A 57,671-nucleotide genomic window follows, 5' to 3' on the forward strand; every position below is an offset into this window, starting at 1 on the left:
GGGAAGGCGAGGCAGACCCCCCAAGGGACGGGTCGGAGGACGGGTCAGGCGTCGGTTCGGAGGTCGTTGACTCAGCCGGTGTCATCTGCTGGACACCGGCCCCGTCCTGCCCCTGGGTATCAGGGCCATCACCTGCCGCGCCGGTCTTGCCGGCCGGGGACTCAGGAACCTGCTTTATATCCGACACCACGCACCGTCAAAACGACCTCGGGCGCCTCCGGGTCGCGTTCAATTTTGGAGCGCAGACGCTGGACGTGGACATTGACCAGACGCGTGTCCGCGGCATGGCGGTAGCCCCAAACCTGCTCAAGGAGGAGTTCGCGGGTAAAGACCTGCCAAGGCTTCCGCGCCAGTGCCACCAGGAGATCGAACTCCAGGGGGGTCAGCGAAATCCGCTCGCCGCCGCGGGTGACCAGGTGGCCGGCGACGTCGATTGTCACGTCAGCAATACGAAGGGTTTCGGGGGCCTTCTGATCGCCCGGGCGGAGCCGCGCACGAACACGCGCCACAAGCTCGGCGGGCTTAAAGGGCTTTGGCACGTAATCGTCGGCACCGGATTCAAGCCCCCGGACGACGTCGGAGGTGTCGGACTTTGCCGTGAGCATGACAATGGGGACGTCGGACTCGCCGCGGATTTGACGGCACACCTCGATGCCGTCGGAGCCCGGCAGCATCAGGTCCAGCAGCACCAAGTCCGGCTTGGAAGAACGGAAGACCTCCAGGGCCTGGCCGCCATCTGCGCAGAACACCGGCTCGAAGCCATCATTGCGCAAGACGATGCCAATCATCTCTGCGAGCGCTTCGTCGTCGTCAACTACCAGAATGCGTGCCTTCATAGTTATATATTCCCTTATCACCAAGTCTTTGTCCCGTTGGGCACGGCGCACGGCATGGCGCCCCAAGGGCAACTTCCACCGTACTGCACAACAGCGGCGGCCCGTCTGTCATGGCTGCCCGGGCGTCAGGCTATGAGGGACGACGGCGGGACTATAGGCTGGGTGCCAAGGTCCGTATGGGGGACGTCGGATGCCGGCGCGCCGGGTCTTATGGGGAGGATATCGTGTCACAGCCAGAGCATGGTCACCATCCATCGCCGGGCAATCAGCCCGGGTGGGGAAACCAGCCGCAGTGGGGCAACCAGCCGCAGTGGGGCGCTCCCCCGGCATGGGCGGCTCCCCAGAGCGGTGGACAGTACGGCCAGGGCCAACCGGCACCCGGTTGGCCGCCGGTCCCTCCCTATGGACAACCCCTCTACGTCGCTCCTCCCAAGCCGGGCATAATTCCCCTGCGTCCACTGCAGTTCGGCGAGATCCTGGATGGCTCGTTCCAGACAATCCGTCGCAACGCCGCCTCCATGTTTGGATCAGCACTGATCGTACAAGCCCTCGGTGCGGTGTTCATCGGGATCGTCACACTGGGGATGTTCCAGCTGTCAATGTCCTTTGAATCCGTCAGCACCGAGGCGGAATTCACCGAAGCCATGGGTCCCTTCCTGGCCATCATGGCCGGCACTTTGGGTGTCTCGGTCCTGATCGGCTTTCTTGGTTCGGTCCTTCAAGGGGTCCTGGTGGTGCCGGTGGCGCGCTCGGTCCTCAACCGGCGTACGGGCTTCAAGCAAATGTGGAAGCTGGCCGCCCGGAGGATCTGGCCACTCCTGGGCGTTGCTGTCCTGCTGACCCTCGGCGGGTTGCTCGCCGCGGCTGCTGTTGTAGGGATTGCAGTGCTGCTCTTTTCCGCCATGGGCCCAGGTGCCTTGCTCATTGTCCTGCCCTTGGGGCTTGGATCGGTGGTGGCCTTTGTCTGGATCGGCCTTAAGTTGATGCTCGCGCCGGCGGCCATCGTCGTTGAGGGGAAAGGCGTCTACGACGGACTCCTCAGGTCCTGGCAACTGACCAGGAACAACTGGTGGCGGATCTTCGGGATGACCCTTGTGGTGGCCATCATGGTGGGAATTATCGCCCAGATCGTCCAGATCCCCGCGTCCTTGGCGGCTGGTGCCATCGGCCAGGTGGTGACTCCCCACCCTGACGCCGAGTCGATTGCCGCAACCCTGGTCGTCACCACGGTGATTTCGTCAGCGATCGGCGCGCTGGTGGGATCGGTGACCTTCGCCTTCCAGGCCTCAGTGTCCGCGTTGATCTACATGGATCTCCGTATGCGCCGGGATGGTTTGGATGTTGAACTGATGCGGCTGATGGAAACCGGCGCCGATCCGGATGGCGTGCCGGGTGGCCCCCCGGCCCACCCCGGAAACCCGGCCCACCCCGGAAACCCGTCGGCCCAGTTCCAAAACCCGCCGCCCCAGCCCCAAGCCCCCATGTGGCCACCGAACGACGGGCACTTCCCTTCCGCGCCTCCGTCCGGGCCACGGCCACCGGCATGACACTGAGCCTGTTGGATGTATCCGCTGCGTTGGCAGCCATGGAACCGCCCGTGACGCCGGACCGCGAAGAGGGGCGGCGCTGGGCGGCCGAAGAACTTTCCAAACCCCAATACCCGGACGCCCAACCTGCTTGGCTGGAGCAGCTGTGGCGCGATTTTCTCGACTGGTTGTCGTCCTTGGATGGTGCCGGGACGGGGCAGGGACCTGACCTTGCTGTTCCGCTGATGATCGCGGTGGCCATTGCTGTCATCAGCGCTGCAATTGTTGTGGTCCGGCCCAGGCTGAATCCACGCCGAAAAGCCGCTGCAGTCGACATCTACGGCGATGACGACTGTGTGGATTCGGAAGGCTACAGGAAGCGTGCGGCAACCGCGGCCGACGACGGCAACTGGCCGGCCGCCGTCGTCGACCAGTTCCGGGCGCTGGTCCGCTCCGCGGAGGAGCGTGACATCATCGACCCGCGCGCAGGGCGGACGGCTGATGAAGCCGCAGGTCAGCTTGGGCAGGTGTTCGGCGCCGCGCAGTCCCGGCTGGACGCAGCTGCCCGCCTTTTTGACGCTGTTCGCTATGGCGAACAGGGTGCAACAGCCACTGACTACGAGGACGTCCGCGGACTCGATGCAGACCTCCTGCAGATGAAGCCGGACTTTGCTGGAGAGGCCCACACAGGATTCGCGGTGCCCCGATGACCACATCCTTGGCGAAGGACACCACGGTCCAAGGCGATGCTGCTGCCCCGCAGCAGCCCACGGGCAAGGGTTTTCGCGTCTGGTTCCGGAAACACCTGGCCTGGATCCTCATTGGCGCGCTCCTGGCCGGCTTGGTGACGTACCTGGCTGTTTCGAGTGTCTCGGGCGCCAAAGATCCGCGGCCGCTGTCCTCGCGGAATCCGGCCCCGGATGGCGCCATGGCATTGGCCGAAATACTGGGGCGCCACGGCGTAGCAGTGACAGCCACCGATACCCTGGCGGGGACCATGGATGCCTTGGCCGACCGGGATGACGCCACGGTCCTCCTCTACGACCCCCGCGGCTTCCTTGACCGGACACAGCTGGAAGGGATCACGGATGCCGCGGACCACGTGGTGCTGGTCAATCCGCGCCTCAGGACACTCAACGCGCTGGAGCAGGACTTCCGGCCTGGCGGCGTGGTTCCTGAAGCAGCGAAGGTTCTTGAACCCCGTTGCGGCCAGGACGATGCCGCAGCGGCGGGCACGGTCTCTGCCCAGGGCTTCATCTATTCGGGCCCCGTAGTGTGCTACCCCGTCGCGGGCGTGGCCTCGGGTCTCTATGCGGCGTCCGGCGACGGCCGGGTGGTGATCCTTGGCAGTACGGACTTGGTTGACAACCAGCACCTCGCCGCAGAAGGCAACGCAGCCCTCGCGCTCCGCACTTTGGGCAAGGATCAGAACCTTGTCTGGTACCTGCCCGGAGTCGGAGACCTCGCCACGACTGATTCAACACCTACCCTGAACGAGTTGGCACCCCCGTGGCTGGCGTTCGCGGGACCGTGGCTTGGAATCGTGGCACTTTTAGCCATCGCCTGGCGGGGGCGACGTCTGGGCCCGCTGGTTTTCGAACCGCTCCCAGTCGTGGTGAAAGCTGCTGAGACCGCAGAAGGCAGGGCGCGCCTCTATCAGGACTCGCGGGCTGTGGGGCGTGCGGCCGAGAACCTCCGGGCGGGCACCTTGGCCCGCTTGGCGCGGCACTTCAATCTTGGGGTGGATGCCACCCCGGAAGCAATTGTGGACGCCTCAGCCAGACATGTGGAGCGGCCGGCTTCAGAAGTCAGGTCAGTTCTGCTCGACGTCCGCCCGGACAATGAAGGACAACTGGTGCAATGGGCACAACAGATCGAACGAATCGAACAGGAGGCGACCGCCCAATGAGCAGCCAGCCGAACAGCTACACAGACAGCAACAGCCAACACATCGGCGGTGTCCCGCCCCAGCAAGATGTCCCCCATCAAAATGTCCCCCACCAGGGCCTGCCGCAGCAGGCTGTGCCGCAAGGAGGCGATCCCGCAGGAAACGGGCACCGCTCTGCGTCGGAAGACCCCGCCCGGCAGTCGCTGCTGAACGTTCGCGCCGAAGTGGGCAAAGCAGTAGTGGGCCAGGATCCCACCGTCACCGGTATGCTCATTGCGCTGCTCTGCGGGGGCCACGTCCTCTTGGAGGGCGTCCCAGGTGTGGCCAAGACCTTGTTGGTGAGGGCGTTGTCCACGGCTTTGAGCCTGGATACCAAACGTGTCCAGTTCACCCCCGACCTCATGCCGGGTGACGTCACAGGATCGTTGGTCTACGATTCCCACTCGTCGGAGTTTACTTTCCGTGAAGGCCCCGTCTTCACCAACATCATGCTCGCGGATGAAATCAACCGCACCCCTCCGAAGACCCAGGCGTCCCTCTTGGAAGCCATGGAAGAGCGCCAGGTTTCCGTGGATGGCGTCTCCCGTCCGCTGCCGAGCCCGTTCATCGTGGCGGCGACGCAAAACCCGGTGGAGTATGAAGGCACGTATCCCCTCCCCGAGGCCCAACTTGACCGGTTCCTCCTCAAACTGACCATGCCTTTGCCCGGAAGGGCCGAGGAAATCGAGGTCATCCGACGGCACGCGAGCGGCTTCGATCCGAGGAACCTCGCCGCCGCCGGTGTGCGTCCGGTGGCCGGCGCCGCTGAGCTTTCCGCCGCCCAGGCCGCAGTAGCCCACGTAGCGGTGGCCCCGGAAATCCTGGCGTACATAGTTGACGTTGTCCGCGCCACCCGGTCCGCGCCGTCCTTCCAACTCGGAGTCTCCCCCCGTGGTGCCACTGCGCTGCTCAATACGTCCAAGGCCTGGGCTTGGTTGTCCGGACGGACTTTTGTCACCCCGGACGACGTCAAGGCTTTGTCTTTGCCTTGCCTGCGGCACCGTGTTGGCCTTCGACCGGAGGCCCAGATGGACGGTATCCAGGTGGATGATGTCCTGGGCAGCATCCTGGCGTCCGTTCCGGTGCCGCGGTGAGTTCGGGCGCGCAGGTGACTTCGGGCGCGAGCCTGACCGAGGCGGATTGAATGGCCATTACGGGTCGATTCGTGGTGCTTGCCCTGGCCGGCCTCATTCCGCTGGTGCTGTTTCCCGTCTGGAGCACAGTCCTGTTCGTCACCGGGGGTTTGTTGCTGTTGCTGGTTCTTGACCTTCTCCTGGCTGCATCACCGGCACGTCTGGGTTTGGCCCGCCAGCACCCGGGAAACGTGACGCTGGAGGGCCAAGCCGAAACTGTGGTGACAGTTGACAACCCCACCCGGCGGACGCTGCGGGCGAAAGTCAGGGATGCGTGGCAGCCTTCTGCCGGCGCCATCGATAATGTTCAGTCTCTGGTTGTCCCTCCCGGCGAGCGGCGACGCATGAGGGTGGCCTTGGTTCCCCGGCGCCGCGGTGACCTGGAAAGCCCCCACTTCACCATCCAGTCCCAGGGGCCACTCGGCCTGGCAGCCAAGCAGCGCACGCGTGTGCTTCCCGGGCATCTGAGGGTCCTGCCCCCTTTCCACTCCAAACGCCATCTGCCGTCCAAGCTCCGAAAGCTCCGGGAGCTTGACGGCAGGGCCGCCGTGCAGATCCGCGGAGCCGGAACTGAATTCGATTCCCTTCGTGACTACGTACGGGGTGATGACGTCCGCTCCATCGACTGGCGGGCTACGGCGCGCCGCACCTCCGTGGTGGTGCGCACGTGGCGCCCCGAACGCGACAGACGCGTGGTCATTGTCCTTGACACATCCCGCACCGCTGCCGCCCGAATCGAGGACGAACCCCGCCTCGATACCGGCATTGAAGCGGCGTTGCTGCTCTCCGTGCTGGCCGAACGCGGAGGGGACCGGGTTGACTTCCTCGCGTACGACCGCAGGTTGCGTGCCCGGGTCGAGTCGGCGTCCAAAAGCAACATGCTGGGTCAGCTGGTCCAGGCCATGGCCCCTTTGGAGGCAGAACTGATTGAGCTGGACTGGCAGCAGATTCCGGGACAGGTGAGGGCGGTCTCGGCGCACCGATCGCTGGTGGTGCTGTTGACAGCGCTCGACGGCGGTGCCCCCGAGGAGGGCCTCCTCCCCACGGTGGCGCAATTGTCCCGCCAACATGTGGTGGTGGTTGCATCGGTCCGGGATCCCCTGCTCGCGGCCATGAAGGAGGAAAGGACTACGGCAAGCCAGGTATTCCGGGCCGCAGCGGCCGAACGCGCCTTGTTGGAACGCGCTGCGGTCACGGCCCAGCTGAGGCAGCTGGGCGCCGAAGTGGTGGATGCCGAACCACTTGACGTTCCACCCCTGCTTGCTGACACCTATATCCGGCTCAAAGCCGCCGGAAGACTCTAGTTTCCACGTCCAGAAAGGACTGCCATGAATGCGCCCATTTACCAGCTGGCACTCGGCGATGACTTCAACAAGCTGACTCCGGAGCTTCAGGAGTACTTTTCGCTGGCAGCGGGTTCCGGCACCTACGGGATAGGCGAAGGCGTCTTTGACGTAGTGGGCTGCCGGCAGAAATGGCTGCGGCCGCTGCTCGCCCTCACGGGCAGTGAGGAAGCGTTCTTTCCTGAATACGGCGAAGGCGTCCGGTTCCGGATCGAGAACCACGCACATGTGGATCCCTTTGGACGGCCCGCCCTTACAGCACGCCGGGAGATCTACTTCCCCTCCAGGACGAGGCTGTTCCACGATACGACGAGTGCCATAGTGCCCGGTCCCGGACAGGGCAACAGCAAGCAGCGGGCCCGCCTGGTAGACCACGTGGGACGGTATCGGCGGCTGGTGACGGACCTGGATGTCAGCGTCACCTCCGAGGGCAGGCTTCGAGGTGTTTCCAACGCAAGCCGTCTGCTTCTGGGACCTTTGCGCATTCCGTTGCCAGCTGCCCTGGACGCACGCGCCTACGCAGAGCAATGGTGGGACAGCGCCGAGGGCAAACACCGCATCCAGGTCAAGGTTATCCAGCCGCAAATTGGCTTGGTACTGGTCTATGCCGGACGCTTCGATTACCGATTGGCCCCCTATCTGCCGGGAGCCGCCCCCGGTACGACGCTCCCGCGGTACGCGGAACCGGAGCACTGGGAACAGCGAATCTGACGTGCCGCCCAACGCCGGGCGGCACGTCAGACCCCCTGCCAAGTGATGCCCGTCAGCCTTGCGCCAGTTGGTCCAGTCCGTCGGCCACCTGGGTGAGTTTCGTCAATACGTCCATGGCCGCTGCAGGCGTGTAGCCAGCGAGTCCTGTGGACGGAGTGACACGCAGACCAGCCAGGCCCGCTGCGGGCAGGCCAAGCTGGCGCCACGGCTTCCAGATACTCTCCACGATCTCCGAAGTCCGCGGCAGCCTTATCTGCGGATCGTGGGTGGGCAGCGCGCCTGCCCAAACACGCTTGCCGCATTCCACGGCGGCGGCCAATTGTTCCCACTGACGCATGGTCAGCGCCCTCAGGGGGACGGCCAGGCCGTCTGCTCCAGCGGCCAGAATCCGTTCGATCGGCGCTTCGATTTCCGGCACGGACACCACGGTCTCGACGACGCCAACCGCCTTAAGTGCGTCGATCACCACCCGCCAGGCCCCTGTGACCTCTTCACCCGAAACCGACCGCAGCGTCCTGTAACCGCTTGCAGTCGGGATGGTCCCGGCCATGACCGAGGCGATGTCCGGCTCGTCCACCTGGACCACAATGTCAGCGCCCGGCACTGCTCCGGAGACCCGGCGGATGTGCTCTCCAATGCCGGCGGCCAGGGACTCAGCAATGTCGCGGCGGGCGCCGTAGTCAAGAAGCGCTCGTTCTCCATTGTGCAGGTAGAGATTTGCAGCAAGGCTCAGGGGACCCAGTACCCGAATCTTGAATTCAGCCGCAGAAACGTCTTCGGCCCCGGCTACGTCGGCCAGGATATTGATGTCCGTGGACAGTGCAGATCGGGCACGCTGGGCGTCCTTCCCGGGCCGGTCCACAAGCCGCCACCCATGCGGCTGGACGTCGAGGGCCAGGTCCAGCAGCAGGGAGCCTGAACGGCCCACGGCGTCCGAGCCTACTCCGCGGTCCGGAAGTTCGGGCAGGAACGGAAGGTGGGGGTCACCGAGCTCGCCGCGGATGATCCGGGTTGCCTCGGCGGGATCGGTGCCCGGCCACGGCCCCAGAGCGGTTGCACTGGCGCGCAGGTCATTCACTGATGCCATGGATCAAGCCTGCCGGCTTGAAATCTGGTGATCCTCGGCGATTGCCTCGTGGTGGCGGATCACTTCGCTGATGATGAAGTTCAGGAATTTCTCTGCGAATGCCGGGTCCAGGTGCGCATCTTCGGCCAGACGGCGGAGGCGGGCAATCTGTGCTGATTCCCGGCCCGGGTCTCCGGCTGGAAGCTTGTGCGTGGCTTTGAGAATACCTACCTTTTGGGTGGCTTTGAAACGCTCAGCGAGCAGGAAGACAAGGGTGGCGTCGATGTTGTCGATGCTGGACCGGATGGACAGCAACTCATCCATGACGGCGCGGTCCACTTGGCCGGCCAGGGAACTCGCTGCCGGATTGAAGGAATCGGCGTCATCGGGAAGGGCATTGTTCTGCTCGGTCATGCACCCCAGTCTATGGTGCTGGCCGATAGTGCCGCGGGTGTTACCTTCCCGCCCGGACACCAGGAAAGGCACGCCCCGGGCTACGGGGAACGTGCCTTTCCTTCCTTCCGGAATTCGGTTGCTTGCCTAGCCGCCCAGCAGCGCGCGGTGGGCCTCCCGCCGTCGTGCTTGTTCGTCAGGGTCCGGCACCGGGAGGGACGCGATGAGCCTCTTGGTGTAATCGTGCTGGGGTGATCCCATCACGTGGTTGCCGATCCCCTGCTCCACCAGTTGCCCCTTGTAGAGCACGCCCACCCAGTGGGACAACATGTCCACCACGGCGAGATCGTGGCTGATGAAGAGGGCTGCAAAGCCGAACTGTTCCTGGATGTCCTTGAACAGGTCCAGGACTTTCGCCTGCACCGAAACGTCCAGGGCGGACGTCGGTTCGTCGGCGATCAGGAGGCGCGGGTTCAGCGCCAGCGATCTCGCCAGGGAAGCGCGCTGCCGCTGACCGCCGGACAGCTCGTGCGGATAGCGTTGCGCGTACGACGCCGGCAGCTGGACTGACTCGAGCAGCTCGCCTACCTTTTTCCTCGCCTCAGGCGCACTCGGCTTGGTGTGGATCATCAGGGGCTCGGCGACGCACTCACCGATGGTGAGATGTGGGTTGAACGAGGCTGCCGGGTCTTGGAAGACGAAACCGATCTCCTTTCGGAGAGGGCGGAAGGAGCGTTCCTTGAAGTCCAGCATCTCGTAGCCAAGCACCTTCAAGCTGCCACCCGTCACGCGGTTCAGGCCCGCAATGGCCCGGCCGATGGTGGACTTGCCGGAACCGGACTCGCCTACCAGTCCGAAGACCTCGTTCTCCGAGACCGTAAAGCTGACGTTGTCCACGGCTTTGAAGCCATGGCGCCCGAACCGGCCGGGATATTCAATGGTGAGGTTCTTCGCTTCCACCAGGACCCGGCCGTCCTGATGAAGCCGGGCCCGGGCACCTTCGGAGGCTGAATGGCGTCCCAGATGCGGAACGGCGGCCAGCAGCTTCCTGGTGTAGTCCTCCCGTGGCTCCGCGAAGAGGACCCGGGAAGGAGCCTCTTCCACTACGTCTCCCTGGTACATGACCACGACCCGGTCCGCCAGGTCGGCCACCACGCCCATGTTGTGGGTGATGAGGACGATCGATGTGCCGTAGTTGTCCCGCAGGTCCCGGAGGAGTTGCAGGATTTCCGCCTGGACGGTGACGTCCAGGGCAGTGGTCGGCTCGTCGGCCACTATCAGTCCCGGGTTCAGGGCAAGCGCCGCGGCGATGACCACGCGTTGTTTCTGACCGCCGGAGAACTGATGCGGGTAATAGTTGACCCGTGTTTCAGGGTCCGGGATGCCCACCTTGCGTAATGCCTCGGTGGCCCGCTGCTTGGCCTCCTTGGCCGAAACGCGTTTGCCGTCCGTTGCGTGCGCCCGGATGCCTTCGGCGATCTGCCATCCGACAGTAAAGACCGGATTCAGCGCGGTAGAGGGCTCCTGGAACACCATGGCAACATCGCGGCCACGGATCTTGCGAAGCGTGGATTTGCTGACGCTGATCACATTGTTGCCATTGATCAGCACAGCCCCGGAACTGATGGCCGTTTCAGGAAGCAGGCCCAGGATGGTCTTGGCGGTCACGGTCTTTCCGGATCCCGACTCCCCCACGATCGCAACTACCTCGCCGGCTTTCACGTCAAGGCTGACATCCTTGACGGCGTGGACGTCCCCGCCGTCGGTGGCGAAGGTGACTTGGAGCCGGTCGATGGTGAGGACGGGCCGGCTGCTGCCGGCCTGGTCCGAAACATGTCCAAGGTTGGTGGTCATGGCTTACCTGCTTCTGCCGGCGTAGACGCCGCTGTTGGTGCTGCGGGAGTTGCCGGTGTTGGTGCTGCCGGCGTCCCGCCCGCCCGCTTGCGTCCACGGATCCGGGGGTCGTTGAGGTCGTTGATGCTTTCGCCAACCAACGTCAGGCCCAAGACGGTGAGCACAATGGCGATGCCGGGGAAAACACCGGTCCACCAGATCCCGGACGAGGTATCAGCCAACGCCTTGTTCAGGTCAAACCCCCATTCAGCCGCGGAGGTTGGTTCAATACCAAAGCCCAGGAAGCCCAGCCCCGCGAGGGTGAGGATCGCCTCGGACGCGTTGAGGGTGAACATGAGCGGCAGGGTCCGCGTGGCGTTCTTGAAGATGTGGCGCCCGATAATGCGCGTGCTGGAAGCCCCCAGCACCTTGGCAGACTCGACAAACGGTTCGGCTTTGAGCCGGATGGTCTCGGCCCGGATCACCCTGAAGTACTGCGGCACGAAGACCACCGTGATGGAGAACGCGCAGGAGAAGATGCCACCCCAGAAGCTGGACTGACCGCGGCTGATGACGATCGAGATGACAATGGCCAGGAGCAAGGTGGGGAAAGCATAGATGGCATCCGCCACCACCACCAGGATCCGGTCCAGCCAGCCGCCGAAGTAGCCGCTGAGCAAGCCCAGGGCAACGCCCAGGAAAATCGACATGGCGACTGAAACAACAATGACCGTGACGGCGGTCTGGGATCCCCAGACGACACGGGACAGGACGTCATAGCCGCTGACGGTGGTTCCGAGCAGGTGCTTGGCACCTGGAGCTTCCTGGGTGGGGAAGGAACCGGAAGCGTCACTGAGTTGTGAGTAGCCGTAGGGTGCAAGCAGTGGCGCGAAGATACTGGTGAGGATCAGTAGTCCGGTCAGGACGAGGCCCACTATCAACATGCCGCGTTGGAGGCCAACACTCTTCTTGAAATGGGAAACGACGGGCAGCCGGGAGAAGAACGGCTGCTTGGGTGCAGTCAGTGCAGGAGTGCTCATGGTCAGTACCTCACTCGGGGGTCGATGAGCGCGGCGATGATGTCCACGATGAAGTTGGTGACGGCCACGATGATGGCCAACAGCACGACTATTCCTTGGACGGCCACAAAGTCGCGGGCATTCAGGTACTGCACCAACTGGTACCCCAGTCCCTTCCATTCAAAGGTGGTTTCCGTCAGGATGGCGCCGCCCAGCATCAGGGCAATCTGCAGGCCCATCACGGTGATGATGGGGATCAACGCCGGCTTGTAAGCGTGCTTGGTCACCAGCCGGAACTCACTGACCCCCCTGGAACGCCCGGCCTCGACGTAGTCCTTACCCAGGGTGCCAATCACGTTGGTGCGTACCAGGCGCAGGAAGACGCCTGCGGTGAGCAGGCCGAGGGCAAGGGCAGGCAGGACCGCATGGGACGCGATGTCTCCGAGGGCCGTGAGGTTGCCGCTGCGAAGCGCGTCCAGCCAGTAGATACCTGATGGTGCGGCCAAACCGCTCATGGTCAATTCCGTGCGCGTGGAGGCACGGCCTGCCACCGGGAACCATCCGAGCCAGACTGAGAACGTCAGCTTCAGGAGCAGGCCGGCGAAAAAGACGGGCGTGGCATAGCAAAGGATCGCAAAGAACCTCAACAGCGCATCCGGAGTCTTATCCCGGTGTTGGGCCGCGATAAGACCGAAGGGGATACCCACCAGGAGCGCGACGACCAACGCGTTAATGGAAAGTTCAAGGGTGGCTGCCCCGAAGGTGGTCAATACTTCCACCACTGGACGCCGGTCCGTAATCGTGGTGCCGAAATTTCCCGTGAGGAGCTGACCGATGTATTCGAAGTACTGGATCAGAATGGGGCGGTCGTAGCCGGCATCGTGGATGCGCTGGGCAAGGACATCCGGAGGAAGCCGGCCACCTTGTGATGCCGTGATGGGGTCTCCAATGACCCTCATCAGGAAGAACACCAGTGTCACCAGGATGAAGACAGTGGGGATGATCAGGAAGAACCGGATCACGATGTACCTGCCCAGCCCTCCCCCGGCTTTGGACTTGCTCTTCGGAGCAACGATCCCGGGCTCGGCCTCGGGTACCTCAATAAGTGTTGTCATTATTACCTGTTTTCCTGCCCGCGGATTGCGCGGGATTGGCTCATGCGTACCGGCCAAGGAGGGTGGTCAGCAAAGGAGGCGGGACACCGGATCAGTGTCCCGCCTGCCTTCTGGTCACAGTGTTGCGGTTACTTGGAAATGACTCCCAGACGGAACTTGAAGGACGGATCCAGTGTCTTGTCGACGCCGTTCACGCCACTTCCGACCACAGCCACCTGCGCACCCTGGAGCAGGGGCAGCGTGGAAATGTCCTTGGCGAGCGCATTCTGGACATCCTTGATGGCCGCTTCGCGACTGGTCTTGTCCGCGTCAGTGAGCTGCTTGCTGATCAGTTCGTTCACCGTGGCGTTGTTGTAGTGGTTCTTCAGGAAGCCACCCTCCGGGAAGAACGGAGTCAGGTAGTTATCGGCATCGCTGAAGTCCGGGAACCAGCCGAACTGGAACAACGGGTATTCATCGGCACGGCTGGCCTTGCTGTAGGTGACCCACTCGGTGGACTGCAGGTTCACTGTGAAGAGGCCGGACTTCTCCAACTGCTCCTTGACCATGGCGTACTCGTCACCCGAGGATCCGCCGTAGTGGTCCGGGTTGTACTGGAGGTTCAGGGCCACGGGTTCGGTGATCCCGGCGTCGGCCAGAACTTTCTTGGCCTTGTCCAGGCTCGGCTTGCCGGCATCCCCATAGGCGTCCTTGAATGACTCGTTGGCACCGAGGAATCCACTCGGAACGTTGGAGTACAACGGCAGGTAGGTGCCCTTGTAAACCTGGTCGGCTATTGCCTGGCGGTCAACAAGGTTGGCTACGGCCTGGCGTACGGCCAGCGCCTTGGCCGGGTCCGCCCCTTCAGCCTTGGTTCCGTAAGGCATGGTGTCGAAGTTGAACGTGATGTAGCGGATTTCGCCACCCGGGCCGGTGAGTACCTTGACCTTGGAGTCCTTGCGGAGATCGTCGATGTCCGTCGCGCTCAGGCTGCGGAAGGCAACGTCAATGGCTCCCTGCTGGATTTCCAGCTTCAGGTTGGTGGGACTGGCGTAGTACTTGATGGTGGCTGCATCGTTTGCCGGCTTGCCCAGAACGCCTTGGTAGTCCGCGAACGCCTTGAAGCTGACAAGCTCATTCTTCTTGTAGCTGTCAATGGTGTACTGGCCGTGGAAGGCGTTGGCCTTGATGATCTCGTCGTCGGAAAGCACTTTGTCCGCCGGGAAGACTTCGTCGTCGACGATCGGCGCAGCAGGGCTGCTGAGGATCTGGCTGAACGTTTGGTCGTTGGCATTCTTAAGCTTGAACACCACGGTGGTGGCGTCGGGCGCAGTGACGCTCTCGATATTGGTCAGCAATGACGCCGGACCAGCAGGGTCATTGATGGCCACCTGGCGGTCAAACGAGAACTTGACGTCCTTGGAATCCAAGGTGTGTCCATTGGCCCACTTCAATCCGGACTTGAGCTTGACCGTGTACTCGGACGGCGTCGTGAACGACGACGATTCCGCGAGGTCGGGCACGGGGTCCGCGCCACCGGGCTTGGAGTTCAAGAGGAAGGAATAGATCTGGTTCATCACCATGAACGAACCGTTGTCATACGATCCAGCGGGGTCCAGTGATGTGACCTTGTCTGTGGTGCCGTAGGCGATGGGGCCTGCAGCGGCCGGTGCGGACGATGAGCCCCCGCCGGAGGGACCCGTGCATGCCGTCAGGGCGAGCGCGGAAATGCCCGCCAGCGCGATAGCGCCGTGCAGGGCCTTCTTGTTCAGTGCCATCTGGTGAACCTTCTGTTCGATGGATTCGGCGCGCCGCCGTGGGATATTTGTGACGGCGCACACTCTTAGTGCCTCGATTCAATCAGACTTCGCACGGCGCGAAGCGTCATTTTAGTGATTTGAGACACAAAATTTACTTTCCAGTAGCTTTCTTCGAACGCTCGCGGCCATTGCTCCGGGTGATGCGCCGGAATATCGTTGGTTCCGAGTCCCCACTCACTGAAAGACCGCCCAAAGGACAAGCACATGAGCAAGGCAGCACTTTGTGTAGGGATCAATAAGTTCAAATTTCTGCCCCAAGCCAGCTGGCTCAACGGCTGCGTCAACGATGCCGAAGACCTTGCAGCGATGCTTGAAAAACACTATGGCTTCGAAGGTTCAAACATCACTGTGCTGCGGGACGCCAAAGCGGTGAAGAAAACAGTCATGGCTGCTCTTAACGCCTTGGTGGACGCTGCCGTGGCCGGCACCACCGACCACATCGTGTTCACCTTTTCGAGCCATGGAACCCAAGTGCCGGACACCAGCGGCGACGAAAGCGATCGCTTGGACGAGGCGTTTGCCTGCTACGACATCAACAACTCCGGTGATCGCTGGGATGCCACTACGGTGATCACCGACGACGAACTGGCAGCCTTGTTTGCCCGGCTGCCGAAGGGAGTCCTGATGGATGTTGTGCTGGACACCTGCCACAGCGGAACGGGCCTGAAGTCATTGGACCTCCTGCCCGGACGCCGTCCCCGTTTCCTGCCGGCGCCCACGCCCCGGGCGGTCATCGCCAATGAATCCAAGGACACCCGCAGCTTGCGGGACATGGTCAAGACAGCCAAGCTCTCCGCACCCGTTCTGATGGCAGCCTGCCGCTCAGACCAGACTGCTGCCGATGCCTTCATAGAGGGCCGGTACAACGGCGCCTTTACCTACAACTTTGTCAAGGCCCTCGTGGGTGACGGTACGGTGGCGCGGGCCGACATCCTGAAGCAGGTCAGCAAAGGCCTCAAGTCCGGCGGCTTCGATCAGATTGCCCAACTGGAAGGCTCGACGACGGCACGCAAGGCTGCGTGGGGCGCCTGAAGCTTAGTCCCCGGTGCCGTGGAACTTGTCCCGGACCCCTGAGGAGGCGGCCTCCTCGGCGTCGTGGTGCTGGTCCGAACCGAACATCTGCCCTTGACGTTCCCTGTCCATCACAGGCTTGAGGGCCGCGTACACCAGCCGGCCACCGGCGTCGAAGCGCAAAAGCCCTCCCCCGCGGATGTCCACGAAGTCCCTGCGGGTTTTCAAGCCAAGGCGCACGTACGCTTCCCGCCGGCTCATCCGGACCGTCTGGATGAACGAGGCTCCTATCTCGGAAATGATGAATCCATCCGGGGACACACGCTCAGAGGTGCGTACACGCGTGGAGCTCAGGGGTGTACGCCGCTCAAGCCGCGCCGCCTCCAGGAGCCGGGGATTCTCCCAGACAAAACGCTGCACCTCCTGGGGATCGGAGCCGAGGGCTGAAAGCCTGATGGGGTAGCGGAGCCCCTGGTAGTTATCCACGCCGCTGATGTTGTTCAAGGAGACCCGACGTATTCCGATGGCGGAGAACTCGTTTTGGATCGCCTCGCGGTATCCGTGATTGTCTTCGGGAACCATGTCGAGGTCGGCCGCGATGATGCCGCGGAGGAGATCCCGCCACGAGACGTCCACAGGTGGCATGTAGGAGAGTCCGCGGATCACCATCCGCAGGACCCGGGTGGCCACAATCGAGCCTGATTCGGCTTTCTGTTGCAGACCTTGGCTGTCCCCGAACCGCGCGTTCCGCTCCGACCACAGACGTTGGACGGCCCGGAGCACCGCCCCCACCACCACGGCACCCCGTGCATGCGGCTCCAGCAGTGACTGCCAACCTTCGGGCACAGCGCCAACGAAGGGCTCGCGCAGTGGCCCGCGGGCGAAGAGGTCACGCGCAAAATCAAAAAGGGAACGCATAAGGATGGCATCATCAACTGCTTGTCCGGCCTCAAACCCACCGCCGGCCGCTTCAAGCTGCCGCGACACCACATCGCGGGAAGAAAAGACGGAAAGGATGGCCACGACGTCGGCCAAGGCCTCGTGCATGGCCAGCTGCTCGGTGGTAGCCATGTGGTCGGCCCACGCCGGCCGGAACCCGTCCAGGATGGCATGTGTCACTTCGTGGGCGACGATATCCCGGTAGAGGGCTGTGGGGACTTTATATCCCATCCGATCCACCGAACCGAAGCGGATGATGTTCGTTCCCCGTTCGTAGCCGGTGTCAGTGGCTGTGATCAGATCCCGCGCTTTGAGAACCACACGCCCTTCCGGGTTCCAGGGCATGCGCCTGCCGAGCGTCGTTTCAAAGATGTCCAAGGTACTCATGGCCACGCCGTAGACGTGCTGTGCCAGGAAACGTGTGTCATCCAGGAGTTCACGCAAACCCGCCGCCGGAGGCTCCGAGATCAGCTGCCAGGGGTCACCCTGTTGCGTCAGCGTCACCGGGGACACAGTGGTTCCACGCCACTTCCTGATGTGGACGGCGTAGCGGTGGCCGGTGGGACCACGCCTGAGGCGTTCGACCGGGATACGGACCTGTGCCGTCAGTGGAGGTGCTCCCGGGGCGCCGATGGGCCCCTCGGCCAGGACAGTCACCGAGACCATCTGCCCGGCTTTGATGTCCCCCGGGCTCTTTTTTGGATATGCCACAGTCATCGCCGTCCCGAATGCGGACCCCAAACACCGCAGCGGAAGCGCTGCTTAGCCCAGTATGGAGGCGCCCCATGGCGGAGGCAATGGGTCTGGCGGGCTAGAGCTCCTAGAGGGCCACGCGCTGAAGGGAACGGGCGGCATCGATGGTTGCCTGCCCCAAAACCCGGCTGCCCTGGTAAAGGACAACTGTTTGTCCCGGAGCCACACCACGGAGCGGATCGGTCAAGGTGACAACGAGTTCGGCCCGCTGAACCCCTGATTCGTCCTCAACAGCTTCCACGTGTGCTTTCGCCGGAACGGGATCCCCGTGCGCCCGTACCTGGGCATGGCAGTCGAACTCCGCACCCGTCGCAACTTCGGCGATGGGCAAGCCTGCCCACGAAACCTTGATTCCACGGATCTCGTCGATGGCAAGCAAAGCTTCGGGTCCCACCACCACTTTGTTTTCCTTGGGACGGATCTCCAGGACAAAGCGCGGCTTGCCATCAGCGGCCGGAGTCCCCAGCTTCAATCCGCGGCGCTGTCCCACCGTGAAGGCGTTGGCACCGGGATGTTCGCCTACCTTGGCCCCGGTCTCGTCAACGATGTCGCCGGTGGTCATATCAATCTTTTCGGCCAGCCAGCCGCGGGTGTCGCCGTCGGAGATGAAGCAGATGTCGTGGCTGTCCGGCTTGTTGGCCACGGACAGGCCCCGCCGCTCCGCTTCCGCCCGTACTTCTGCCTTGGACGGCGTGTCCGCCAGCGGGAACATGGAGTGCTTGAGCTGCTCATGGGTCAGGACGCCAAGAACGTAGCTCTGGTCCTTGGCCCAATCAGCCGCTCGGTGGAGCTCCCGGTTGCCGTCGGCGTCTTCGACCACCTTGGCGTAGTGCCCGGTGCATACGGCATCGAAGCCCAGCGCAATGGCCTTCTCCAGCAGGGCAGCAAACTTAATGCGTTCGTTGCAGCGCATGCAGGGGTTTGGCGTCCGTCCTGCAGCATATTCGTCAATGAAGTCCTGGACGACGTCTTCCTTGAAGCGCTCCGAGAAGTCCCACACGTAGTAAGGAATTCCCAGGACGTCGCAGGCCCGCCAGGCATCACGGGAGTCTTCGATGGTGCAGCATCCCCGGCTTCCGGTACGCAGGGTGCCAGGCATGCGTGACAACGCGAGGTGGACTCCTACGACGTCGTGTCCGGCCTCGACGGCGCGGGCGGCGGCCACGGCGGAGTCAACTCCGCCGCTCATTGCTGCAAGTACTCGCATGCTGGCTTTCTGTGTTGGGGGCTGTGGCAACTGTTCCGGCTCAGAACAGCCGGCGTGCCCATCTATTCTAGCTTGCAATACCATGACTGCACTAAATTCATTGACCCGCCCCACCAAGGCCACCGCTACAAGGACGTCGGCGATCCCTGCCGCGCCACTGTTGCCGCCGTCTGGATGCTGGACTCGTGACCGGCCATTCCTGCCTGCCGTGCCCGTGAGCATGCCTCGGGAAGAGCCTTCAGCAGCGCATCCACATCTGCTTCAGTGGAGCTGTGGCCCAAAGTGAAGCGCTGGGCGCCGCGGGCAGTATCCTCGTCCAGGCCCATGGCCAACAGCACGTGCGACGGGCGCGGGACTCCTGCCGTACAGGCAGAGCCAGTGGACGATTCAACGCCTGCCAGGTCCAGGAGGAAGAGGAGCGAATCGCCTTCACACCCCGGGAACGTGAAGTGGGCATTTCCTGGCAGCCGCCGCTCTCCAACGGCACCACGCAGCACTGCGTCGGGCACGGCAGTGCCGACGCCATCGATCAGACGGTCGCGCAACGCGCTGAGCCTTTCCCGCTCTTTTGCCAGGTTCCCAGTGACCGCCTCAGCTGCGGCGGCGAATGCCGCAATAGCCGGGGTGTCCAGGGTTCCCGAGCGAACGTCACGTTCCTGGCCGCCACCGTGCTGTACCGGCGTCAGTTTCACAGCCCTCCCCAGGAAGAGCGCGCCCACGCCAACTGGGCCGCCCAGCTTGTGCCCCGACACCGACATCGCTGCGAGTCCGCTTCCGCGGAAATCCAAGGGGACCGAACCGAAGGCCTGCACAGCGTCGGAGTGCACCGGGATTCCATGGGGCTTTGCGAGGTCAACGATCTCAGCGACTGGTTGGATGGTGCCCACTTCATTGTTGGCCCACATGACAGTGACGAGCGCAATGGATCCTGGATCCCGCTCGATCTCCCGTTGAAGAAACTCGAGCCGCACAGTACCGGACTCATCGACAGGTAGCCACACAACGTCTGCACCTTCGTGGCGCTCCAGCCACTCCACAGTGTCAAGGACTGCATGATGTTCGACGGCGGAGCACAAGACCCGCGTCCGGCGGGGGTCCTCGTCCCGGCGGGCCCAGAACAAGCCCTTGACGGCCAAATTGTCCGCTTCGGTTCCACCCGAGGTGAAAATGACCTCCGAAGGATGGGCGCCAGCCGCTGCGGCCAGCATTTCACGGGCATCCTCTACGGTGCGCCGGGCGCGACGACCCGCTCCGTGCAGCGAGGACGGATTGCCGGTTCGCGCCAACTCCCGCGTCATGACGGCGAGCGCTTCTGCCGACAGGGGCGTGGTGGCAGCGTGATCGAGGTATACAGGCACCTTGCCATTCTACCGATGGGGCCCGGGACGCAGTTGCCTCTTTCGCAGCCACGACCGTGCACGACAGGCAGCTTAACCTGGCGGGACCACCACAAGCTGGGCCGCCGCTTCAGCACGGGCCTTGTCCAAGGAACCGTCATCCGGGCAAGCCACCGAGACATAAACAGACGACGCCGGAACACTGAACAACCGGGCCATCACCACAGCGGCGTTCCCGCCCGTTGCGGCTGACGATTCCAAAGCAAGGAACTCCACGTTGTGCTGCGGCTTATCCGAGTCCTGTCCCCACCGCAGCGACACCGGCTTCAGGCTTTCCACCGCAATGCCGGGATCAAGGTAGCGGAAGAGTTCCTTGGTGGAAGCTGCGTCATCTTCGGCGACGGTCAAGGGACCCTGGTTGACGCTGACTCGGGCCGCCAGGGTGCAGCCATCATTCTTCCGATACCGGACTTCGCCCTGGAGGCCGGAATGCACCACAGTCCACCCCGGAACTTCTTCCAGCCGGGTTGAGACCGTCACCGGATCCCCCTGGGCCAACGTGTTCCCAGCTGCCAAGGGCAAGTCCTTCGCCGCAACAGCGGCTGCATCATGCCCGGGCGTGATGCTGGGCGTCGCCAGCGTGGACTCCGATGGCGACGGTTTCGGCGCTGCCGGGTCAGGAACGTTAACGGTGCAGCCGGCCATGACGGCGCCAATGGCTGCCAGGGCAGCAATCCCAGCCACCCGTCGTCGAACGTTTCGCGCCACCATCGCTCCTTATCCCCCTGCCATGCCCGATGGCATGGCATCTGCCGCGATCGAGTCTAGCCGTCAGGCCCGCCTACACGAGGACCCGTAGAGCACCTGGAACAATATCGACCTCTACAGGCAACGCACCGATGCGTTCGCCGTCCGCATATGCCACCACGCCCTTGGCCTCCAACCGCACCTTCCGGACACGCATGATCTCCACAGCGGGGTGGCTGATGTGCCTGCCGGCAAATACTTTCGGAAATACTGCAAGGAATCGGAGCCGTGACAATGGTTTGACCACAAAGAGATCCAATAAGCCGTCGTCGGGCGAAGCCTCCGGGGTGATCCGCATGCCGCCGCCGATGTACTGCCCGTTCGCCACCGAAATCAGCAACGCCGACTGGCGATAGGTCACGTCATCGGCAGTCACCGTATAGTCGATCCGTCGGAAGGAACCCAGCTCCATGAGCATCGCAAGGTTGTAGCGGCTCTTTCCGCGCGGCCACCGCCACAAGTTGGCCCGTTCGTTGACCGCGGCATCGAACCCGGCCGAGAGGACCCCGGCGAAATAGGTGGTCCGGCCATCCGCAGCAACCCGTCCGGCGTCGATGGTCCGACCACCTGTAACCATTGCGGCCAGGATCAGGCGGCAGGCAGCGGCGGTGTCATGCAGCGGCAAACCCAGGAGTCGGGCAAGATCGTTACCTGTTCCGCTGGGAACGATACCCAGGGCAACGTCCCGCCCGATGAGCGCGTTGACCCCCAGATGGACCATGCCGTCGCCTCCCACCACCACCAGGGCGTCTACGGCATCGCCGGAAAGGGTTTGGGTTACGAGCCGCAGCAGGGCGTCGTAACTATCCGCTTCGAGGACGACGACGTCCCGTCCTGCTGCGCGGAAGTGCGCTGCAGCGTGGTCCCCGGCGTTGCGGGTCCGGCCAAAGGAAGCTGCAGGGTTTATCGCCACAAGGATCGTCCCCGCCTTGCTGGAGGGGTTTATGGCTTCCGGTGGGGTCACAGCGTGAATTATGCCAGCCGGGAACCACCCGCCCCGATACCAACGTTGACATAGTGGCTGGATAAACTGGCCACTACCGCGCCTCCCTGGAGCGCACCACCTTTAGAGAAGGGCCCGTGCTTGGCCGACGGCAGCAGTTCGCACTATCAGGTTCTCCGTGTTTCCGTCACAGCTACGGACAAGGAGATCAAGGTCGCCTACCGCAAGGCTGCCCGGAAGGCGCACCCCGACCATGGCGGAGAAGCAGAGATGTTCCGGCGCGTGACTCTCGCCTACGAAACCTTGATCGACCCGCGGCGAAGGGCTGAGTACGATCGCAGGTACGCCAACGGCTCCTCAGGCCGCGGCCAGCCTCAGCCAGGGGACTACACGGGCACCGCGGCGCCGGGGCCCTTCGCCACGGGCAGCGTCAAACGACCCCGGACCCAGCGCAACACCGCCGGCGACCCCCCTGTCTACGTCCCGGCCTTCGACGATCCCCATGAAGTGCCGCTCATTTCTGCTGCGGAAGCAGCACGGCAGGTCCATGGGTTACCGCGCAAGCGCGGCATCTTTGGAGCCGAAGCACGGATCCAACGGGAAATGCGTACCGTCCAGCTCATCAGCAGGCAGGTCCTGCCTGCCATTCCTGCGGCCCGGCTCATCAATGGTCTTCGCTCACCGTCGGACAACAACCACATCGACCACGCTGTCCTGTCCGGCTACCGGCTGGCCTTGGTGGGTTCCATGCTCCTCCCCAAGGGCGCCTACGCATGGGATGGCCACTCACTGCGGCACGGTGGCCGTTCCGTCGCTCCCCCACAACTTGCCCATATCGTCCGGCATATGCAGGACATCTTTCCTGAACTCAACGTCACAGGATGGGTTGTCCTGCACAGTCCCGATGGCAACCTGCACGAACCTGTGATCGACCAGTATGGCAAGGGCCAGTCCAGCAACAGTGCCGTGGAAGTAGTCAACGCGGCAGGGCTGGTCAGGGGCCTGAAGCAGTTCCTGAGCTCGGGGCCGGCGCCCAACACCGTGGTGGTTCCGGTTCTGGCCCGGCTGCTGCGCGGGATGCACTAGGCGATCGTGCCGCGGGAGGCTGGTTTGGGCTGGCTAAGATGGAACAGTGTTCCGCATCCTCTTCCACACCCCTGAAATCCCGGGCAACACGGGCAACGCCATCCGCCTGGCCGCCATCACGGGAGCCGAGCTCCATTTGGTGGAGCCCCTAGGCTTCGACTTTTCCGATGCCAAGCTTCGTCGCGCCGGCCTGGATTACCACGACCTTGCGGTGGTCACCGTTCATAAGGACATCGACGCCGCGTGGGAGGCCCTGCAACCCGAACGCGTCTTCGCGTACACGTCCGACGGCGAGACGTCCTATACGGATATCAGCTACCGTGAGGGCGACGTCCTGATGTTCGGGCCGGAGTCGGTTGGCCTGCCGGACTGGCTGAAGCAGGACCCGCACGTCACCGCTCGAGTCCGCCTTCCCATGAAGCCCTCACTCCGTTCGCTCAATTTGGCCAACGCTGCCTCGATCGCCGTGTTCGAGGCCTGGCGCCAGAACGGGTTCGCAGGCGCCAAGGTGTAGCCCATCCAGGGGCGCCACGGCACCGAATACCTTATGCAGGGACAAGTCCTGCAGAAGGATATTCGTTGAGGGAGCATTCGTGACCGCGCTGCAGACCAGGGTGACAACGGTAGTCCGCTGCGCCGCCACGCCCGCAACACCATATGGCCGTGCTGCCGGTTTCAAACGGGACGACATATGCTGGACAGTGATGGACATCCCCAACAACCCCGGCCCCCCGGTCTTCGAGGCCACAGGCAGTGCGACTGACTTGAATACGCAGTTGACTGCCTTGCTCGAGCTCGTGGCTGCCGGTGACCAGCCGGCTTTTGCCGAGTTCTACCGCCTGACCTCACGCCGCGTGTTCGGCATGGCCAAGCGCGTCCTGATTGACCCGGACCTGAGCGAGGACGCCACCCAGGAAGTCTTCCTCCAGGTGTGGCAGGGCGCAGGCAAATTCGATCGCGCTGCCGGAACCCCGCTGGCGTGGCTCATGACCATCGCCCATCGCCGCGCCATTGACCGCGTCCGAGCCGTGCAGGCTGCCACCGACCGCGAGGCCAGATACGGTGCAGCGAGCCAGGACCCCGATCGGGACCTGGTGGCAGAGGAAGCCGACACCAATCTGGAAGCTGAAGCCGTCAGCCGATGCCTCGGCACACTGACAGACACCCAGCGCGAATCCGTCCGCCTTGCCTACTACGGCGGCCTGACGTACCGGGAGGTCGCCGAGCACCTGGGCGCCGCCGTCCCCACCATCAAGTCCCGCATCCGTGACGGTCTGCTGCGCCTCAAGACCTGCCTGGGGGTGGCTTGATATGAGTGAGAACACCAGTGGAGGCTTTATCCGCAGAATGTTTGCCAACGACATCGCTACCGACCTCGCCGAGGGACGCGTCCTCGAGCTGGCTGAGATCTATGCCTTGGACGCGGTCAGTGACGACGAACGGGCCATGATCGATGACTACGTCAAGGACGCTCCCGAAGGTCCTGACTTCCTGGAGCGGGTCCGCGAAGCCCGCGAGATCCTCGCAGTCAGCTTTGCCCCGGAGGAAGCGCCACCGGCCAGGCTCTTCGACAACATCATGGAGCGCATCACCACGGACGCTGCCGCCCAGGCGCCTGCTGGGCCGGTGGCCCCGCCGACGCTGGGTCCCGCCGTCGACGACCTCGCGGCCGCCAGGGCCAAGCGCGAGGAACGCCAGCGCACCGGTGGCGCACGCAGATGGATCATCGGTGCGGCCGCAGCGGCCGTGATCGCGCTTGGGGGCATCGGTGTGGGTGCCTACGTCTCGGTGCAGAACGACCCCGTCAACCAGGTGCTGCAGGCACAGGATGTCCAGCAGAAGTCCGCGCCCGTTCCCGGCGGTGGCACGGCAACCATCTCCGCGTCCTCGGCCAAGGACTCCTTCGTGGTTCTGATGGATGGCGTTGCACCCGCCCCGGAGGGCAAGGTCTACCAGCTGTGGACCCTGCCCAAGGACGGCTCCGCCCCGGTGCCACAAGGCACCATGGACGCCCAGACACTCTCCAAGCCAGCCGTTGTCAAGGGGCTGTCCTCAGCTTCGTCCGTTGCCATCACCGTGGAACCCACGGGCGGATCAAGCGCCCCCACCACAGACCCTGTCCTGGTGGTCGCGTTGAGCGCCTGACCCTGAACGGGAATTAACACACGACGGCGGCCGTCTCACCATGGGGACGGCCGCCGTCGAGCTTTATGGAGTCGCTTTCGCAGCTATAACAAGAGCGACAGAAGCATCACGAAGCCGAAGCCGACCACGGAAATCAGTGTCTCCATGACGGACCAGGTCTTGAACGTCTGCCCAACGGTGAGCCCGAACAGTTCTTTGACCAACCAGAATCCGGCGTCGTTGACGTGGGACAGGAACAGCGAGCCTGCCCCGATGGCCAGGGCCAGCAAGGCCGCGTGCGTCGGGCTCAGGCTGTTGGCAAGGGGTGCCACGATGCCGGCGGCCGTTACAGTGGCAACCGTCGCAGACCCTGTGGCGAGGCGGAGCGCCACAGCAACGATGAAGCCGAGGACCAAGACCGACATATTGGCGCCCTCCGCCCATTTCTTGACGGAGTCCCCCACGCCGGCGCCGATCAAGGTCTGCTTGAAACCGCCACCGGCACCGACAATGAGGAGGATCGCCGCGATGGGACCCAGGCTCTCGCCGAGCTTGGCCGTGATCCTGCTGCCAGTGAAGCCCACGGCGTAGCCGAAGGTAACTATGGCCAGCAGCACGGCCAGTGTCATGGCCACCAAAGGCTGGCCCACAAAGTCAAAGAAGATCCGAATGGCAGGTGCCGTCTCAGGGTTCGGCCAGATGATGCCGCCCAAAGCCTTCAGCAGCATCAGCACCACCGGGAAGATGATGGTCAGCAGCGTTACCAGGAACGATGGCTGGCGCTTGACCTCACTCAGGTCAGCCGCGTGCTGGGTGTCGATGCCACCGGCTACGGCCGGCGCGTCAACAGGCACCCACCGCGCTGCGAGTCGGGAGAAGAGCGGACCACAGATGATGACGGTGGGAATCGCCACGAGGATGCCAAGACCGAGTGTTGTTCCCAGCTCGGCCTTAACGGCGCTGATGGCAATCAGCGGCCCCGGGTGCGGCGGTACCAGTCCGTGCAGTACGGACAAGCCGGCCAGCGCAGGGATGGCGATGCGCATCAGCTTCATCTTGGACCGCTGGGTGACCAGGACGATCACCGGAAGCAGCAGCACGAGTCCGATTTCGAAGAACATGGGCAAGCCAATGATCACGGCTACCAGGGTGATCATCCAGACCAGCTTGTTGCCGCTGGCTTTGGCCAACAAGGTGTCCACCACACGGTTGGCGCCACCGGAATCGGCCAGCAGCTTGCCGAGCATGGCTCCGAGCGCGATCAGCAGCCCGACTTCCTTGAGGACACTGCCAACCCCGTCTTCGAAGTTGGTGATGACCTTGCCCAGTTCCACTCCGGAGGCCAGGCCCACGAAGGCAGATCCCAGGACAAGCGCCAGGAACGGGTGGAGCTTCAATTTCGCGATCAGTACGACGATCAGCGCAATGCCCAGTGCAGCGACCACAAGGAGTTGGGTGTCGTGCCCGCTCCATTCCTGCACTTGCATCGCGGTATCCAGGACCTTCACGAGACGGTCGATTCGGTACCGGCACCAGCAGGCCGAAGACCCAGCCGGTCAATGACCTCGTCGGCTTCTTCGGCCGGCGATGCGGAGACGCACAGCGAGATGTGGTTCTCGTCTTCCGTCGGCTCCTCCAGGGCGTCGAATTGGGATTCAAGGAGCGACGGCGGCATGAAATGGCCGTGCCTGGATGCAAGGCGATCAGAGATCTTGTCTTTGCTCCCCTGCAGGAAGACGAACACTACGCCTTCGCCGCGGAGAACATCGCGATACTTCTTCTTCAGCGCCGAGCAGGTAATAATGGCCGGCGTTCCAGCCTCCACGTGCTCCCGGATCCAGTCCGAAATGATACCCAGCCACGGCCAGCGGTCCTCATCACTGAGGGCTTGGCCGGCCTGCATTTTAGCCACGTTCGCTGCGGGATGAAGGTCGTCGCCCTCAGCCAGGTCCCATCCCAATTTTCCGGCCAGAACGCCGGCTACGGTCGATTTCCCGGAACCGGAGACTCCCATAATCACCAGTACGGGTTGTTGCGCAGTCTTCGCCATCAAAGTCTGCCTTCCTCGAATAAATATGATTTAACCGAGATCAAGCATATGACACGGGTTACACCACGGCAACGTCAGAAGCCGGCGATGGTGCTCGACCCGTTGACTGACACCACATGGAAGCCCTCAGCACTGGTCCCGGCAGGCAGCCTGGCACGTTCTCCATTGGCCAGCATCAAGTCCCTGACAACACGCTCCATGCCGTCAATATCGGGATGCTGGCTCGCATGGATGCGGATTGCTTCCAGCTTGGCATCGACCTGGCTTGAGACATCCACAAAGTGGTTCTCGCGGTCCTCCGGGCTGGAAATAAACCACAACCACGGCAACTTGTAAGCGTCCAGGCCTGCCTCCGCCAGTTCCGGGTAGGCAAAGGGATTCTCCACCGCTGGATAAACAGCCCGGGTGACGGCCTCGCCGGCCGCGAGGTGGTCCGGATGGCTCTTCTGGAGCCGATCCCAGTTACGTTCCGGGTGCATGGTCAGCACGATGTCCGGACGGATTTCCCGGATCAGTTTCACCACCTGCTTGATGACGCCATGCGTCGGTTCAAGATAGCCATCACGCTCGTGCAGATAGTGGATGTCGCTGACGCCCACCAGGGCGGCTGCCTGCTTCTGCTCCTCCGCGCGGAGCTCGATGATCCGTTCCCTGTCCACCGGATCAAAGCCTCCGGCGTCGCCGTCAGTCATGATGCAATAACTGACCTCGACGCCAGCCGCCGTCCATGCCGCAATAGTGCCGGCGGCTCCGAAGTCGATGTCGTCAGGATGGGCAGTAAAACAAAGCACCCGCTCAACGCGCTCCAAGGAGGCGTCGAACGGGCTTTTTGCTGACGAAACGCCAGGAGACAAAGGGATCAGCCTTTCCGCTTCTTGATCTCGGCAGTAGCCTGCGGAAGAACCTTGAAGAGGTCGCCGATGATGCCGTAGTCGGCAATTTCGAAGACCGGCGATTCTGCGTCCTTGTTGATGGCCACAATGACCTTGGAGGTCTGCATGCCGGCCTTCTGCTGGATGGCTCCGGAGATGCCTGCCGAGATGTAGAGCTGGGGCGAAACCGTGACACCGGTCTGGCCCACCTGGGCGTCGTGCGCGATCCAGCCGGCGTCGGTAGCAGCGCGGGATGCACCCACTGCGGCTCCCAGCGCGTCTGCAAGCTCTTCCACGGGACCGAAGTCGCCGTCCACGCCTCGGCCGCCGGCCACGACGATCCGGGCTTCGCTGAGGTCCGGGCGGCCACTGACCGGTTTCTCGGACCGCGCCGCGATGCGTGCAGAGTTCGCCAAGGCGTCCGCCGGGACATCAACCGTGACAGATGCGGGAGTTCCCGCTGCGCCTGCCGGTACAGGCTCAACGTTGTTGGCCTTGACCGAAAGGACCGTCACCGAAGTGGTGGCCTTGGCCGTGGTGTTGTAAGAGCCTGCGAGAACCGACTTGTGCGCGGTGCCGTCAGCCTCCACGCCCACGACGTCGGTGATAACGCCGGCGTTGAGCTTGATACCAAGCCTGCCCGCGATTTCCTTGCCCTCCGGCGAGTTGTCCAGGAGAACGGCTGTTGCTCCCGAAGCGTGCACGACAGCGGCGAGGTAAGCGGCTTTCGGGCCCACCAGGTAGTTGTCGAGGTCGTCCGCCGACGGCTGGTAAACGGTGGCGACGCCGTAGGCACCCAAGGTGGCGGCGACGTCGTCGTGCAGCTCACCGGAGAACGCCACGGCGGTCTCGCCCAGCGAGCGGGCGATGGTCAGGAGCTCCAGGCTGCTCTTCTTAAGAGCTGCTCCCGGGTTATCAATGAAAACAAGTGCATTTGCCATGGTTGCGATCCCCTTTAGAGCAGCTTCTGTGCGGCGAGGAAGTCGACCAGCTTGATGCCGGCGTCGCCGTCGTCGGTGATGATGGTGCCGGCTGTCCGCGGCGGACGGGCCTCCGCAGACTCCACCACGGTCCAGGAGCCAGCCAAGCCCACCTGCGAGGCGTCCACACCGATGTCGGCCAGCGACAGTGAGGCAATCTTCTTCTTTTTCGCCGCCAGGATGCCCTTGAAGTTGGGATAGCGCGGCTCGTTGATCTGGTCTGTCACCGAAACAACGGCAGGAAGCTGCGCCTCAACGGTCTCAGAGAAGGCGCCGGCATCACGGCGGGCCGTGACCTGGCTGCCCGCAACCTCAAGGCTGGAAGCAAAGGTGACCTGCGGGAACTGCAAGCGCTCGGCCAGCTGCGCCGGGATCAGCGAGGTCTCACCATCAGTGGACGCCATGCCGGTCAGGACCAGGTCCACCGGGCGGCCGTCGGCCGAAAGGTGGCGGATGGCGGCCGCGAGAGCCAGTGAGGTGGCCGCGGCATCCGAACCGGCCAAAGCGTCATCGCTCAGGTGCACGCCCGAGTACGCACCGATCTGGAGCGACTTCTTCACCGCGTTAACGGCGCCGGACGGTCCCATGCTCAGGGCGATGACCTCATTGCCGGCCTTCGGTCCGCCACGTTCCTCGGCCAGCTGCAGCGCTGCCTCAAGTGCGTACTCATCCAGCTCGGACAAGATGCTCTCGTCACGGTCGGTTGTGTTGCCAGGTCCGGTGATGTGCCGGTCGAACTGCGCGTCCGGGACGTGCTTGACCAGAACGACAATCTTCAATGTCTCTTCCACTGTCTTCGAAGCAGCCTTCCATGCTTGTGGACGGCCAACCGCAACAGCGTGGCCGTGAATTGCCCAGCGCGTGGGCTCGTCCTAGCTAAGCATATTGCCCGCAGAAAACCACTCCCAGCGTTAACCCCTGTTTCAGATTCCTTTGGCCGACGTTGTCGCTTGCATGTCGGGAACGCCACGACGGCGGGCGCCACCCGTGAGGTGACGCCCGTCGTCGTACGCTGTTCCTGCCGCCTATTGCTGGGCGGCGTCGAGGGTGACCTCGACCTCCTGGGACTGTCCACCGCGCTGAATGGTGACCTTGACCTTGGCACCGGCCGGCTGCTCGCGCACAGCGGCGGTCAGCTGGTTCGGGTCGCTGACCGTGTAATCTCCGAACTTGGTCACGACGTCGCCAACCTTGATACCGGCCTTCGCTGCGGCCGAACCGGTGGTCACCGCGGCAACCTCTGCACCCACGGAGAACCCGGAATCGCTGCCCGTGGACGACTTGGAGCGAACCGACACGCCGAACTGTCCGTGGCTGGCCTTGCCGGACTCGATGATTTCCTGGGCCACGCGCTTGGCGTGATTGATCGGCACGCTGAAGCCAACGCCGATGTTGCCGGTGGAGGAATCGGAGGTTCCGCTGCCCGCAGAGGCGATGGCAACGTTGACACCAATGACTTCGCCCTTGTTGTTCACCAGTGCACCACCGGAGTTGCCCGGGTTGATGGCAGCATCAGTCTGGATGACATTGATGGCAATGGAGCCTTCGTTGGCCGAGCGCTGGCTCTGGCCACCGTTGGGAGGCGCGAATTGGAAGCCCTCGTCGCCGCCCTGGCTCTCGTCAGGCGTTCCCTCCGGCACTGCCGACGAAGCAACGCTGATGGTCCGGTTGAGCGTAGAGACGATGCCATCCGTCACGGTGCCAGTGAGGCCCAGCGGCGAACCGATGGCGACGGCGGTGTCCCCCACGTTGATCTTGGAAGAGTCACCGAGCGTTGCCGGAACCAGTCCGGAAGCGTCGCTGACCTTGATCACGGCGAGGTCTGACAACGGGTCAGTGCCCACAACGGTTGCCTTGAGAACCTTGCCGTCGCTGGTCCGTACCTCAATGGCGGCGTTGGCCGTTGCGCCGTCGAGCGTCACAACGTGGGTGTTCGTCAGGATGTGGCCCTGGTCATCGAGGATGATGCCGGAACCGGTTCCGCCCTCATTGCCACTGGTTGCCTTGATGGTTACCACGCTGGGCGACGCCTTGGCGGCAGCCGCGGTGATCACGTTCACGTCATCCTTGTTGTTGACGATGACCGTGCTGGACTGCCCACTGCTTGAGGCTGCCGGGGCCGGTTGGTCCCAAAGCGCATTGCTTCCGGCCACAACGCCGCCACCGATCAGTCCCGCAGCCAGCATGCTGGCTACCAGGGTGCCCACACCGAACGCAGGCTTGCGCTTGGTGGGGCCATTGGCGTTGGCGTGAGCGTGCGGCATTCCAGGACCATGCTGGCCCTGAGGGCTGGCTCCTCCGCCGTAGAACGGCTGGTGCTGGGGGTAGCTGGGGCGGTGGGCCGGGTCCTGCTGTGGCACGCCGTAGTACTGCGGCTGCTGCGTGTTGGCGTTGGGCTGGGCGGACGGCTGGGCCGGGGCCGCGTGCTGGCTGGCGTGCTGCCCTCCGTGCTGTGCGGTGTACTGCTGGGGTGTGTGCTGGGCCGGGGCCGCGTGCTGGCTGGCGTGCGGCGCCGGGGCGCTCTCCTGGCCGGGCTGAGGCTGTTGTCCGGGCTGGCGCTCCTGACCTGGTTGGGACTCCGGGGCGGCATTCGACTTGAAGGCCGGCAGCGGCGTAGTGGGCTGTGCAGAGTTCTCCGCACCTGCCCCTTGCCCTGACGTCCAGGCAGGCTGCTGCTGGGTGGCGGTGGCATCACTGTGGTCGCTGGTGGTGTCCCGCGGCTCTGATGGCTCGCGATCCTCCGGTGCGGTGCCCTGCGCTGGGTTCTCCGTCATGGGTCTTCCTTTCGTCCTTGTCTCCTACAACTATGGACCCAGTAACTGGAACAAAAGCGGACGTTCGCTGGGAGCTTCCTGAAAGTCACGCGCGGCCTCTCCCGACTCCTGTCGGATTACTCTCAACGACTGGCCAATCCTGCCCGATTCTATATTTCGCTGGTGGCATATTCACTCCTGTGGACGGGCCATGGGGTGCACCATAGAATCAAGAGGAATTGCCACAGCGACCTGCGGCTTTACACCATGCGTGGGGGCGCTGAGCATTCTGTGACGATTGGTACGCCTTGTTCCAGTCGCAGACGTGCTGAAGGGTTGCACATGCGGTCAATAGTTAAACGCGTACTCGCCGTGATCGGCCTGGCTGGAATGTTGGCCTTCCCGGCCACTGCCGCTTGGGCCACCGATCCGGTGACCATTCCGTCCGGCCAGAACATCGTGGACGACGCCAACGTCCTGGGCAGCCGAAAAGGCGAGGTCCAGGAGGCCATCCAAAAAACGCTCAAGGACCACAAGTACAACCTGTACGTGGTGACGGTGGATTCCTTCACGAATCCGTCGTCCCCAACAGAGTGGACCAAGGCTGTGGCCGAGAAGAAGGGCATGGGTAAGCCGGACGCCATTCTGGCGATCTCCACGGCCGGGCAGTACAACTTTGCCCTGAACTCGGGCAGCTCCATCTACTCCAAGCAGTCAGCAATCGCGCAAAACGCCGTTGTTGCCAATCTGGCAGGCGGCAAGAAGGACTACGCCCAGGCAGCCATAGATACAGCCGCTGCCATCGGCGATGCCGCGGGCGGCGGAAGCGGGACAGTGCCCAGCGGGAATGCCGGCGTCGGCGTCCTTGTCGGTGTTGGCGTGGTGGCGGCGGGTGGCGCCGGAACTTACCTCTACCTGCGCAACCGTCGCAAGAAGGGCGGCACCAAGGCTGTCAGCGCGAGCTACGGACCGCAAGGTGAACAGCTCGATCCGCTCGCAGGGCTGAGCATCCCCGAGCTGCGCCAGAAGAGCGGCTCGCTGTTGATCGAGGCGGATGACGCCATCAAGTCCAGCGAGCAGGAACTCGGATTCGCCCAGGCACAGTACGGTGATTCCGCCATTGGCAACTTCACAAAAGCCTTGGAAGAAGCCAAGGCCCACATGACGGAGTCCTTCAAGCTTCAGCAGCAGTTGGACGATCACATCCCTGACACTGAGGAACAGCAGAGAAGCTGGCTCGGCGAAATCATCCGTAGGTCAGAGGCAGCACTTGCGTCCCTGCGAGACCAGAAGGCCGACTTCGACTCTTTGCGTGAGTTGGAGAAGAATGCTCCCCAAGCTTTGGCAGCAGTTTCTGACGGAGCCAAGGCAGCAGATTCAAAGATCGCGAACGCCGAGCAATCCCTTGAGGGTCTCCGCGCCAAATACGCCGAATCTGCCTTGACCCAGGTCTCTGACAACATCCTGCAGGCAAAGGAACGCCTCGCGTTCGTACAGAATGCTGTCACCGCCGCACAGGAAAAACTGTCCAGCGGCGAGAACAGCCTTGCCGCTGTGGCAGTTCGTGCCGCCGAGGAAAGCCTTCACCAGACCAACGTGTTGATCGATGCGATTTCCAAAACGGCCGGCAGCTTGGATGAGGCACGGGCATCCCTGGAAAGCGCAGTTGCAGAGACCAGCCAGGACCTTGCCCAAGCCCGGGCCATGATCCAATCCGGCGAACATCCGGAACTTGCCGGCCCTGTGGCCGGTGTGGAGGCAGCGTTGGCGCAGGTGAAAACCGAAATCCAGGGCGGGAAGATCGATCCCATCGCGACGCTCAGCCGCGTAGAGTCTGCCCACCAGGCTCTGGATCAGTCGTTGTCCGGTATCCGTGACCAGCAGGAGCAGGCCCGCCGTGCACAAGCGTCACTGCAGCAGACCATCATGGCCGCACAAGCACAGATCAGCGCCACGTCGGACTACATCACCGCCCGACGCGGCGGCGTAGGCACGGAAGCGCGAACCAGGTTGGCCGAGGCCCAACGCAATCTCGATTACGCGCTGTCCATCTCACGCAATGATCCTGTCACTGCACTGACCTACGCCCAGCAGGCGCACTCACTTGCTGCCCAAGCGGCCCAACTTGCACAGTCCGATGTAGACCAGTTCGGCTATGCCGACCAAGGCCAAGGCTATGGACGCGGTGGCATGTTCGGCGGTGGCGGCGGAGGCGGCCTCGGCGGTGCCATCCTCGGGGGTATCCTCATCAACTCCATTCTCAATGGCGGCGGAGGCGGCTGGGGCGGCGGCAATGACGGCGGAGGCGGCGGCGGGTTCTTCGGCGGCGATTCCGGTGGCGGCGGAGACTGGGGCGGCGGCGGAGGCGACTTCGGCGGCGGAGACTCCGGCAGCTTCTAGCCCGACAGACTAGGTGGGGTCCATGCCCCGCATAGAAGCGGTACAACAACAGATCACTGATTTCAGTGGCACCACTGAGCAGGACGAAAGGCAACACCATGGTTAAGCAGTCCATTTTCGGTCGGATCTCACAGCTCGCCAAGGCAAACATCAATGCTTTGCTGGACCAGGCTGAGGACCCGCAGAAGATGCTGGACCAAATGGTCCGCGACTACACGAACAACATTGCCGAGGCCGAATCAGCCGTGGCCCAGACCATCGGTAATCTCCGGATGTTGCAGGCGGACTACAACGAGGACATCAAGAACGCCCAGGACTGGGGCAACAAGGCCCTTGCGGCATCCCGGAAGGCCGACGAGTACCGCGCCGCCGGCGACACCGTGGATGCCCAGAAGTTCGACAACCTTGCCAAGGTGGCCATCCAGCGCCAGATGACCGCGGAGTCCGAGGCCAAGGCAGCTGAGCCGAGCATCGCATCCCAGACTGAGGTAGTGGACAAGCTCAAGACCGGGCTCGACCAGATGAAGGGCAAGCTGAACCAGCTCACTGCCAAGCGCAACGAGCTTGTGGCACGCTCCAAGACCGCCGCGGCGCAGTCCCAGGTTCACGATGCCCTCAAGAGCATCGACATCATGGATCCCACCAGCGAGGTAGGCCGCTTCGAAGAGAAGATCCGTCGCGAAGAGGCCAAGGTCCTGGGCCAGCAGGAGCTCGCCAGCTCCAGCCTCGACGCCCAGTTCAACCAGTTGGAGGACCTTGGAGAGCAGACGGAGATCGAGGCCCGGCTTGCAGCATTGAAGTCCGGTGGCTCCAAGCCTGCCATCGGCGCCGGCGCAGCCGCTACCACCGGCTCAACTGTCGACGAAGCTGACTTCGATAAGCTCTAGCACTTATCGGGCATAATGCCCGTGGTGTACCGCTGAACCAAGCCAATGGGCCGGATCCTGGAAAGGATCCGGCCCATTGGCTTTGATGGCATGTACCTAGCCCGCTGCAGTTTGAACCACGGAATCCTGTCCGGGGCTGACATCAGTGGCCACCTCGGCACGGATCTCGAACCCTTTCGGATGGAAGTAAGTCACTGTGCATTCCAGCACCTCGCCGTGGGGGCCCAATGTGGTCCGCTCCAGGCGAGGCACCATGGCGAAGCCACGGACGTTAAGCGCGTCTGCGAGGTGCTCCGGCGGCTCATGCATGGTGACGGTGATTTCCGCCCGCTGGAGCGGCTTCAGCGTCCTGTCCTGGATGACTTGGTAGATGGAATTACGTTCGGCATCCGCAAGGCTGATGTGGCGCCCGATGTGCGAAGGGATGAAAATCTCCGCAATGGCATACGGCCAGCCGGCACTTGAATACGATCGGCGGATCACCAGGACAAGGTTGTCATCAGAGACCAGCTTTGCTGGCACTGACTTGTCCTTTTCCATCCATTTGTATTCGATAAGGCCTTTGACGGTCTTCATCCCCGCCGCCGTGAACGTCTCCATGAAAGGAGCCAGGCGGTTCAGCATTTTTACCGGGCGTTGGGCCATTACGAACGTTCCCTTGCCCTGCCTGCGAACCAACAGTCCTTTGACCACGAGCGTTTCTATCGCCTTCCGGACTGTGGTGCGGCTGATGCCGTACTCGTCCATCAGGGACTCTTCCGTAGGTATCCGGGATCCTGGCTCCAGCCGGCTGACTTGGTCCACCAAAACGTCAGCCACCTGCTGGTAGACAGCAATGGGACTGTCCCTCTGAAGGACTTCACGGGTGAGGCCCGGCTTGACGTCTTCTTTGACCATTGGGTCCCATCCCCTTTCCTGCCTCAGCAAATCCGGATCTGATGCTAGCACCCGTCATCACGCACTTCGCTTAAACAAAAGATCCGGATCAGTAAAAACTGATCCGGATCTTTTCTCCAGTTGCGGGGACAGGATTTGAACCTGTGACCTCTGGGTTATGAGCCCAGCGAGCTACCGAACTGCTCCACCCCGCGTCGCAAGAACAACATTACCGTCCGGTGAATGGGAGACCAAATCCTGGCTGCGTGATGTGCGTCTCCCCAAACTGAGAGGGCCGGTGACCGCTCCGAAAGGAGCGGGCACCGGCCCATATCAGTCGCCTTTTTCGCCAGGCCTAGCTGCTCGGAGAAGGCGACGGTGTGGCGCTGGGGCTGGCCTCCGGTGTTGCCGAAGGAGTCGCCGTGGCGCCCAGACGCGTTTCCGCATCCAGGGCCTTCTTCAGCGCCTCAGACAACTTGGTCTGCTGGGCGCCGTAAGCGGCAAAGTCGCCCTTCGCCAATGCGGCCTGGCCATCCGTGATCGCCTTGTTGGCCTCGTCCAGTGCTGCCTTGAGGTCAGCCTTGGCATCGGTGGGACCAGCGGGCGGCGTCGTGGTGCCCGGAGGCGAAGTGGGCGTTTGGCCATTGTTGTCCGCATCGCCGGCAGTAGCACCGGAGTTGCCGCCGAACAGCTGGTCCAAGGCCTCGTCCAAAGTTGGCGCAAAGCCGATCTTGTCACCGAAAGCCACCAGCACGCGCTGCAACGTCGGGTAGGACGTCTCACCGGTGGACTTCAGGTAGACGGGCTGCACGTACAGCAGACCGCCACCCACGGGCAGCGTCAACAGGTTGCCGTTCAATACGTCCGAGGCGCCCTGCCGCAGGAGGTTCAGCGCCTGGGACACGGTGGGATCGGAGTTGAACTTGTTCTGTGCCTGGCCCGGCCCGGGGACTTGGGTATCGGTTGGGAGCTCCAGGAGCCGCAGTTTTCCGTAGCTCTCCCCCTTGACGCCCTTTACATTTCCGGCATCAGAGTCCGCAGCAAGGAAGCCATACAGGATGTTCCTCGCACTGCCGTTGACCGTCTGTGGAATGAAGGACGATGTCAGCTGGAAGGCAGGCTTCTCCTGGTCAGGCATCTGCAGCGACATGTAGAACGGCGGCTGCTTGACGGGTTCGGAAACAGTGGGATCGTTCGGAACGCTCCAAGCATCGTTGTTCTGGTAGAAGCTGTCCGGATCCGTCACGTGGTAACGGCCCAGAAGCTCACGCTGGACCTTGAAGAGATCCTCCGGATACCGAACGTGGCTCATGAGGTCGCCAGACATCTCCGAGTAGGGCTTGATGACGGTCGGGAAGACCTTCTGCCAAGCCTTCAGGATGGGGTCCTGATCGTCCCAGGCATAGAGGTTCACTGAACCGTCGTAGGCATCCACGGTGGCCTTGACCGAGTTGCGGATGTAGTTGACCGAGCTGTTGGGCAAGGCAACCGTGCGGCCCGCGCTGGTTTGCGAGTCGGCAGTGGCGTTCTGCAGCTGCTGCGGCTGCGAATACGGGAAGTACTGGCTGGTGGTGTAGCCGTCAACAATCCACTTCACTCGACCATCGACGACTGCCGGGTACGCATTGCCGTCAACAGTCAGGTACGGGGCCAGCTTCTCGACGCGTTCGCGGGGATTGCGTTCGTACAGGATCTGGGACTCAGCATTGACACCATCTGAAAGCAACAGGTCCGAAGACTGGAATTTGATGGAGTAGAGGATCCGGTTGAGCCAGTTTCCAACGTTGGGACCGCCATTGCCGCTGAAGGTGTACTGGGTCTCTCCCCCGCCTTCGCGGCCTGCTGGCCGGTCCTGCTCACGGTTCGGCGCACCATCAGGCGCACCCACGATCGAGTACTCGGGAGAGTTCTCGCCGAAGTAGATACGGGGCTCGTAGGTGGTGTCATTGCCGAGGACACCATTTGACGGAATGCCGGACTGCAGGAACTCCGGCTTTCCATCAGCGGTGAACTTGTTGCCCTTGGCAGCCACAACACCGTAACCATGGGTGTAGACGATGTGCCTGTTGACCCACGTCTGCTGGTTGGCGCTCAGGCCATCCGGGTTCAACTCGCGAACTGCGATCACTGTGTCCTGAACCTTGCCGTCAACCATGTAGCGGTCAACATTAAGGGTCTGGGGGAACTGGTAGTACGGGCGGTACTGTTCCAGCTGCGCGAACGCTGAAGAAATGAGGTTCGGGTCCAGAAGGCGGATGTTCGCAGTGGTTTGCGCATCTGCAGCGAGCGCGCCAGTCGTGGCTGTGGTGGTGGCGTTGTAGGCCGAGACATCAATCTGGTCCAGGCCATACGCGGCCCGGGTCATCTTGATGTTGCGGTCGATAAATTCCTTCTCCAACGTGTTTTCCGAAGGACGTACTTGGAACTGCTGGATAACCCACGGATAGACACCGCCGGCCAGGATGGCTGTGATGACCAACATGGCGGTACCGATGACCGGCAGGCGCCAGCGTCCGATGACCGCGGCAATGATGAACAGAATGGCCACAAGCCCCGCGGCAACCGCGAGGATCGCTTTGGTGGGAACTACGGCATTGACATCCGTGTAGAGGGCACCGGCCCAGCGGCCGGAGTTGCTCTGCACCGTGGTGTAACGGTCCAGCCAGAAGTTGACACCCAGCAGGACCAGGAAAAGTGCACCGGTCACAGCAATGTGGATCTGGGCAGCGCGGCTGGTGAAAATACCGCGCTCCATCAGGCGGATGCTGCCGTAAAGGTAGTGGGTCAGGATTCCGGCGATGCCCGCTACCACGGCGATGCTGATCAGGAAGCCCGTGACGAAGCCCAGGAAGGGAAGCGACATCAGGTAGAAGCTGATGTCGAGGTTGAACAGCGGATCCGTCTGTCCGAATGGCTCCTGGTTGAAGAACAGCAGGGCCTTCTGCCACTGGCTGGCCGCCGCGCTGCCGGCAAACAGGCCAAACAGGATGGGCAGGCCGATCATGACAACCCGGCGTACAGGCTCAAGCTGGGCCTGGTAGCGGTTGAGGTTATCCCGCGACTCTGCATCCGGTGCATAAACGGGGCGGGAGCGGTACGCGATCCTGATGGCAAAGAACACAGCAGCGAACATCATGGCGAAACCGATCAGGAACGTGATGATCCTGGCCAGGTTTTCGCGTATGTACACTTCGAAGAAACCAAGCTGCTGGTACCAAAGGACGTCGGTCCACACATTGGCGAAGAAAATGAACCCGACGACGGCCACTGCAACGACAATGAGCGTCGGCGTCAGGGCACCTCGTCTCAGCGGTGATCTTCCGGGCGGGTTGGAGCTGGCGGGACGGGACAAACTCTGTACCTCATTGGTGTCAGTGAACAGTCGGTATGCGAGTGGTTGACATTCTCTGCCGCTGGGATATGGCGGAGGCCGTCATATATGCCACGAGTGGCGGTGGAGCTAAGTTCCACCGCCAGTCTAGTTGTTTGTGCAGGTGGGAAGGCCCGTCGTGTCGTCTCCCGAACCGAGCCGTTCCACAGCGGCCGTGGCATCGGCCAGTGTTTCGACCTTAACTACCTGCAAACCATCGGGAACATGGCCCACGACGTCAGCACAATTGGCGGCCGGAGCCAGGAACATCGTGGCCCCCTGCTGCCGTGCTCCGATCATCTTCTGGGCTATCCCGCCGATGGGACCCACGGCGCCATCGGCTGTGATGGTTCCGGTGCCGGCCACGTGTTTGCCGCCCGTCAGGTCGCCCGGGGCGAGGTTGTCGATGATTCCCAAGGCGAACATCATTCCGGCGCTTGGTCCACCCACGTTTTCCAAAGAAATACTGACATCGAACGGGAAGGTGAAGTCACTTGCCAGGAGCACACCCAAGACATAGCGGTCGGCCGAATTCCTGGTGGGCGTAATGGTTTCCGTCACCGGAGCCCCGTTCCGCTCGACCACCACCACGGCCGGCGCCCCTGCACCAGCAGCCAACTCGGCCTGGATCACGCTCATGGAGGTGATGGCTTTGCCGTTGATGGACTTCAGGAGGTCGCCCTCCTGGATTTTCCCGGCTGAGGGTGAAGCTTCCGAGAGTCCCGCGACATTCAGCCGTTGCTCAAACGGGATGTCCAGCTCCCGCAATGCGGCGGCGAACGCATTCTCCTGGGATGTCTCCATGGCGATCTCACCCTCTTGGACCGTTTGCTCAGCGGTGGTGCCCTTGGGGTAGATCAGTTCCTCGGGATAAATGGCTTTGGAGCTGTCCAACCAAGCACGGAACACATCAAAGATGGTGGCCGGGCTCTTTGGACCGCCGGTCATGACCACGGTGGTGAGATCCAGGTTGCCGCTGGCGGGAAAGGATTCGCGTCCGGAGATCTTGATAACGGGTTTGTCGCCGTCTTTGCCCAAGGTATTGAACGTAGGCCCCGCTGACTCAATAACGTAAGGAACCGGCAGGGCGGCAGCGCCAATGCCGAGTCCCAGTGCCAAAAGGCCTGAGATCACCATGATCATGTACCTGGTGTCGCGGGGAGGTGTCGGAGACACCGGGGAGGGATCGGAGTCGGGCGTTTGACGCGGATCCAATGAGCCCTCGGGGCTGGGCGAAGTTAGCATTGAGGCCTCTCTATGCCGGCAAGCTTGACCGGTTCCATGGCTGTTGCCACCGAAGACGGCAGCTGCACATACCAAACATCAACACTACGCGGTCCGGCGTTGGCGGGCTGCTTTGCCTACAGCGAACGACGCCGCATCCGGGCAGACAGCGCTACGGCCGCGGGGTACGGTGAAAGAGATCACCAGCCAGTTCGACGATCGGCGGCACCATGACATCCAACCCCAACAACCCGTCCAACGACGACGACACTCCCAAGGATCCGTTGGCAGAGATGCTGCAGAACCTGATGGGCGGCCAGGGCATGGGCAACATCGATCCCGCCGAGCTTGCCAAGGCAGCCGGCCTGCCTAACGATCCCCAACTGCTCCAACAGATGTTCGCGCAAGTCCAGGCCATGATGAGCTCCACCTCCGAGGGTCCCGTGAACTGGCAGCTTGCCCATGAGAATGCGCGACGGGTTGCAGCCGCAGGCACTGATCCCTCAGTAAACGCCGTGCAGGCCCGGGAGATCGACGAAGCCCTCAGGCTTGCGGAACTCTGGCTGGACCCCGTGACCGATCTTTCAGCAACCGGCCTGATCGGCCGCGCGTGGTCGCGGGCAGAGTGGGTGGAGGCGACTCTCGGTACGTGGAAGCGCCTGACCGAACCCGTTGCCAACAGCGTCGCCAACGCCCTGTCCACTGCCCTCACCCAGCAAATGCCCGAGGAAATGAAGTCCATGATGGGCGGTGCCTCGTCAATGCTGCAGAACATGGGTGGCGCAATCTTCGGCATGCAGCTGGGGCAGGCCATCGGTGCGCTCTCGGCCGAGGTTGTCAGCTCCACCGATATCGGTGTTCCTCTGGCTGACCTGGAAATGGCGCTGTTGCCGGCCAACGTCGCCAAATTCGGTGAAGGCCTCAGCCTCCCGGAGAACGACGTCCGTCTGTTCCTTGCCGTCCGTGAAGCGGCGCACGCCAGGCTTTTCGTCCAGGTTCCGTGGTTGCGTGGCCACCTTCTGGGCGCCATAGAGGCTTACGCCCGAGGGATCCACATAGACATGTCCCGTATTGAAGACCTCGCCCGCGACCTTGATCCCAGCAACCCTGAGGGAATCCAGGAAGCGCTCTCGCAGGGCGTCTTCACCCCGGAACGGACCCCGGTGCAGACTGCCGCCTTGGAGAAGCTCGAAACCGCCCTCGCCTTGGTTGAAGGATGGGTGGACGAGCTCACCGCGGAGGCCACGGACAAGGTCCTTCCTTCTGCCACCGCTCTCCGCGAGACGGTACGTCGTCGTCGCGCCACGGGCGGCCCGGCCGAACACGCGTTCTCGTCCCTTGTTGGCCTGGAGCTGCGTCCCCGCAGGCTCAGGGAGGCCGCCACGCTGTGGGCAACGCTGAAGGAAGAACGCGGCATCGCCGGCCGCGACGCGATCTGGCACCACCCGGATCTGCTCCCCACCGGTGAAGACCTGGACGATCCCAAGGGCTTCTCCGAACGCCGCCGTTTGGCCGAAGCCAGCGACAGCGAAGTTGACGACGCCCTGCAGAAGCTGCTCAGCGGCGGCTATGACACGAACGAAACCGGCGATAGTGACGCCGCGGATGCCCCGGAAAAGGGCGATGCTGCGGAAAAGTCCCCTGGCAAGGAAACCGAAGAAGATGATACGGACACCGAGGGCCCGGCCAAGTAGGCGGGCCCCCGGGAGCTCTACGTAGCAACGGCCGCCATCTACATGGTGGCCGTTGTTGCGTTAAGCCCCCGTGTCCGGCGCCGGGTTTGAATCCGGAGGAAGACCCCTTGAGGTGGCAAAGGCAACACCTTCCAGGAAGGCCTTTGCGCGCTGCGTCTCCGGATACGAGTCCACCAGCCTCCAGAAGTCGGCATTGTGCCCCGCCACCAGCAAGTGCGCGAGCTCGTGCACCAGAACGTAGTCGATAACCCACTGCGGCATGGACTGAAGCTTGTTGGAAAGCCTGATGGTGCCGTCCGCCGGAGTGGCAGAACCCCATCGCGAATTCTGGTTGCTGACCCAGCGGACGGACGTCGGGACGGCCCGCCCACCCAAATAGGTCCGGGAAAGATGGGCGGCATGCTCCGCGAGGACTTCGTCTGTCGCCGGGCGACGTCTGCCCTGGCCTGACCGCCGCTCGCCCTGCTTCTTCAGCTTGGCCAGCATGCGGTGGACCCACTCCCGTTCCTGGGATTTGGTGAAGCTTGCCGGGATGGCAACAACAGCTTTGCCATCCTCCCAAAAAGCAGCGACCGTCCTGCGCCGTCTGGCTGATCGGCGCACGACCACGGGAGCGCCGTCGTCAGTGACCAGGGGAACGTCAGCATTCGTAGCCGATCGGCGCACCATCAGAGCTCAGTGCTTTCGGCCAGGACCGTCAGGACCGCTTCGCCGTATCGTTCGAGCTTGGACGGCCCAATTCCCGCCAAACCTGCCAACTCCTCCAGCGACGATGGCTTGGCCTCCGCGATGGCAGTAAGCGTTGCATCAGTGAAAACAACATAGGCAGGGACATCGGCGGACTTCGCTTCATCCTTGCGCCATTGCCTTAGCGCATCAAAGGTTTGTTCCTCATAGGACGGCGGGCACTGGGTGCAACGTCCCACCTTGCGTTCGGCACCGCTGGCGAGCATGGTTCCGCACACCCTGCACGACGCCGGTGCGGCCGCTTTCCGGCGCGTGGGACCTGTCTTGCTGCGGGCATTTGCGGACGCCACTGAGTTGGGTCGAAGTCCGTCAAGGAACCTCGAGGGCTTGCGGTTGGCACGGCCACCCGGTGTGCGGGCCGTGGACCAGGACAAATTCAGGTGTTCCCTTGCCCGGGTGATTCCGACATAGAGCAGTCGTCGCTCCTCATCAACGTCTTCCGGGGTGTCAGCAAAGGAAATGGGCATGAGTCCTTCGCTGAGGCCCACCAGGAACACAGCATCCCATTCCAGTCCCTTGGCTGCGTGAAGGGATGCAAGGGTGACCCCTTGGACGGTGGGCGCGTGCTGGGCTACCGAGCGTTCCTGGAGTTCGTTGACGAATTCGGCCAGCGTGAAAGCCTCACCACGGCTGACGGCCAGTTCATCTGCCAAAGCGACCAATGCCGCCAAGGATTCCCACCGTTCACGGAGCGCTCCTCCGTTGTGGGGCGCGGCGTCCGTATATCCAAGGGAGGCGACGATGTCCCGAACGATCTGCCCCAGCGGTTCCTGCGGCCCCTCGGCAACGGCCCGGGTTGCGGCGCGCAGTTGGAGGATGGCATCGCGGACTTCCTTGCGGGCGAAGAACCGCTCGCCGCCACGAAGCTGGTATCCAATACCGGCTGAAGCGAGTGCTTGTTCATACGCTTCGGACTGGCCGTTGGTGCGAAACAGAATGGCGATCTCGCTGGCCTTGATTCCGGTATCAAGCAGTTCCTGGATCCGGCCTGCCACCACTGCAGCCTCAGCCTCGTCATCCGGGCATTCCATGAAGCGCGGTTCGGGACCGGTCGGCCTCTGGGCCACAAGCTTAAGCGGCGGCGCCCAGGCAGCATCCGCAATGGGTCCACCGCTTCGCCGGGACCCGAGGAGGTCATTGGCCAACTTCACCACTTGCGGGGTGGACCGGTAGTCGCGAATCAGCTTAACGACAGTAGCGTCAGGGAACTGCGTTTTGAACCCCAAAAGGTGCTTGGGTGAGGCACCGGTGAAGGAGTAGATTGTCTGGCTGGCATCGCCCACTACGCATAACTCGTTCCGGCCTCCGAGCCACAGATCCAGGAGCCGCTGTTGCAGCGGGGAGACGTCCTGGTACTCGTCCACAACGAAGTGGCGGTACTGTTCCCGGACTGTTGCCGCCACTTTTGGATCCTCTTGGAGGATACCTACTGTGATCAGGAGGACGTCTTCGAAGTCGATGACGTTCCGGTCAGTCTTGATGTCCTCGTAGGCCTGGAAAACCCTGGATACCGCGGTCAGGTCAAAACCGCCGGGGGTTCCGCGGTCCTGGGCGTTTTCAAGGTAGTTGGCGGGAGTGAGCATGGACACTTTGGCCCACTCGATTTCTGCGGCCAGATCCCTGATGGTTGCGCGGTCGGTGCTGAGCCGAAGCCTGCGGGAAGCCTCCGCGATCATATTGGCCTTGTGGTCCAGCAGGTTCGGCAACGTACCACCAATGGCCTGGGGCCAGAAGAACTGCAATTGCCTCAGGGCGGCTGCGTGGAATGTGCGGGCTTGGACATTCGCCACACCAAGGTCCCGAAGCCTGCTGCGCATCTCCGCTGCGGCTCGGGCCGTAAACGTTACGGCCAGCAACCGCTGCGGACTGTAAACGCCGGAGTGGACCCCGTACGCGATGCGGTGTGTGATGGCACGCGTCTTGCCCGTGCCCGCTCCCGCAAGTACACACAGAGGCCCGGTCAGGGTACTTGCTACTTCGCGCTGTTCCTCATCCAAGCCGCCGAGGATGCGTTCCTCAAGTGAACCACCGGTATCGAAAACGTCTTCGGTCACGGCTGGAAGTCTTCGATAATGCCGCCATACCAATGTTCAATCAGTGAACGCGCAATGGAGAGGCGCGAGGAAATGGTGATCTCCCCGCTGGAAACGGCTGCCTGCAACTCTTCGCGGCTGAACCAGCGCGCCCTGGTGACCTCAATGCCATCCGGCCGGGCAACCGAGTCTTCAGTGGTTGCGGTGAAGCCCAGCATCAGCGAAGCGGGAAATGGCCAGGACTGTGAGCCGAGGTACTGGCATGCCGACACGCGCACACCTACTTCTTCCCCGATTTCCCGGACAACCGCCTGCTCCAACGATTCTCCGGGTTCAACGAAACCCGCAAGCGTGGAGTAATTCCTGGCGTCTGTGGGGCCCCCACCGCCCAGAAGCAGGCGGCCGTCCGGACCCACCACCGTGACGATAATCGCAGGATCAGTCCGGGGGTAATGCTCTGAATTGTCCTTGGGGCACCGACGCACCCATCCGCCGGCCTCGATGTCCGTTGGCTTGCCACACTGCGGGCAGTGTGTATGCGTCGCGTGCCAGTTGGAGATGGCGCTGGCCTCGATGAACAGCGCAGTATCGGTGGCGTCCAATCGGCCCGCGACTTCCCGGAAGCCCGCCCATTGGGCATCGGCAGGTACCGTGGCGGTGCCCGGCACTGGGGGTTCCGATACCGTAAACAACAGAACAGGCGTGCCTTCAGGCAAGGAAGACGATTCCAACGTGATACCCAGGTAAACAGCCGCGGTGGTACCGTGATTTGCTCCCTTGAGTGCATTCCACAGGGTCGTGGCGTCCCCGAACCACAGTCCATCAGCGGTCACGAGTGCCTTGCGCTGGGAAATAACCATGGCTTTGGCCGTGCCGGAAGCCACGAGGTCCTCCACCATGCCGGGCTTAATCCGGACCCCGGAGCCACGATCCACCATGGCAGGGCGCACTGGAAGAACGGTCTCCATCAGGTGGTTGGCCAGCGCCGGTGACTCCGTATAGCTCATGTATCTACCGTACTGATTCGTACCGACAAAAAACATTTGGGAGGGTCCCCCCTTGTGGATGCATCCCCCCTGGGCGTCAATCGCCTGCAGAAAAGCCCTGTTTTAGGGCGGATCTGAAGACTCGCCGCACTGCATCATGGCCACAGCCCCCACTCAATCTACCGTTGAGAAGGTGAGAAGAACACCGCTCGAACTGGCCGCTATAGCAACCGCGGCGGTGCCTGGCCTGGCGCCGACGGCTACAGCCTTTTCCCCCGACGATGACGCCGACTTCGACTCGGCGTTGCTGCTCGACGCGGATGGCAAACGCTGGCGCGTTCGTTCGCCGCGCCATCCGGAAGCCAGCACACGGCTGGAAACCGAATTCATGGTGCTGCGCGCGTTCGCTCCGTCCATTCGGGCAGAGCTGCCCTTCCACGTGCCAACCATTGCCGGCACTGTGCGCCAGGGCGACCTCACGACTTTTGTCTACACCCACCTGCACGGTGCAATGCTCTCCATTGAAGAGCTATCTGCCGGGAGTCCCGCCCTTGCCAGGGAGATCGGCTCAGCGCTGGCTGCCATTCACGACCTCCCCTTGACCTTGGTGACCAACGCGGACCTGCCCAGCTACTCTGCCAATGAGTTCCGGCAGCGGAAGCTCAATGAACTGGACCAGGCGGCAACCACCGGTAAGATTCCTGCCACCCTGCTCCGGCGCTGGGAGCATGCCCTGGAAGACGTGGCGCTGTGGCGGTTCAATACCTCAGTGGTTCACGGTGACCTCCACGAAGACAACCTCATGGTGCAGGATGACTCCGTGACTGCCCTGACGGGGTGGACCGATCTACGGATTGGTGATCCGGCCGACGACTTTGCATGGTTGGTGGCATCGAACGAAGCGTCGTTCGTAGAGGCCGTCTTGAACCAATACACCCAGGCACGCCGTGAGACGCCCGACGTTCATTTGCTCCGGCGGGCCGCTTTGTTGGCCGAGTTCGCCTTGGCCCAGTACTTGGTCAAGGCCATGGCTGCCGGGCACCAGAGCATGACGGCGGAGGCAGAGTCAATGCTTCAGACACTCTCCGCTGACATTGACGAGCAAGCGCGGCGTGACGAAGAAGCAGCGCAGGCCGCCGAGGATGCGGCCGCTGAAATCGAGGCTGCCGAAGCGCAGGCTGCCGCCACGGCAGCAGGCCAAAACCCTTCTGTCAGTGTCGTAGCGATTCCCAACGCCGGACCAACGGTTACGGTGGCAGCCATACCCGGGACGTCTGCCACGTCCCCGGAGCGGTCTCTGAAGTCGGCACAGGAAGAGAGCACTGCCCCGGGGTCAGCGGCTGACGCAGAGGAAACGGAGAAGCCCGTGACGGCCGGGGGCGGCGATTCGCACGGGACCAACGATCCCGACGACACGTCCACCGCCGCCATCAGCGTGGTCAAGGTGACGCCGCTCCATACAGCCGACCGGTCCTAGCACCAATTGGTCCCCAGCGGCGGTCGGCCCTAACGTCCCCGACCGCTGGCCTCCAACGCCTTGGCAACGATTTTTTCCAGTTCGTCGGCGGTGCCCAGATCGTGTGGCCGGACCACTGAGTCATCTGCCACGTAGTAGAACGCCGCGCTGACCTCTTCCAGGGGCACACCCTTAAGCCTGGCCCAGGCCAGCCGGTAAACGGCCAACTGCACGGCACGCGTCGCCAACTGTTGACCTGCGGGTCGGCGGCCGGTTTTCCAGTCGATCAACTGCCAGCGGCCGTCCGCGTCGCGGAACACGGCATCGATGCGTCCACGGACGACGACGTCGCCGATCCGCGTCTCCACAGGCACCTCGACGAAGGCGGGCGCGCGTTGGGCCCATTCGGACTTTTTGAACGACGCCACCATCTCGTCCAAGCCGTACGCCTCGTCGATATGGGAATCCGAACCCGGGGCCTCATCGAGGTCAAGCATGCCCGTAGTCCCGAAGTACTCTTCAACCCACGCATGGAAGGCCGTGCCTTTACGCGCCGAAATACCGGGTTCGCGTGGCACCGGCCTGCGGAGCTGCGAAAGCACTGCGGCCGGGTCCGCGCCGAGGTCCACGAAGAGTGAGGCAGAGATGTGGCTCGGAAGGTGGACGTCCTGGGTGGTCTTGCGTTGCTGTTGACGGTCAAGGAGCAGGTCTGCCTCCTGGGCCCATTTCGCCGCCGGGCCCGTGAGCTCAGGTGCCCGTGCTTGGGACGATGCGTCGGCGATGAACGCACGGACGTTGGCCGCGGCCTGGTCCATGGCGAGCCTGCGTCCGGGAACCAGCCTAAGACGGTCGCCCGTCCGGGGATCGCACGGACCTTCAAGGGGATCATAGGGGAACCCGGCAACTTCCATTGTGGTAGTCAAGGGGCTTTTCTCCGGGAGTGTTTCCTCGGCCACGGATTCGGGATGAACAACCGCTGAGCCTGTCCGGCCTGCGGGCGCCCCATTACCTTCGCCTGCGGCGACTCCAGCAAGAGGCGCCAAGTCGGAGAGAAAGGCGGACATGCCAGCCATACCGGAGCGCGAACCGTTCCAGGCCGCACTGGACGCCCACAGAACATATTTTGCCCGGGTGTACGCCACATAGGCCAACCGCCGCTCCTCGGCCTCACCGTGATGCTGGACCTCGGCCTTGAAATCCTTCTCCGCGTCCAGCCATCCCTTTTGGTCTGGCTGGTCCAGGTCCCACTGCGGAAGGTCGACGCGGTCGCCCCGTAACGGCCAAGGCAGCGCCGCAGCCCCAGTGCTCCACCGTGAATCCCTCGTGCTGGGAAATGATCCGGCATTGAGGCCAGGGACGAAGACGACGTCCCACTCCAGCCCCTTCGAGGCGTGAACCGTCAGCAACTGCACAGCTTCCCGGCTGGTCTCCACTGGGGCCAGATCCAATCCGCCTTCTTCGGAGGCCGCTGCCTCCAACCACGACAAGAAGGCCAGCAGATCAATCCGTTGGGATGTCTGCAGGAACCCGGCCGCGGCATCCTGAAACGCATCCAGGTTCCGGCGGGCCTGGTGGATGCTGATTCCAGGCTTGGCGGCCACCTCGATATCCAGGAGCATGGCGCGTTCAACCTCACCAAGGAGCGTAGTGAGATCATCCCCGATGTAGCTCCGGAGGGAACGAAGTTCCGAGGCAAGGCGGGTCAGTCGTTCCAAGGCAGTGGGACTAAGGGTTCGACCATGCCCGGACGTCCAGCCGGGCTTGGGCAGGAAGTCAAGGGCCTCCACCAGGCTGGAGGCATCGGTGATGTCACTTTCCACCACCACCGCGGCCGGTTCCTCGTTGTCATCCATGGGTTCGGAAGCGGTGCCCGGATTTGACCGGCGGCGAGCCAGGAAGCGCGACCAGTCGTTGAAGGCCATCAGGTCTGCCGGGCCAATACGCCATCGGGCCCCGGCCAGCAGCCTCATCAGGGCATCGGACCGCCCGGGATCAGCCAACACCCGCAAGGTGGCCACCAGGTCCACGATTTCCGGAGTGTCCAACAGGCCGCCAAGACCCACGATCTCGTAAGCGATTCCCTGCAGCTCGAATTCCCGGCGGAGGCACTCCATCTGCGCCCGCCTCCGGCACAGGACAGCCATGGTCGGTTTGACGGGCGTCCCGTCCTTCTCTTCCTCGAAGACTGTCCGTTTGTAGCGACGGACGTCGCGGGCAATGACTGCGGCTTCGTCCTCATCCGTGCTGAAACGACCGATCACCACACTTCCGTCCACCGCCGCCGGACTCGGGGCCAGCGCTGGGACTGAGACAGTGCTGGCTGTATCCCTGCCCCCTGCCGGGCCGTCCGTGGCCGCAGCCTTGTTCAACGGCGCGGCGATGGTGTTGGCTGCTTCAAGGATGTTCCTGCCGTTCCGCCAAGCGGTGGTCAGGTATGAGGTCGGAGCCACTGAATAAGTCTCTGCGCCGCCTATGGTGTCCCTATGCCGAACCGGGAACTCCTGCACAAAGTGGAAGAGCTGCCCGGCAGAGGCACCCCGGAATCCATAAATCGACTGGTTGGGGTCCCCTACCGCTGTCACGGCGTGACCTTGACCAAAGAGGCGTGAGAAGAGGACCAGCTGGGCATGGGAGGTGTCCTGGAATTCGTCCAGGAGAACCACCTTGTACCGCGCCCGCTCCGTGGATGCTGCGAGCGGAATGTCGCTGGCAATCCGGGCAGCAAGGGCCACGAGGTCCCCAAAATCAAGGACTCCGCGTTGCCGCTTTGCTTCCTGGTAGCGCACCACCATGTCTGCCACGCTGGCGCGTGTCCGGAGCATGGCTGCCAATGATGCTGCTGCCTGGGTCGGATTTTTGCTTGCACCAGCTACATAGGGAAGCTGCTCAAATGTCTCCACGCGCTCCAGCACCCAGTTGCGTACTGAACCTGGATCCTGAAGGTGCTCGGCGCACTCCCCCGCCAACTGTATGACGGCGTTGACCAAAGTGGACTTGGCTGCGGTGAAATGCTCGTAGTCGCCGTCGTAGGCCTCTACTACTTCGCTGGCCAGCTGCCAGGATTGTGCCCCACCCAGCAGGACGACGTCGCGCTCTATGCCCAGCCGGAGCCCGTAATCGGACACGATGCCGCTTGCGTAGGAGTGGTAGGTGGAAACCTTGGGTTCGAGGTCGTCAGCCCCCAGGAGCCCCTCCGGGAACCCGATGCTGCCATCGTCCTCTGCCGCGATGCGCTGGAGGGTGGCCAGTTTGCTTCGGATCCGGCTGGCCAACTCGCCGGCAGCTTTACGCGTAAACGTCACGCCAAGTACTTCCTCCGGACGGACCCACCCATTGGCCACGAGCCAGACCACCCTGTCCGCCATGGTGGCTGTCTTGCCGGAGCCAGCCCCGGCGATCACCAGCCGGGGTGACAGTGAAGAGGCAATGATCTCCGACTGTTCGGCAGTGGGATGGTTCTTCTCGCCAAGGATGCCGGCCAGCTCAGACGGAGAGAACCGGGGTTCGGGAACATGTGTGCCGCCACGGGTGCCGGGCAGCGCGGCGGCAAATCCGTCCAGGAGCTCTGTTGTCATTCGGTGACCTGCTTTCCTCTGGCGCACAATGGGCAAACATCCGGGAGGCGGCACCCATGGCCGCCATGCCCGCTCTTGCCGGGGTCGTGCCGTGCTTCGAACGAGGCCCCTGCCATTAAGGCAGCAGCGTCGTTGACCAGCTCCTCCGCCCAGTTCACCGAAGGAACCAGGGGATCCTGCTGCTGCACTGCGGGCGTCTTTGTCTTGGTTCCAAGGTGGGCCAGCACCGCGCCGCCGGGTGCGAAACCAGCAGCGCCGGTGCGGGACCCGGCGTCGAGCATTTCTTTGCCGGTTCCAGCGTCCTGGAAGGCACCTTTGAGCACCGCGGCCTGATAGGCACCCAATTGCGGGTGCCTGGCAACTTCGGCCTTGCCCGGTTGACGCTTGCCGGTCTTGAGGTCCACCACCACAAGCCGGCCCTGGGAATCAACCTCCAAGCGGTCCACCTGACCCCGGAGCACGGCCTGCCGGGTGGCAACCGCTTCGGGATCTGCCGGGTCCGAGGCATCGAGACTGACTTCGGGAAGCTCTACTTCGAAGTCGTGCTCTACGGCCAGCAGGCTCCTTCCCTCGCTGCGCATGATGAGGATGTACTGGGCCAATTTGCGCACCATATGTTCTGCGCGTTGGAAATCGAGCTTCCCTTCCCAGTTATCCTTCATGCCCAGGGTTGGCCACCGGCGGACGAGTTCAGCCACGTACTCTGATCCAGACGCCTCGGGCAGTTCCTGGGCAATGCTGTGGACCAACGTGCCAAGGCTTCGGGCGAAATCAGTGGCAGCCTCACCACCAGCGGCCTGGACGAACCAGTCCAGCGGTGACTTATGGACAGCTTCAACCTTGGAAGGTGAGACGGAGACAACACTCCCCGGAGGGACAACAGGCTCCCTGGAACTCAGCGGCGCCAAACCCCACCATGTGTCCGGGTGGGCCCCCGGAACGGGTGGATCCGTGCTTGCAAGCCGGGCCAGTATCCGCGCTGCTTCCTGCCCTGCGGCGGAAACGCTGACGCCGTCGGTAACGGACTCCGCCATCTGTGCGTGCTGCCTCAGCTCCGCAACAAGCGCCCTGAGCGTCATGGGGCGGTCCACGGGAGTGTAGTCGCGTTTGTACTGTCCGGGCTCCAACGGTGCTACGTAGTCCAGGAACGCCGAGGGTTGGTCGTCTTCAGAGGAGACGGCCGTGCAGATCAAGACCTCACGGGCCCGGGAAACCGCCGTTGAGAAACTCCGGAGTTCGTCGTAGCGGATATCGCGGAGTTTGCTCAGTGGTCCCCGCCGCACGGCGTAGTCCACTCCATGCTCCACGGCGTCGGCGTATACGGTGCTGCCAAGCAGTTCACCACGCAGGCGGGTATTTGGCCAGACGCCTTCCTGGAGACCGGCGACGATCACCACTGGCCATTCCCGTCCCGCTGCGCTGGCAGGCGTCATAATCTCCACGCACGCCTCAAGCTGGGCACGTGCCGCAAGGGTGTCCATGGGAAGTTCCTGGTTCAACAGATAGTCCAGGAACTGCTCAGGGCCAGATCCGGGCAATTGGTCCACGAACCGTTCGGCCGTGTGGAACAAGGCCATCATGGCGTCGAGGTCGCGATCCGCACGTGCGCCGGCGTTGCCACCCTCCATCGCCATTTCCGCCCAGCGCGACGACAAACCGGTTGCCTGCCACAAAGCCCACAAAACTGACTCCGCATTGGCACCGGGCTCGGCAGCGGCTGTGGAACCTGCCGCGATCATGCGGGCAAGACGGCGGGCCGCGCTGCCTTCAATTCCCAACGATGCCAGCGCTCCGGGTTCCAGCAGCGCTTCCACCAGCAGGGCATCGCTGGACCTGCCGCCTCCACCCAGGAGTTCCTCGCGCCTGAGTGACTGCCTAAGCCGGCGCAATTCGATGGCGGTGGCTCCGCCGACGCGCGATGTCAGCAGCGAAACAGCCGTTTCCGGCGTCAACTTGGCTGGGTCCAGGACAATGGCGAAGGCCTCCAGAAGAGGACGCACAGCTACTTCGTCCCGGACAGCCGAGTCTGCCACTGGAACACGCACCGGTATTCCCTGGCCGCTCAGGTAGCGCTGCATCTGGGAAATTTGTCCACCGTTCCGCACGATCACGGCGATGTCACTGAACTCCCGGCGTTCCCTCAGTTGGGCTTCCAGAATCCGCTGGGCTACGTACCGCAGCTCATGCACAGCAGATGGCAGCACATGCCCTTCCACCCTGCCATCACGAGCAGGCGGTCTTCCTGCAGTCTCCGGATCCGGCGTTTGCTCAAGCCGTCTGGCCAGCTGACCGCCGGAACGCTGGGAAATACGTGCCGCGACGCGCGTCCAGGCCTCGGCTACCACGGGCAGGTGCCGGTGGGTGAACCACAAAGGACGTTCAGTGACCCCGCCCTGTGTGCCTCCCAACAGCGAAGGCAACTCGGCCACAAGGTCAGGACGGGCACCGCGGAAGCCCTGCACTACGGTATCCGGGGAGTAGGTGACCACAACGTCCTTGCCCTCCGATATGTCGGCGAGAAGTTCAAAAATCGCAGGATTGGATTCCTGGGCGTCGTCCACGAGGATCAGCTGAAGGCGTTCACGTTCCGCGGCCAGGAATTCCGGCGAATCCTGGAAGATCTGGCGCGCCGTAGTGATGATTCCTGCGGGGTCGAACGCCTCGGGCATGCGGAGGTCCAGAACGTCCCGGTATTCGCTGTACAACTCCGCTGCGGCCATCCAATCGGGACGACCGCATTCGTAGGCGAGCCCCACCAAATCCTCTGCGGTACGGCCAGACTCAATGATGCGGTCGAACAACTGGCGGATCTCGTGGCGGAAGCCCCGGGTGGGCAGCGCCGCACTGAGATCCTCCGGCCACGGCAACTGGAAACCCGGCCGCGCATGGCCTTCAAGGAGTTCTTTGATGATGAGGTCCTGTTCCGGACCTGAGAGGAGCTTTGGGGGCCTGGCCAAGGGTATGACGCCTTCGGCCTTCGCCCGCCGAATGACGTCGAAGGCGTACGACGCCCAGGTGCGTGCCGGCGTCGTACTGAGACTGCGGTCCAGCCGTCCGGTGAAGGTGTCCCGCAAAGCTGCGGCGGCGTGGCGCCCGGGAGCGAGTATGAGGATCTGCTCCGAATTCAGTCCATCTTCGCGGACCCGGCGCACTGCGGATTCCACGAGCACCGTTGACTTGCCCGTGCCCGGACCTCCGGGCACAAGCACGGGGCCGGTCCCCTGTCGGAGGGAAACAACCGCATGCTGGTCCGGGGACAAAACGGGGGCCGCATAGTGGGTCTCGCGCGGAGGCAGCAGGCGAAGTGCTGCCGGTGGTTGGCGTGTTTTGGCAGGAGTGGCGGTCACACAGTCATTTCATCATCGGGCACCGACAATTTATGGAGTTGACGCTCCAACCGGTCAGAGATCACATCAAGTTGATCGAACTCGGCGTCCGAAGGAGCCCATCGCGCGGTGGTCAGGTCAACCCGCCAACGGCCTTCACCTGTTCTGAGGAAGGCCTCGTAGGCGCCGTGCAGCGGGGTGGATTCCTGCAGGTAATGCTTCAAGGCATCGACCTCGTGACCCGGAGGCGCTTCTCCGCTGGCCCGCAGGACTCGCCACCAAGCCACAGAGCTGCCGTAGTGGCTCATGACTGCGCCGACCTGACGCGGCCCGCCGGCACCCAGGAGCTCTGCCACGTCGCCGTATGAGACCGCCGAGCCCGACGGTACGAGGTCCACCACCGCAAGAACCGCCGTCACATACTCCATCCGCATGTGTTCAGGGTAACGGCAGGAGTGTCGCGCCCAAAGACTGTCGGACCCAGCCGGTAACTTGAAATCATGAGCTCCTGGAACACCCTCTCCCGTGCCGCATTCGACCTCGAGACCACGGGGAAGAACTCGCGGTCGGCGCGGATAGTCACCGCTTCGATCACCGTTGTGGACGCCCATGGAGAGCTCATAGCCGAACACGAATGGCTGGCAGATCCGGGCGTTGAGATCCCCCTTGAGGCCAGTGAAGTTCATGGTGTGACCACCGAGAGGGCCCGCGCGGAAGGCCGCCCGGCCGCGGAGGTTACCCGTGAGGTTGCCGCGGTTCTCCAGGAACTTTTCGACGCCGGCACTCCAGTCATCGCTTTCAACGCCAGTTACGACTTCACGGTACTGGCGGCCGAGTCCGCGCGTTATGGCGTACCGCAGCTGAGCCGCTTTCCCGTGCTGGACCCCTACGTGATGAACAAGCAAGTGGACCGCTACCGCAAGGGCAAGCGCACCCTCACGGCCCTGTGCGAGGAATACGGCGTGGACCTGACCAACGCGCATACCTCTGCCGCGGATGCACTCGCCACTCTCCGTGTCCTGGACGCGATGGCCGGTAAGTTTCCCAAGCTGCAGATGCCGGCAACCACACTCCACCAGCTGCAAGTAGACTGGGCGGCATCGCAGGCCGCCGATTTCCAGCAGTATTTGCGGCGCAGCAAACCCACTGCGGTCATTGAGGGCGAGTGGCCGGTCCTGCCGCCCGAGGACGCCAGCCGCGGCGGTTTCTAAGCCAGGGATATCCCGCCAGGGCTTCGCCCTGCGACGCATGTCACATGATTCTCGGGAACCCGCGTTTTAGCCTCAGTTGCGCGCGGATTCCACGAGCCAGAGCAGTGTCGGAATAGTACGGCGGTCGACGACGCTGACGCGGGAACTATATTCGGCGTAATCGATCGCAAGCCACCGTTTCTTCGATTCACTATGCTCCGGCGGGCTGGTGACATAATTAAGTTTGGCGGGTTGAAGTCTGCTAAGGCAGCAAACCTTCTTTCGGTTGCCACATTCCCCGCCCACCGTGAATCGTCTCCGTGACCCGATGAAAGTGATTTCTTTATGAAATTCAAAGCCCCTAAGTGGCTGTCTGTTGCCCCCGTGGCCGCAGCCCTGGTGATTTCCCTGGCAGCATGCGGCGGTGGAACTTCCGAGCCCAGCGGTTCGCCCACCGATGCACTGGCCGGCAGCGACCAGAAATCGCTCGACACGTTCACGACGGCTGAGGTGACGCCGCTGGACAAGATCGACAAGTCCAAGCTGGGCCTCATCACCGACGGCACCCTGCGGGTGGGCACCCTCTCCGACGCCCCGCCGAACATCTTCATTGACCCTTCGGGCAAGTTCACCGGCTACGACAATGAGCTCTTGCGCGCCATTGGCGACAAGCTGGGCCTCAAGGTTGAGTTCGCCTCCACTGACTTCTCAGCACTCCTGTCCCAGGTAGGCAACAAGCAGTTCGACGTCGGATCCTCCTCGATCTCCACCACGGACGCCCGCCGCAAGACGGTCGGTTTCACCAACGGCTACGACTTCGGCTACATGGCCATCGTGACCAAGAGCGACTCCAAGGTCACCGGCTTCGCCGACGTCAAGGAGGGGCTCCGCATCGGCGTTGTCCAGGGCACCGTCCAGGATGACTACATGACGAACACGCTCAAGATCGAGCCGGTCCGCTTCCCTGACTACAACACGGTCTACGGCAACGTGAAGAACGGCCAGATCGACGCGTGGGTTGCTCCTTCCCAGCAGGCAGAGGGCCAGGTCAAGGAAGGCGACAACACCAAGATCGCCGAGAAGGTTGTCAACACGCAGAACTTCACTGCCTACGCCGTGAACAAGGACAACCAGCCCCTGATCGACGCCTTGAACTCGGGCCTGGATGCTGTCATTGCAGACGGCACGTGGGCCAAGCTCACGGCCGAGTGGTACAAGGACCGTCCGACTGCTGCCGAGCAGACCCCCCAGGGCTGGAAGCCGGGCAGCAAGGCCGTCCAGCTCCCCGCCAAGTAACCAGGGCGTTCCATGGATATCCTCAATCAACTGGCTGAGACCTTCTTTGACTGGGAGGCAATGGGCGAAGTCCTCCCCAAGATGTTCGCCGTCGGCCTGCCCAATACCATTGTCCTGGCCGTCGTCTCGGGCATCATCGGGACCGCGCTGGGGATGCTGCTCGCCCTGATGGGGATTTCCCGGAACGCAGCAGCACGGTGGATAGCCCGCATTTACACGGACATTCTCCGCGGGCTTCCTCCGGTGCTGACCATCCTGGTGATCGGGTTCGGTTTCGGCCCCATCATTCGTGAACTGACGGGCTCCACCAGCCCGTACCCCATGGCCATCGCGGCGTTGTCCTTGATGTCCGGCGCGTACATCGGCGAAATCTTCCGTTCCGGCATCCAGAGCGTGGACAAGGGACAACTCGAAGCAACCCGCGCCCTCGGGTTCAGTTACGGCTCATCCATGCGCCTCGTGGTGGTGCCCCAGGGAATCCGCAGGGTTCTTCCTGCCTTGGTCAACCAGTTCATCGCGTTGATCAAGGAATCCTCGCTGGTGTTCATGCTGGGCCTTCTTGCCACAGAGCGCGAGATCTTCCAGATCGGCAAGGATGCCGCCGCCAACAGCGGCAACCTGTCCCCGTATGTCGCTGCAGCCATCTTCTACCTCGCGCTGACCATCCCGCTCACGCACTTCGTGAACTGGATTGATGCCCGCATGCGCTCCGGCCGGCCGGAGAAGAAGGAACCGGACGAGGCAGCAGCAGTGGTAGGAAAGGGAGCCCAGGCATGAGTGAATTCGCTTCAGGAACTTTGACGGCGAAGAACATCCATTTGTCCTTCGGCAGCAACCACGTGTTGCGGGGCATTGACCTGCACGTCGAGAAGGGCACAACGGCCTCCGTGATCGGCCCCTCGGGCTCGGGCAAGTCAACCCTCCTGCGCGTGATGAACCGGCTCATCGAGCCGGATCAGGGGGACATCCTGCTGGATGGACGCTCTGTCCTCAAGGACAACCCGGACGAACTGCGCCGCCGCATTGGCATGGTCTTCCAGCAGTTCAA

At 63.0% G+C, this 57,671-nt stretch carries 47 protein-coding genes and 1 tRNA gene (2 of these 48 running past the window's edge); 19 read left to right on the forward strand and 29 right to left on the reverse strand.

What is annotated here, in order from left to right; all coding sequences use genetic code 11:
* Positions 1–190 carry the beginning of an MtrAB system histidine kinase MtrB gene (gene mtrB, locus ABIE35_RS11680; RefSeq protein WP_354515046.1) on the reverse strand. 1,844 nt of this gene lie to the left of the window's left edge, so 190 of the gene's 2,034 nt are visible here — the first part of the coding sequence; its start codon is at positions 188–190; its stop codon lies beyond the left edge, outside the window.
* Complete coding sequence (gene mtrA / locus ABIE35_RS11685; RefSeq protein WP_014922244.1) at positions 162–836, reverse strand: MtrAB system response regulator MtrA; 675 nt, start codon at positions 834–836, stop codon at positions 162–164. The genes mtrB and mtrA overlap by 29 nt, the downstream gene beginning before the upstream one ends.
* Positions 837–1,060: 224 nt before the next feature.
* On the opposite strand from mtrA, the gene ABIE35_RS11690 reads away from it, so the two are divergent.
* From ABIE35_RS11690 to ABIE35_RS11715, 6 genes are read left to right on the forward strand one after another with little or no spacing between them, the layout of a single operon-like run.
* Entirely contained in the window at positions 1,061–2,383 is a 1,323-nt protein-coding gene (locus tag ABIE35_RS11690) for a DUF7847 domain-containing protein (protein ID WP_354515048.1), read from the forward strand.
* Complete coding sequence (locus ABIE35_RS11695) at positions 2,380–3,072, forward strand: DUF4129 domain-containing protein (RefSeq protein WP_354515050.1); 693 nt, start codon at positions 2,380–2,382, stop codon at positions 3,070–3,072. The genes ABIE35_RS11690 and ABIE35_RS11695 overlap by 4 nt, the downstream gene beginning before the upstream one ends.
* The gene (locus ABIE35_RS11700; RefSeq protein ID WP_354515052.1) at positions 3,069–4,271 is read left to right on the forward strand and encodes a DUF4350 domain-containing protein; all 1,203 of its coding nucleotides are present in this window, start codon (positions 3,069–3,071) and stop codon (positions 4,269–4,271) included. Before ABIE35_RS11695 ends, ABIE35_RS11700 begins: the two co-directional genes overlap by 4 nt.
* Positions 4,268–5,383: an AAA family ATPase gene (locus ABIE35_RS11705; RefSeq protein ID WP_354515054.1), complete on the forward strand. Its 1,116-nt coding sequence runs from the start codon at positions 4,268–4,270 to the stop codon at positions 5,381–5,383. Before ABIE35_RS11700 ends, ABIE35_RS11705 begins: the two co-directional genes overlap by 4 nt.
* A 50-nt stretch (positions 5,384–5,433) precedes the next feature.
* A complete protein-coding gene (locus ABIE35_RS11710; protein ID WP_354515056.1) occupies positions 5,434–6,726 on the forward strand; it encodes a DUF58 domain-containing protein in 1,293 nt (430 codons plus the stop codon).
* A 24-nt stretch (positions 6,727–6,750) separates the two neighbouring features.
* A complete protein-coding gene (locus ABIE35_RS11715; protein WP_354515058.1) occupies positions 6,751–7,476 on the forward strand; it encodes a DUF4166 domain-containing protein in 726 nt (241 codons plus the stop codon).
* Between the two features lie 52 nt (positions 7,477–7,528).
* Here ABIE35_RS11715 and ABIE35_RS11720 read toward each other — a convergent pair whose 3' ends face one another.
* From ABIE35_RS11720 to ABIE35_RS11745, 6 genes are all read right to left on the reverse strand, one after another.
* Positions 7,529–8,563, reverse strand: a complete 1,035-nt coding sequence (locus ABIE35_RS11720; RefSeq protein WP_354515060.1) for a uroporphyrinogen decarboxylase/cobalamine-independent methonine synthase family protein — start codon at positions 8,561–8,563, stop codon at positions 7,529–7,531.
* Positions 8,564–8,566: 3 nt separating this feature from the next.
* Positions 8,567–8,956, reverse strand: a complete 390-nt coding sequence (locus ABIE35_RS11725) for a chorismate mutase (RefSeq protein WP_207594040.1) — start codon at positions 8,954–8,956, stop codon at positions 8,567–8,569.
* A 126-nt stretch (positions 8,957–9,082) separates the two neighbouring features.
* Positions 9,083–10,789 (reverse strand): ABC transporter ATP-binding protein, encoded by a 1,707-nt coding sequence (locus ABIE35_RS11730; RefSeq protein ID WP_354515062.1) that lies wholly within the window; start codon positions 10,787–10,789, stop codon positions 9,083–9,085.
* Positions 10,786–11,808, reverse strand: a complete 1,023-nt coding sequence (locus tag ABIE35_RS11735) for an ABC transporter permease (RefSeq protein ID WP_354515064.1) — start codon at positions 11,806–11,808, stop codon at positions 10,786–10,788. Before ABIE35_RS11735 ends, ABIE35_RS11730 begins: the two co-directional genes overlap by 4 nt.
* Before the next feature lie 2 nt (positions 11,809–11,810).
* Positions 11,811–12,902, reverse strand: coding sequence for an ABC transporter permease (locus ABIE35_RS11740; RefSeq protein ID WP_354515066.1), 1,092 nt, complete (start codon positions 12,900–12,902; stop codon positions 11,811–11,813).
* A gap of 128 nt (positions 12,903–13,030) precedes the next feature.
* Positions 13,031–14,659 (reverse strand): ABC transporter substrate-binding protein, encoded by a 1,629-nt coding sequence (locus ABIE35_RS11745; RefSeq protein ID WP_354515067.1) that lies wholly within the window; start codon positions 14,657–14,659, stop codon positions 13,031–13,033.
* 246 nt (positions 14,660–14,905) lie between these two features.
* Here ABIE35_RS11745 and ABIE35_RS11750 point away from each other — a divergent pair, with 246 nt between their 5' ends.
* Positions 14,906–15,733, forward strand: a complete 828-nt coding sequence (locus ABIE35_RS11750; protein ID WP_354515069.1) for a caspase family protein — start codon at positions 14,906–14,908, stop codon at positions 15,731–15,733.
* Positions 15,734–15,736: 3 nt separating this feature from the next.
* Here the strand turns inward: ABIE35_RS11750 and ABIE35_RS11755 are convergent, their stop codons facing one another.
* The 5 genes from ABIE35_RS11755 to ABIE35_RS11775 form a co-directional block, all read right to left on the reverse strand.
* Positions 15,737–17,362 carry a gluzincin family metallopeptidase gene (locus ABIE35_RS11755; RefSeq protein ID WP_354515071.1) on the reverse strand — a complete coding sequence of 542 codons (1,626 nt, stop codon included), beginning with the start codon at positions 17,360–17,362 and terminating at the stop codon, positions 15,737–15,739.
* Positions 17,363–17,471: 109 nt separating this feature from the next.
* Positions 17,472–18,611: a tRNA 2-thiouridine(34) synthase MnmA gene (gene mnmA / locus ABIE35_RS11760; protein WP_354515073.1), complete on the reverse strand. Its 1,140-nt coding sequence runs from the start codon at positions 18,609–18,611 to the stop codon at positions 17,472–17,474.
* 125 nt (positions 18,612–18,736) lie between these two features.
* A complete protein-coding gene (locus tag ABIE35_RS11765; protein WP_354515075.1) occupies positions 18,737–19,969 on the reverse strand; it encodes a cysteine desulfurase family protein in 1,233 nt (410 codons plus the stop codon).
* 72 nt (positions 19,970–20,041) lie between these two features.
* Positions 20,042–20,719, reverse strand: a complete 678-nt coding sequence (locus tag ABIE35_RS11770; RefSeq protein WP_354515077.1) for a hypothetical protein — start codon at positions 20,717–20,719, stop codon at positions 20,042–20,044.
* A gap of 70 nt (positions 20,720–20,789) precedes the next feature.
* Positions 20,790–21,719, reverse strand: a complete 930-nt coding sequence (locus ABIE35_RS11775; RefSeq protein WP_354515079.1) for a diacylglycerol/lipid kinase family protein — start codon at positions 21,717–21,719, stop codon at positions 20,790–20,792.
* 120 nt (positions 21,720–21,839) lie between these two features.
* Between ABIE35_RS11775 and ABIE35_RS11780 the strand changes: the two genes are divergently transcribed.
* From ABIE35_RS11780 to ABIE35_RS11795, 4 genes are all read left to right on the forward strand, one after another.
* Positions 21,840–22,784 (forward strand): J domain-containing protein, encoded by a 945-nt coding sequence (locus ABIE35_RS11780; protein WP_354515081.1) that lies wholly within the window; start codon positions 21,840–21,842, stop codon positions 22,782–22,784.
* A gap of 46 nt (positions 22,785–22,830) precedes the next feature.
* On the forward strand, positions 22,831–23,298 hold the full coding sequence (locus ABIE35_RS11785; protein ID WP_311212760.1) for a tRNA (cytidine(34)-2'-O)-methyltransferase: 468 nt from the start codon (positions 22,831–22,833) through the stop codon (positions 23,296–23,298).
* 190 nt (positions 23,299–23,488) lie between these two features.
* Positions 23,489–24,094 carry an ECF RNA polymerase sigma factor SigK gene (sigK, locus tag ABIE35_RS11790; RefSeq protein ID WP_502921383.1) on the forward strand — a complete coding sequence of 202 codons (606 nt, stop codon included), beginning with the start codon at positions 23,489–23,491 and terminating at the stop codon, positions 24,092–24,094.
* A gap of 1 nt (position 24,095) precedes the next feature.
* Positions 24,096–24,929 (forward strand): anti-sigma factor, encoded by an 834-nt coding sequence (locus ABIE35_RS11795; protein ID WP_354515085.1) that lies wholly within the window; start codon positions 24,096–24,098, stop codon positions 24,927–24,929.
* Positions 24,930–25,012: 83 nt separating this feature from the next.
* Here ABIE35_RS11795 and ABIE35_RS11800 read toward each other — a convergent pair whose 3' ends face one another.
* The 6 genes from ABIE35_RS11800 to ABIE35_RS11825 all read right to left on the reverse strand — a co-directional run bounded on the left by ABIE35_RS11800 (position 25,013) and on the right by ABIE35_RS11825 (position 31,584).
* Complete coding sequence (locus tag ABIE35_RS11800) at positions 25,013–26,416, reverse strand: GntT/GntP/DsdX family permease (protein ID WP_354515087.1); 1,404 nt, start codon at positions 26,414–26,416, stop codon at positions 25,013–25,015.
* On the reverse strand, positions 26,413–26,958 hold the full coding sequence (locus ABIE35_RS11805; RefSeq protein WP_280623145.1) for a gluconokinase: 546 nt from the start codon (positions 26,956–26,958) through the stop codon (positions 26,413–26,415). Before ABIE35_RS11805 ends, ABIE35_RS11800 begins: the two co-directional genes overlap by 4 nt.
* A 74-nt stretch (positions 26,959–27,032) precedes the next feature.
* A complete protein-coding gene (locus ABIE35_RS11810) occupies positions 27,033–27,812 on the reverse strand; it encodes a PIG-L deacetylase family protein (RefSeq protein ID WP_354515090.1) in 780 nt (259 codons plus the stop codon).
* Positions 27,813–27,817: 5 nt separating this feature from the next.
* Positions 27,818–28,771, reverse strand: coding sequence for an electron transfer flavoprotein subunit alpha/FixB family protein (locus tag ABIE35_RS11815; protein WP_354515092.1), 954 nt, complete (start codon positions 28,769–28,771; stop codon positions 27,818–27,820).
* 14 nt (positions 28,772–28,785) lie between these two features.
* Positions 28,786–29,589 (reverse strand): electron transfer flavoprotein subunit beta/FixA family protein, encoded by an 804-nt coding sequence (locus ABIE35_RS11820; RefSeq protein WP_354515094.1) that lies wholly within the window; start codon positions 29,587–29,589, stop codon positions 28,786–28,788.
* A 246-nt stretch (positions 29,590–29,835) separates the two neighbouring features.
* Positions 29,836–31,584, reverse strand: coding sequence for a trypsin-like peptidase domain-containing protein (locus ABIE35_RS11825; RefSeq protein ID WP_354515096.1), 1,749 nt, complete (start codon positions 31,582–31,584; stop codon positions 29,836–29,838).
* Positions 31,585–31,905: 321 nt separating this feature from the next.
* Here ABIE35_RS11825 and ABIE35_RS11830 point away from each other — a divergent pair, with 321 nt between their 5' ends.
* The gene (locus ABIE35_RS11830) at positions 31,906–33,963 is read left to right on the forward strand and encodes a TPM domain-containing protein (RefSeq protein ID WP_354515098.1); all 2,058 of its coding nucleotides are present in this window, start codon (positions 31,906–31,908) and stop codon (positions 33,961–33,963) included.
* A gap of 98 nt (positions 33,964–34,061) precedes the next feature.
* On the forward strand, positions 34,062–34,850 hold the full coding sequence (locus ABIE35_RS11835; protein ID WP_207594058.1) for a PspA/IM30 family protein: 789 nt from the start codon (positions 34,062–34,064) through the stop codon (positions 34,848–34,850).
* A gap of 96 nt (positions 34,851–34,946) precedes the next feature.
* Here ABIE35_RS11835 and ABIE35_RS11840 read toward each other — a convergent pair whose 3' ends face one another.
* From ABIE35_RS11840 to ABIE35_RS11855, 4 genes are all read right to left on the reverse strand, one after another.
* Positions 34,947–35,747, reverse strand: coding sequence for a GntR family transcriptional regulator (locus ABIE35_RS11840; RefSeq protein ID WP_354515100.1), 801 nt, complete (start codon positions 35,745–35,747; stop codon positions 34,947–34,949).
* 120 nt (positions 35,748–35,867) lie between these two features.
* Positions 35,868–35,941: transfer RNA gene (locus tag ABIE35_RS11845), tRNA-Met, on the reverse strand.
* Between the two features lie 140 nt (positions 35,942–36,081).
* Complete coding sequence (locus ABIE35_RS11850; protein WP_354515102.1) at positions 36,082–39,078, reverse strand: UPF0182 family membrane protein; 2,997 nt, start codon at positions 39,076–39,078, stop codon at positions 36,082–36,084.
* 126 nt (positions 39,079–39,204) lie between these two features.
* A complete protein-coding gene (locus ABIE35_RS11855; protein WP_354515104.1) occupies positions 39,205–40,341 on the reverse strand; it encodes a YlbL family protein in 1,137 nt (378 codons plus the stop codon).
* A 209-nt stretch (positions 40,342–40,550) separates the two neighbouring features.
* Here ABIE35_RS11855 and ABIE35_RS11860 point away from each other — a divergent pair, with 209 nt between their 5' ends.
* Entirely contained in the window at positions 40,551–42,014 is a 1,464-nt protein-coding gene (locus ABIE35_RS11860) for a zinc-dependent metalloprotease (RefSeq protein WP_354515106.1), read from the forward strand.
* 60 nt (positions 42,015–42,074) lie between these two features.
* Here ABIE35_RS11860 and ABIE35_RS11865 read toward each other — a convergent pair whose 3' ends face one another.
* Genes ABIE35_RS11865 through nudC form a run of 3 tightly spaced genes read right to left on the reverse strand, consistent with a single transcriptional unit; the run spans position 42,075 to position 45,801 of the window.
* A complete protein-coding gene (locus ABIE35_RS11865; RefSeq protein WP_354515108.1) occupies positions 42,075–42,683 on the reverse strand; it encodes a M48 metallopeptidase family protein in 609 nt (202 codons plus the stop codon).
* Positions 42,683–44,815 (reverse strand): ATP-dependent DNA helicase UvrD2, encoded by a 2,133-nt coding sequence (locus ABIE35_RS11870; protein ID WP_354515110.1) that lies wholly within the window; start codon positions 44,813–44,815, stop codon positions 42,683–42,685. Before ABIE35_RS11870 ends, ABIE35_RS11865 begins: the two co-directional genes overlap by 1 nt.
* Positions 44,812–45,801 (reverse strand): NAD(+) diphosphatase, encoded by a 990-nt coding sequence (gene nudC, locus ABIE35_RS11875; RefSeq protein ID WP_354515111.1) that lies wholly within the window; start codon positions 45,799–45,801, stop codon positions 44,812–44,814. Before nudC ends, ABIE35_RS11870 begins: the two co-directional genes overlap by 4 nt.
* A 172-nt stretch (positions 45,802–45,973) precedes the next feature.
* On the opposite strand from nudC, the gene ABIE35_RS11880 reads away from it, so the two are divergent.
* Positions 45,974–47,257 carry a macrolide 2'-phosphotransferase gene (locus ABIE35_RS11880; protein ID WP_354515113.1) on the forward strand — a complete coding sequence of 428 codons (1,284 nt, stop codon included), beginning with the start codon at positions 45,974–45,976 and terminating at the stop codon, positions 47,255–47,257.
* 29 nt (positions 47,258–47,286) lie between these two features.
* Here ABIE35_RS11880 and ABIE35_RS11885 read toward each other — a convergent pair whose 3' ends face one another.
* Genes ABIE35_RS11885 through ABIE35_RS11895 form a run of 3 tightly spaced genes read right to left on the reverse strand, consistent with a single transcriptional unit; the run spans position 47,287 to position 54,571 of the window.
* Entirely contained in the window at positions 47,287–50,811 is a 3,525-nt protein-coding gene (locus ABIE35_RS11885) for an ATP-dependent helicase (protein WP_354515114.1), read from the reverse strand.
* On the reverse strand, positions 50,808–54,158 hold the full coding sequence (locus tag ABIE35_RS11890) for an ATP-dependent helicase (RefSeq protein ID WP_354515116.1): 3,351 nt from the start codon (positions 54,156–54,158) through the stop codon (positions 50,808–50,810). Before ABIE35_RS11890 ends, ABIE35_RS11885 begins: the two co-directional genes overlap by 4 nt.
* The gene (locus ABIE35_RS11895; RefSeq protein ID WP_354515118.1) at positions 54,155–54,571 is read right to left on the reverse strand and encodes an MGMT family protein; all 417 of its coding nucleotides are present in this window, start codon (positions 54,569–54,571) and stop codon (positions 54,155–54,157) included. Before ABIE35_RS11895 ends, ABIE35_RS11890 begins: the two co-directional genes overlap by 4 nt.
* A gap of 66 nt (positions 54,572–54,637) precedes the next feature.
* Here ABIE35_RS11895 and ABIE35_RS11900 point away from each other — a divergent pair, with 66 nt between their 5' ends.
* From ABIE35_RS11900 to ABIE35_RS11915, 4 genes are all read left to right on the forward strand, one after another.
* Positions 54,638–55,348 (forward strand): 3'-5' exonuclease, encoded by a 711-nt coding sequence (locus ABIE35_RS11900; protein WP_354515120.1) that lies wholly within the window; start codon positions 54,638–54,640, stop codon positions 55,346–55,348.
* A gap of 324 nt (positions 55,349–55,672) precedes the next feature.
* Positions 55,673–56,623, forward strand: a complete 951-nt coding sequence (locus ABIE35_RS11905; RefSeq protein ID WP_091468676.1) for an ABC transporter substrate-binding protein — start codon at positions 55,673–55,675, stop codon at positions 56,621–56,623.
* A 12-nt stretch (positions 56,624–56,635) separates the two neighbouring features.
* Entirely contained in the window at positions 56,636–57,400 is a 765-nt protein-coding gene (locus ABIE35_RS11910) for an amino acid ABC transporter permease (protein WP_354515122.1), read from the forward strand.
* On the forward strand, positions 57,397–57,671 hold the 5' portion of the coding sequence (locus ABIE35_RS11915) for an amino acid ABC transporter ATP-binding protein (RefSeq protein WP_207594071.1). It continues 463 nt past the right edge of the window; only the first 275 of its 738 coding nucleotides appear in the window; it begins with the start codon at positions 57,397–57,399; its stop codon lies beyond the right edge, outside the window. The genes ABIE35_RS11910 and ABIE35_RS11915 overlap by 4 nt, the downstream gene beginning before the upstream one ends.

Origin of the sequence: Paenarthrobacter sp. 4246, assembly GCF_040546855.1 — a bacterium.
Taxonomy (GTDB): Bacteria; Actinomycetota; Actinomycetes; order Actinomycetales; family Micrococcaceae; genus Arthrobacter.

What these genes read in the sequence shown, in the direction of transcription:
- mtrA (WP_014922244.1), bottom strand. Translation starts at nt 836, where the DNA reads ATGAAGGCACGCATTCTGGTAGTTGACGACGACGAAGCGCTCGCAGAG.
- ABIE35_RS11695 (WP_354515050.1), top strand. Translation starts at nt 2,380, where the DNA reads ATGACACTGAGCCTGTTGGATGTATCCGCTGCGTTGGCAGCCATGGAA.
- ABIE35_RS11700 (WP_354515052.1), top strand. Translation starts at nt 3,069, where the DNA reads ATGACCACATCCTTGGCGAAGGACACCACGGTCCAAGGCGATGCTGCT.
- ABIE35_RS11705 (WP_354515054.1), top strand. Translation starts at nt 4,268, where the DNA reads ATGAGCAGCCAGCCGAACAGCTACACAGACAGCAACAGCCAACACATC.
- ABIE35_RS11710 (WP_354515056.1), top strand. Translation starts at nt 5,434, where the DNA reads ATGGCCATTACGGGTCGATTCGTGGTGCTTGCCCTGGCCGGCCTCATT.
- ABIE35_RS11715 (WP_354515058.1), top strand. Translation starts at nt 6,751, where the DNA reads ATGAATGCGCCCATTTACCAGCTGGCACTCGGCGATGACTTCAACAAG.
- ABIE35_RS11720 (WP_354515060.1), bottom strand. Translation starts at nt 8,563, where the DNA reads ATGGCATCAGTGAATGACCTGCGCGCCAGTGCAACCGCTCTGGGGCCG.
- ABIE35_RS11725 (WP_207594040.1), bottom strand. Translation starts at nt 8,956, where the DNA reads ATGACCGAGCAGAACAATGCCCTTCCCGATGACGCCGATTCCTTCAAT.
- ABIE35_RS11730 (WP_354515062.1), bottom strand. Translation starts at nt 10,789, where the DNA reads ATGACCACCAACCTTGGACATGTTTCGGACCAGGCCGGCAGCAGCCGG.
- ABIE35_RS11735 (WP_354515064.1), bottom strand. Translation starts at nt 11,808, where the DNA reads ATGAGCACTCCTGCACTGACTGCACCCAAGCAGCCGTTCTTCTCCCGG.
- ABIE35_RS11740 (WP_354515066.1), bottom strand. Translation starts at nt 12,902, where the DNA reads ATGACAACACTTATTGAGGTACCCGAGGCCGAGCCCGGGATCGTTGCT.
- ABIE35_RS11745 (WP_354515067.1), bottom strand. Translation starts at nt 14,659, where the DNA reads ATGGCACTGAACAAGAAGGCCCTGCACGGCGCTATCGCGCTGGCGGGC.
- ABIE35_RS11750 (WP_354515069.1), top strand. Translation starts at nt 14,906, where the DNA reads ATGAGCAAGGCAGCACTTTGTGTAGGGATCAATAAGTTCAAATTTCTG.
- mnmA (WP_354515073.1), bottom strand. Translation starts at nt 18,611, where the DNA reads ATGCGAGTACTTGCAGCAATGAGCGGCGGAGTTGACTCCGCCGTGGCC.
- ABIE35_RS11770 (WP_354515077.1), bottom strand. Translation starts at nt 20,719, where the DNA reads ATGGTGGCGCGAAACGTTCGACGACGGGTGGCTGGGATTGCTGCCCTG.
- sigK (WP_502921383.1), top strand. Translation starts at nt 23,489, where the DNA reads ATGGACATCCCCAACAACCCCGGCCCCCCGGTCTTCGAGGCCACAGGC.
- ABIE35_RS11795 (WP_354515085.1), top strand. Translation starts at nt 24,096, where the DNA reads ATGAGTGAGAACACCAGTGGAGGCTTTATCCGCAGAATGTTTGCCAAC.
- ABIE35_RS11805 (WP_280623145.1), bottom strand. Translation starts at nt 26,958, where the DNA reads ATGGCGAAGACTGCGCAACAACCCGTACTGGTGATTATGGGAGTCTCC.
- ABIE35_RS11815 (WP_354515092.1), bottom strand. Translation starts at nt 28,771, where the DNA reads ATGGCAAATGCACTTGTTTTCATTGATAACCCGGGAGCAGCTCTTAAG.
- ABIE35_RS11825 (WP_354515096.1), bottom strand. Translation starts at nt 31,584, where the DNA reads ATGACGGAGAACCCAGCGCAGGGCACCGCACCGGAGGATCGCGAGCCA.
- ABIE35_RS11830 (WP_354515098.1), top strand. Translation starts at nt 31,906, where the DNA reads ATGCGGTCAATAGTTAAACGCGTACTCGCCGTGATCGGCCTGGCTGGA.
- ABIE35_RS11835 (WP_207594058.1), top strand. Translation starts at nt 34,062, where the DNA reads ATGGTTAAGCAGTCCATTTTCGGTCGGATCTCACAGCTCGCCAAGGCA.
- ABIE35_RS11840 (WP_354515100.1), bottom strand. Translation starts at nt 35,747, where the DNA reads ATGGTCAAAGAAGACGTCAAGCCGGGCCTCACCCGTGAAGTCCTTCAG.
- ABIE35_RS11855 (WP_354515104.1), bottom strand. Translation starts at nt 40,341, where the DNA reads ATGCTAACTTCGCCCAGCCCCGAGGGCTCATTGGATCCGCGTCAAACG.
- ABIE35_RS11860 (WP_354515106.1), top strand. Translation starts at nt 40,551, where the DNA reads ATGACATCCAACCCCAACAACCCGTCCAACGACGACGACACTCCCAAG.
- ABIE35_RS11865 (WP_354515108.1), bottom strand. Translation starts at nt 42,683, where the DNA reads ATGGTGCGCCGATCGGCTACGAATGCTGACGTTCCCCTGGTCACTGAC.
- nudC (WP_354515111.1), bottom strand. Translation starts at nt 45,801, where the DNA reads ATGAGCTATACGGAGTCACCGGCGCTGGCCAACCACCTGATGGAGACC.
- ABIE35_RS11885 (WP_354515114.1), bottom strand. Translation starts at nt 50,811, where the DNA reads ATGACAACAGAGCTCCTGGACGGATTTGCCGCCGCGCTGCCCGGCACC.
- ABIE35_RS11895 (WP_354515118.1), bottom strand. Translation starts at nt 54,571, where the DNA reads ATGCGGATGGAGTATGTGACGGCGGTTCTTGCGGTGGTGGACCTCGTA.
- ABIE35_RS11900 (WP_354515120.1), top strand. Translation starts at nt 54,638, where the DNA reads ATGAGCTCCTGGAACACCCTCTCCCGTGCCGCATTCGACCTCGAGACC.
- ABIE35_RS11905 (WP_091468676.1), top strand. Translation starts at nt 55,673, where the DNA reads ATGAAATTCAAAGCCCCTAAGTGGCTGTCTGTTGCCCCCGTGGCCGCA.
- ABIE35_RS11910 (WP_354515122.1), top strand. Translation starts at nt 56,636, where the DNA reads ATGGATATCCTCAATCAACTGGCTGAGACCTTCTTTGACTGGGAGGCA.